Consider the following 54,503-nt stretch of genomic DNA (forward strand, 5'->3'; position numbering starts at 1 on the left):
GCATATCTGGCAAGCATATGTGGAAGAAGCAGATCATCTGCGTAATCATCAAGATGTAAAACCTATATATGCGAAACGTAGAGAAACGATTGAGCGTGTATTCGCAGATGCAAAAGAAAAGCATGGTATGCGTTGGACTACTTTAAGGGGACTTAAAAAATTGTCGATGCAGGCGATGCTTACTTTCGCTGCCATTAATTTAAAGAAGATGGCCAATTGGACATGGCAAGGTCCAAAAATGGCCTAACATAGAGGGCTCGTAGAGCCCTAATCTCTCAACCTTGGGCCAAAATTCAAAGGAAATTTCAAAAGGGGCTCGGAATTTTTTAATTCCGAACCCCTTTTGTCTACAAACTGATGGATAGTCTAAGAGACTATCCAGATCAGCGGGGCATCTATATATTTATAAAACAATATAAACATTATCATCTTCTAATACAACCTTGAATGTCTTAACGCAACCATTATCAGGTTTTTGGACTTCTCCATTCTTGACACTGATTTTCCAGTCATGCATCGGGCAAAAGACGTAATCGCCACTCACAATGCCTTCCACCAGAACCCCACCTTTATGTGGGCAACGATTTTCAATAGCTCGGAATTCACCATTTGCTAAATGAAAAAGAGCAATTTCATGAGAGCCTATGGTTACTGTTTTCCCCAGGTTTTTTGGCATCTCATTTACTGTTGAGACCTTTATCTTTTGAAGCGTTTTCCCCATTTAGGCTTCCTCCATATTCATTTATTTGATAAAGCTGGAATTTTCACTTTTTGAAATAAACCGGTTTGGATCGCATTGCTCTCAATGATTTCTTTCCACGGTTCTTGTAATACCGATAGGGCCTCATTTAAACGTTGATTAAGCTCAATCCTTTTTTGCTTATCACCAATAATCGACTTAATGGTATCGAACCCTACACGCTCAACCCAGACAGACGTTCTTTCTAAATAATTGGCAGTCTCTCGATAATGTTGGAGGTATGCACCTGCAATTTCAATTACCTCATCACTTGTTTTCACTTTGCATAATAATTCAGCAGCTCTTAAATGGGTTCCGCCGTTGCCGCCAATATAAATTTCCCATGCACCGTCCACGCCGACAACACCAAGATCTTTGATACCGGATTCAGCACAATTACGAGGACATGCCGATACAGCCATCTTAACCTTATGCGGTGTGCCTACACGTTCAAATTTCTTCTCCAGGGCAATGCCCAGTCCAATTGAATCTTGGGTGCCAAAGCGGCAAAAGTTTTCACCGACGCATGTTTTCACAGTTCGTAGGGTTTTTCCATAAGCATATCCAGAAGGCATATCCAGGTCGGCCCATACACTTGGAAGGTCATCTTTTTCAACGCCGAACATATCTATTCTTTGCCCGCCTGTAACCTTAAGTAACTTAACATTATACTTATCGGCAACATTTGCTATTTTCCGTAACTGATCGGGATTAGTGACGCCGCCATACATTCTTGGCACAACAGAAAATGTTCCATCCTTTTGAATATTTGCATGTAGCCTTTCATTGACATAGCGGGATTCTTTTTCATCTTCATATTCAACCGGATGGATCATGCCCAAGTAATAGTTCAGTGCCGGTTTACACTTCGAGCATCCATCACTTGTATTCCAGCCGAGAACATTCATGACTTCCCGAGTATGGGTCAGATTTTTTTCGCGTATTTCAGCAACAACCTCATCTCTTGATAAAGTGGTGCACGCGCATATGGATTCCTTCTGGTTTGACTTACTGAAATCATCGCCCAATGTCAGCTCGAGAATATCACCGACTAATGGCTTGCACCCCCCGCATGATCTCGAAGCACTTGTGCAGCCTTTTACTTCCTCAATACTTGTTAATCCTTTAGACTCGATAGCCGTCACAATATCGCCCATGGTTACACCATTACAACCACAGATGATTTCCTCATTTGACATCGCAGTGACAAGACTAACACCGGGTTCACTCTTTCCAGCGTTTAAATATTCGGAAACCTCGGCATTTTTGTTGATCATGCTCAATAGGTTATTGCTTTCCTTTGTATCCCCGAATAATACTGCGCCTGAAATTTTCCCATTTCGAATCATTACTTTTTTGTAAGTACCATTCCATTCATTAAATTCCTTTATTGATTTAGCTTGTTCATCCTCAAAAATTTCTCCAGCCGAAAATACATCAACACCAGATATTTTTAACTTAGTAGACAGCACTGAACCCTCATAAGCTTTGTCTTCTAGCCCGCAAATCCTTTTGGCTAATACTTTGCCCTGTTCATAAAGGGGAGCGACCAAACCATATACCATCTCACGGTGTTCCGCACATTCACCAACTGCAAAAATATTCGGGATTCTTGTTTCCATATAATCGTTCACGATAATTCCTCGATTGACAGGGATGCCGCAATTTTGGGCCATTGCAACATTTGGCTTAATCCCAACTGCCATGACCACTAAATCGGCGCTGATTTCCTCGCCATCACTAAAGCGTAATCCTTTGACATCAATTTCACCTAAAACCTCCTGAGTCTGTTTCCCAAGATAAAAATTCATTCCCTGGCTTTCAAGTTCCCTTTGCAGCATTTTTCCTGCTGCTGGATCTAACTGTCTATCCATCAAATATTCAGAAAGGTGAATAACATCTACCTGCATACCTAGATTCAAAAGACCCCTGGCTGCTTCAAGACCCAGTAATCCTCCACCAATGACTGCAGCCTTTTTGTTATATTTGGAATATTCAATCATTTTTTCACAATCTTCAATATTTCGAAAGGCAGTCACTCCTTTTTTATCAGCCCCCTTTATCGGTAGAATGAAAGGGATTGATCCGGTAGCTAAAATTAATTGATCATATTCGACTGCACGATTAGTGTCTGAGTAAATGATTTGCTTTGTGGTGTCGATGTTCGTGACCGTTTCACCTGAAAAAAGTGTAATATTGTTCTCTTTGTACCAGTTCCAATCATTTATTGTAATATCATCTATCGTCGTAGCCCCTTGCAATACATTCGATAGTTGGATTCGATCATAATTCGGATGTGGCTCACTTCCGAAGACAGTCACCTCAAACCTTTCCGGTTCAATTTTCAAAATTTCTTCTAAACATCTTACTCCTGCCATACCATTCCCAATGAGTGCCAATTTCTGCTTAGCCATGTTTTGTCCTCCAATAAGATTTTTTTGAAAGGATTATGTGTTTGATTATAGGCGAGGTCACTTTTTATAACAACAAGTGTGTTATATAATCTCACATGATTTTTAAAAATTAATAATTAATGTTAGTTTTTATTACAAATATTCAGAAAATTAGGATATAATATCCTTATTGATCTAGCATAAATCAAAAATGAGGTGATTTTCATCGTCCAGCAAAAAGAATCCTATATAGACAGAAAAGTAATTTCCATAGGGGTGGTCAGAGAATTAACCGGACTATCCGATAGACAAATCCGGTATTATGAAGAAAGAAAACTCGTTTTCCCCGAAAGGTCTAAGGGTGGTAACCGTAAATACTCTTTTTCCGACGTCAAGGCATTAGTGGAAATCGCAGATAAAATAGAGGATGGAGTGCAAACCAATGAAATTAGACAGGAAAAATTAAAAGAGAACAGAAAAATTGAACAGGAAAAAATGCGAAAAAAAATGCTGCAGGGCCAATTAAATGCACACTTTGGCTTACGTAATTGATGTTCGCTAAGAATCCGGAATTATTAATTCAATGTCCATATTTCAGTCTTCTATAGCATTTTCATCTTGCCTTTCTAAAATGGCTTTTAACATTGTTACACTGGACATGATGACTTTCATGTCCAGTTTTCTTTTCGTTACAATAAAATTTTTCTAACTTAATCATTCCTCTTCTAAGCGAACTCCTTATCTTTTGCCTTCTCTGAAAACCATGATAATTTCTCAGATAAATTCACCACTTCTCCTATTACAATCATGGCGGGATTGGCAACCTGCTCTCTTGTAACAATCCCCACTATTGTATCGATTGTTCCTGTAAAAGTTCGTTGAAAACCTGTCGTTCCTTGTTCAATGACAGCAATAGCAGTTTCAGGCTTCTTTCCGCAGGAGCGTAATTGTTTACAGATATATGAAAGGTTTTTAATACCCATATAAATAGCAATGGTGTCAACACCATGCGCCAAATGATGCCAGTTGATGTTATCGGGTTTGCCGGTCACGCAGTGTCCTGTGATAATTGCGAAGGAACTCCCCCATTCCCTGTGAGTCACGGGAATTCCAGCATAAGCTGGCGCAGCGATTCCAGATGTGATTCCAGGAACTATTTCAAATTGAATTCCGTGCTTTACTAGCGCTTCTGCTTCCTCACCGCCTCGTCCAAAGATGAAAGGATCTCCCCCTTTTAGACGAACAATCGTTTTTCCCTCTATTGATTTACTAATTAACAATTGGTGAATGTCCTCTTGAGGGACACAATGTTTACCAGGCACTTTACCGCAATAAATGTATTCAGCTTCAGGTTTACCGTATAAAAGCAATTCACGATTTATCAACCGATCATACAAGATGATATCCGCTTCCGCGATGCATTTGGTTGCCTTGACAGTAATTAAGTCCGGATCACCAGGTCCAGCACCAACAATATAGACCTTACCTTTTTCCATCCTTTTTCCCCTTTTGTTGTTTAGTCATGAAAGCTCAGTGTGATTAGGCTCTGCTGTTCATTATGATTGAACCTAAAAAAAATTATGATGAACGGGAAGAAAACCTCCCTTTAATTAGACGTTAACTCAACTATAGGATGTACTTTTACAGCACTGACTTTAAATCCAGGCATTTTGCATGTCGGGTCTAAATCTTGTGAAACGAGGCGATTGACATTTTGTGAGTCTGCCCAATGAAAAGGAACGAATATAGTATCATGGCGAATGGTTGCTGACCATTTGCTTCTTACAACAATACTTCCCCGCCTTGATTCGATTTTCACCAAAGTATTGTCTGGAATATGATATTTCTTGGCTGTTTCCGGATGGATTTCCATATATGATTCAAAATTTCTTGCGGCTAATGATGAGCTTTTTCTCGTTTGCACTCCTGTTAAATAATGTGACATGATTCTTCCTGTTGTTAAATAAAGTGGAAAATCCGCACATGGCTGTTCTTTTGGAACAAGAGGCACATTATTAACCACAACCATGGCCGCCTTTCCATCCGGGTGGGCAAAAGACGTTTCGAATAACCTTTTTGTCCCTTTATGGTCAATGGTTGGGCATGGCCACAATATGCCTCCTTCTTTTCTTAATCGATCATACGTTATACCATAATAATCAGCGGTCCCCCCGCGGCTTGCCACTCTTAATTCTTCGAAAATCTCATTTGCAGATTGAAAGGGAAAATGCTCCCCTTTTCCTAGAACTTTTGCTATATCACAAATGATTTTCCAATCATGCTTCACTTCCCCAGGAGATGAAAAACTTGCTTCCCGCAACGTTACCCGCCCTTCTAAATTTGTCATCGTTCCTTCATCCTCTAAATAAGACGAAGTAGGTAAAATCAAATCAGCCAATCTAGCAGTTTCAGAAACGAACATATCCACTGCGACAAGAAACTTTAATTTTTTCAAAGCCTTTTTGACAAAGTTAGCATTGGGATTTGAAACAATCGGATTGGAACACATTAAAAACATGCCGGTAATTTCACCTTCATTTATCTTCTCTATCATTTCGTATGCCGATACACCTTTACGTGGCAAATCAGCCTCATCTATTCCCCATATTCTTGCAATATGTAATCTATGTTCCTCATTTTCAATCATACGATACCCCGGCAGCTGGTCTGCCTTTTGGCCATGCTCTCTTGCTCCCTGCCCATTTCCCTGTCCAGTAATAGCTCCATAACCCGAATTCACTTTTCCGATTTTTCCTGTAACAATAAGAATATTAAGAAAATTACGAACGGCGGCTGAACCATCTGTTTGCTGCTCAACGCCCCTTGCTGTAAAAATCATTCCTGATTCTTCTTTCCCGAACATTGCAGCCGCTTTTTGAATTTGGTCACGAGGAACCCCTGTCATTTCTGCGATTTCCTCCAACTTTAAAGATGTAACATACTCTTTAACTTCGTTGTAGCCATTTGCACGTTCCCGGATAAATGCTTCATCAGTAAAATCCTCTTCAATGATCACTTTCAATAATCCGTTTGCCAAGGCGGCATCCATCCCTGGTTTTACTTTTAGATGTAAGTCGGCCATTTTCGTTGTCGCTGTTTCTCTTGGATCTACAGCAATGATATATGCCCCATTTTGTTTCGCTTTCTCAAAGTAAGGCATGATTGTCGGCTGGCATTCCGCAATATTCGTGCCCGCCAAGATAATGCACTTTGTGAACGGAACCTCTGATAAGCTGTTGGTAAGGCCCCTGTCCATACCAAACGTTTGGCTTGCTGCCGAAGCAGCTGCGGACATGCACAAACGGCCATTATAATCTATATACTTTGTTTTTAAAGCCACTCTTGCAAATTTCCCAAGCAAATATGCTTCTTCATTTGAAATGGAGGCACTCCCATAAACAGATAAAGCATTTACACCATCTTCCGCTTGAATCTTTGTGAAATTCTCCTTTATGTGATTTAATGCTTCCTTCCAAGATATGCGAATGAATTCACCATTTCTTTTTAGTAATGGGTATTTAATTCGGTCTTTATGCAATGCATGTTGGTGTGCATTCATTCCTTTAATGCATAAGCGACCCTCTGAGGTTGGATTATCTTTTCCAATCGTCATATACTTTTTTCTTGTCACTATTGTTTGTTCCAACAGCTGCATCTTACATTGCATGCTGCAAAATGGACATTGTGAATCATATCGTTTTTCTGATTGGACCTCTTGTTGCTTCGTGCGGAAATACTTTAATAATAATTCGGTCAAGGCTCCTCACCCTCTACATATGGATTTCTTCTAGTACAAACATTTATCCGTTTATCTAAAGGTACTTTTCACTTAGTTCATTTTCTGATTTACACCCTTTCCAATCGTTGAGATAATTGCTGACTAAGTTCATTATCAAACAACACTTCTCTAACATGAATTAAACCCACTCGTTCAATCCATTGCCAAGTCCGTTCTAAGTAATTCGCTGTTTCACGATAATATTGAATAAAGCCGATGATGATTTCAATTGCTTCATCATTTGTCCCGGCTACACATAACAGGTCACCGGCACGTACATTACGTCCGCTGCTTCCGCCCACATATATTTCCCAGCCCCTGTCAACGCCCATAACACCAATATCTTTCGTTGTTGATCCTGCACCATTATGCATACAAGCAGATATGCCCATCTTTATACGGTAAGGTGTTGATACATGCTCCAATCTTTTTTCCAAATCTACAGCAAGTAAATGGGATTGCTGTTTATCACAAGAGCAAACATGCTCACCGATACATGTTTTGACGTTTTGAACGGTGTTACCATATTTTGAACTTAACGGCATGTCTAAATCAGCCCACACACCTGGAAGATCTTCTTTTTTCACACCCATTAAATGAATCCTTTGTTCACTTGTTACCGCCACCTGAGATATATCATATTTCTCTGCAACATTTGCAATTTTTCGCAAGTCCTTCGCATTCGTCATCCCGCCGTACATTTGCGGGATGACAGAGTATCGATTATCACTTTGAACTGTTGCATTCTTTTTTTCGTTTATGAAAAGAGTTTGCTGTCTGATCTCGTACTCTGGATGAATCATCCCTAAATAATAGCTAAGGGCTGGCCGGCAAGTTGAACACCCTCCGCTATTTTCCCATTCAAGAACATCCATCACTTCTTGGACAGTCGTTAAGTCCTGGAGCTGCATTTTATACACGACTTCATCTTCCGTTAATGTCGTACATGAGCAAAAAGCAGTTTGTTTCTCATCCTGAGTAGAAAGATTACTTTGAATATAGGTCAAAAGCTCGGTCACTGCCGGCTTACATCCACCGCAAGAACCGGAAGCCTTTGTGCATTTTTTAACTTGTTCCACTGTTGTTAATCCCTTATTTTGAACCGCTTCAATGATTGCCCCTTTTGAAACAGCATTACAATTGCAAATGATTTCATGATTTGCCATCGAAGCGATTAATCCCTCAGCCGTACTTGGTGTTTGGAACAGTGCACGCTTTTCCTCTGACGATACTTCTTGCCGCTTTAAAATCATATCGAGTAATCGTGAGCTGTTGTTTGTATCACCATACAGCACAGCACCTATTATTTTTCTTCCTTGAAAAACCACCTTTTTATAAACACCATCTAATTCATCAAAAGTTGTGATTGATTTCGTTGTTTCATCACCAATGAAATCTCCAACAGAGAATAACTCAACTCCTGATATTTTCAAAGAGGTCGAAAGGACCGAGCCTTGGTATCCGTTGCATTTCATCTCACAAATATGCCTTGCCAGCACTTCACCTTGTTCATATAGAGGTTTCACCAGTCCATAAACAATGCCTTGATGTTCAGCACATTCACCAACCGCATAAATATGTGGGATGCTGGTTTCTAAATAGTCGTTTACAATAATGGCACGATTTGTATCAATTCCGCTTTCTTTGGCCAACTGAATATTCGGTCTGACTCCCGCAGCCATAATGACTAAATCTGCTTCAAGCTCCGTTCCATCTTTAAAACGGACGCGCTCCACACGTTCGTTGCCGATTAACTCCTGTGTTTCCTTTTTTAAAAGAAAGTTCATTCCCTGGTTTTCCAACTCTTTTTGGAGCAAAAGTGATGCCGTTGAATCAAGCTGCCTTTCCATTAAATGGTCAGCAATATGAACGACATGCACCTCCATACCAAGGTTTAACAGCCCTCTCGCTGCTTCTAAACCTAACAAACCGCCTCCGATGACGACTGCTTTTTTATGCTTGCGTGAAGTTTCAATCATTTTTTGGCAATCTTCAATCGTGCGAAATGCAATGACGCCTTCTTTATCAGCACCGGTAACAGGAAGAATAAATGGGACAGAACCTGTGGCAATTATCAGCTTATCGTAGTGAACTTCCCGTTCTTTGTCTGTTTTTATCTTCCGAGTCTCTTTATCGATTTTTACAACTGTTTCCCCTATAAACAATTGGATATTATTCTTCGTATACCAGTTTCGATCATTTATCGTAATATCTTCAAAAGAAGTGTTGCCTTGAAGCACAGTCGACAATAAGATCCGGTTATAGTTAACATGTGGTTCACTTCCGAAAATAGTAATCTCAAAAGCAGCCGGATCATTCCTGATAATTGACTCAACACAGCGCAATCCCGCCATTCCGTTCCCAACTAGGACCAGTTTTTGTTTATACATTTTATCCCCCCCAAGCAAGTACTGAAACAAGCCGATATAATTAGTAAACAAAGTTCTAAATCTTAACTGAATTCTTACCGAGTACCCACGTTTTCCTCCATGAAAGCTGAGCTAGACCAAGGATAAGCAACGCCACGATTCCTACTGCGGAAAATACTAAAAATCCTGTAGCATATGTGCCAGTAATTTGTTTCAACGTTCCTAGTATGTTTGGAACCAAGAATCCGCCAACACCTCCGGCAGCTCCTACAATTCCTGTGATAAAACCAATTTCTTTAGAAAATCGCTGTGGAACTAACTGAAAGACAGCCCCGTTGCCCATACCGAGAAATAGCATACCGATGAACAGCAGGATCGTAACGGCAGTAAGGGAATAAAGAAAACTAATCCCAAACATACATAATGTGAGTCCAATAAATAAAAACATAAGCAGTTTAACTCCACCTATTTTATCGGCAATAAATCCTCCAACGGGACGAAAGAAGCTTCCGGCGATGACACATAATGTAACAAATTCCCCTGCCCTTATTCGTGTTAACCCATACTCATCAACAAAAAAGATGCTTAAAAAGCTAGTAAACCCTACAAACCCTCCAAAAGTCACACTGTAAAGAATACAGAAATACCAGGTATCCCTTATTTTGAATACGTTGAAATATTCCTTGAGTGGTTTTGCAGGCGGTTGAGATGGTGCGTCTTTGGCGATTAAAATATAAATGACAAACACGATGGTTAAAGGAATCAATGCTAATCCCATAACATTATGCCAGCCAAGAGACTCTGCAATACGCGGTCCAAACAATGTCGCAAAAAGCGTTCCGCTGTTACCGGCTCCCGCAATGCCCATCGCAAGACCCTGCAAATGCGGGGGGTACCAGCGGCTGGCCATAGGAAGTGCTGCAGCAAAACTCGCACCTGCCACTCCGAGCAAAATACCAATTAAATAGAGCTCGGCTAAACTTTCTCCGAATAACCAACCCCAAAAAAGCGGAATCATCGTAACAAGCATCCCGCCGATCGCTGTTTTCCGCGGGCCGATGCGATCAGTCAAAAAGCCAAGGACGATTCGAAAAAACGAGCCTCCCAAAATCGGAATAGCTACAATCAAGCCTTTTTCAGCTGGTGAAAGTCCGAAATCCTTTGTAATATAGACACCAAGTGCACCTAATAATACCCAAATCATAAAACTGATATCAAAATAAAGGAATGAAGCTAATAATGACGGAGCATGACCGCTTTTTTTCAATTCAGATATTTTCACTTTTCATCTCTCCAATACTTTATTAATTGAATATTCGTTTATTTTACTCTTATAAAAGCAAGATTTCTTTATTTATGTCAGAAAACATTACACACTTTTTTTATAAGTTATAAAATGTGAATACTTTGAAGTCATTATTGGCTAAAAATTAATAATTTCATTTCGTTTTTCTTATATAAATTGAATGATAATGTGGTTTACTTAGGTGATATAGTGTCACAAGATTGTTTAACTTTTAAGTTATGGCAGGAGATATACCAAAAGATAACTCCAATAACTTTTTCGAAATATTCTCCATACAAAAAAAGAGAAGCCTAATGCGTAAGCTTCTCTTCCAGACTGTAGATAAACCCGACTATAATTGAGTTTGTTATTATAATATTTGTCCGCTAATTTCCACTTCAGGCATTCGCTTTCCGCAGGCGGACCGCCCTACGGCGCCATTGCGCCTGCGGAATCTCCCTTGGATACTTTTCTAACCAAGAGTCTCGAACACCCGCTCCAAGCAACTTTTTTAACAGTAAGTAAGATAGAACTCCTTTTCTTTTTTGTTTACAATAGAAGAATTAAAACTTGAGGTGATATCGATTAAGCGAGATCAACTTTAAATGATGACAGTATCTTCATTAGAGCGTGGGTTCTTCCCACAGCACGAAACAAGGACCTTTTTCATATGATGTGTTATGAGCGACATGAGATATTTAATAATTTGATTATATCCGGGGAAAGGCTGGGTGCAATAATATGAAGCAATATCCATTTCATAACATTCCATTTCAAAACCTTCAGGAAAAAGACATGTCATTTGAAGAGGTATTCGTTCACATTGTTGAGTTCATGAAATTAAATCCCTCCGGAAACTATCGACTAATGGTCGGTACAGATTCGCAAGTACATAAAAAACATACGGTTTTCATTACAGGCATCGTGATACGGCAGGTCGGAAATGGTGTATGGGGTTGTATAAGAAAAGTAATGATTCCTAGAAGAATGCTGCATTTACATGAACGTATCTCCCAAGAATTGTCGTTAACAGAAGAAATCGTATCACTGTTTACGGAAGAAAGAAAAAATCAATTAATCGATATTGTCCTGCCTGCTGTATATCAAGGGGCAACGTTCACAATGGAAGGGCATATTGATATCGGGATTGGAAAGCGGAACAAAACCAGTGAGTTTGTAAAAGAAATGGTAGCCAGGATGGAATCAATGGGTGTGGAACCGAAAATCAAACCCGATGCTTTCGTCGCTTCAAGTTATGCCAACCGATATACAAAGCAAGAATAAATGACTCCAAAACATATAATAAGCCGAAGCAACCTACACGGGATTTGTATAAGGCTGTGAAAATATATTAAATCGGTATTAAAACGGTACATACAATTCTAATTGTACGGTATTTGAAAACAGCAAAAAACCGGCCTCAGACCGAGACCGGCTTCAACATTTAAAAGATATAAGCCGCCATTGCCGTATTCAGTAAGAAAGTTTTAAACCACCACTCCTCAAAGTGGGTGTTTGCAGAAGCAATCCTGTTGTCCAAGTCAGTGACGAGGCATAACATTCCTGTTTCAATATAAAACTCCCTATTACAGCTTAAAGGTTAAAACTTTATTATCATTACGAACAGTGCAGCTTGTATTATTATAATACCTGAATTCCTCATTTGTTACAATGTCAATAATCACCATATAATTTACCTATGGCTGATTAAGGTTGGACCGTATTAGCCCTTTATAATAGCATTCGTCAGTATCCAACTATTGATCAAAATAACCGATAAAATCCCCTTGGTCTTTATTTTGCAAATATAATACCGTTTCTTTGTCAGAAATAGTAGGCAGTCCGAAATTTTGTTCATACCTTTCAATTCCTTTTCCTGTAATGATAATCCAATCCCCTTCCTTTCCAGCTTGTATCGCCTCCTGTATAGCAAGTGTCCGATCTAGGATAACCTTCCCATTTCCAGCAGAGTAATCGCTTAGCAGTTTATTCAGTGACGATTCCATCACCTCAATTCCCTCCGAATTCAGATCATCCATCGTCAAAATCGAAACATCACTATGCTCCAATGATACTTTAACCATTTCTGCCCTTTTGGTTGTATCTCGTCCACCCCGGAAACCAAAGATATGATAAATCTTTTTGGCCCCGCATTCTTTGGCAGTTTGAAGCATGTGATGAATGGCATCTGCAGTATGTGCATAATCGATGACGATTGTCGGTCCAAATTCTTTCTTATACATTTCAAACCTTCCTGGCACGCCTGAAAACTGTTTCAATGAAGTGAGAATTCCCTCTCTTGAAATTGGAAACATCTTCGCTACGGAATAGGCAGCAGTTGCGTTATATAAATTATGAAGTCCAGGTAAAGGTAACTCGATTTTCACAAAGTCATGATTCTCATTCAATAAAATAAAGGGGTTCGTTGCAGTATTATAGTTGGTTATGGTCAAATCGCAGCGATTGGATTTTCCAAATACAAAGGCACTGACATTCTTTTCCCGTAAGTATCCTTGTAGTTTTTCTCCCCAAAAATCATCCCCATTGATAATCGCAAGACCATTAGGTTTCAATTTTTCAAAAAGAAGTAATTTTGCCAGGAAATAATCCTCCATCGTACCGTGAAAGTCGAGATGGTCATGATACAAATTCGTGAAGACACAGAAATCAAATTCAATTCCCTCTAAACGGAATTGAGCTAATCCATGGGAAGACACTTCCATTATGACAACCATGTCCCTACTTGCAGCCAGTAAGGAATTCAACTCCATGGTGCCTGGAGTCGTATTATGGGAATCGACTTTGTTTCCATTGATAATATGCTGTATCGTACCAATGACGGAACAGGTTATCCCATTCTCTTCCAATATTTGCTGAAGCATATAACTAGTTGTGGTTTTTCCATTTGTACCCGTAATTCCTATCATTATTTTTTGCTTGCTTGGATCTCCATAAAACCTTTTGGCGATTAGCCCTAATGCTTTTCGGCTGTTCTCCACTCGTAAATAAGGAACTTCCAATCCCTTAATATCGCGATCGCCAATCACAGCTGATGCCCCTAAACGAATTGCATCTTTAATGTAATTATGGCCATCGGACTTATATCCGGTTACGGCAACAAAAAGGTATCCCTTTTTTATTTCTTTAGAGTTATCGGTTACACCTGTGATGGATATATGTTCTACGTCCTTCGGCAAATCCCAGTTTATCGCTTCTTTCAATATGTCTTTAAGGATCATTAACTTTTCTCCTTTTTCATTCTTTGAAAATGAAATGCATAAGTTCCAACAAGCCCATTTTTAGTATTTACCAGTACTCTAAAAATAATTGCCAATCCAGAATTTGTTAGTTGTAAAACAGTCAACGGAAAAAAAGAAAAGCAGCCGGAATTGGCTGCTTTTCTTCAGGTCATATGGCTATTGCTGTATTGAAGTGTTGGCACACCATAAGAAAATTACGATTGGATTTCCAGGGGTTTTGTTTCTGCCTTTTGATTGTACAATGGCAAAATGAAAAACATCCCTATAATAAAAAAGAAAGCGGCGGTTTCAAATATGGCGACCAGCGAAAATTGCTCTTTCAGCACGCCTGCCGCACTCATGGTCAAAACCATCGATCCAGTGAATAATGGGCTTAAGATACCATTGACCCTTCCGATGAACTCGCCTTCGGTCCTCTGTAATATCAATGTATTGATCCCGATTTGGATACAAGGCAGCATTAGCCCATTAAAAAACTCGGCAGTAAGTGTAATCCAAAGATTTGTTGAAAGCCCCATTACCGCTAATCCAATGGCATTCACAAGCATTCCGAATGCTAATAATCTCTGAGGTGCCACTTTTTTGGCAAAAATCATCACACCGGCTCCACCTAAAATCATACCAAACCCATTCACCATAAATAACCATTGCAGATTTTCCTTTGGAAGTTCCAATTGTTCGGTAACAAGGAATATCGAGAGCGGCTGAATGAAGCCAAGTCCAAGCCCGGCTGCCAGAAAACATAAACCAAGCAAACTTAGTTCTTTTTTTCGCAACACATAGCTCACTCCGCTTTTCATTTCCTGCCATAATGTTGTTTTTGCTGTCTCTTCATTCAGTTTGCGATCTTTTGGAAGAAAGGCGAGTGCGCCAGCTGAAAGTAAAAACGCCAGGCCAGTAATCGCAATCGAGATGTTGATCCCGAATGATTGGAAGGCAAATGTACCGAGAATCGGACCTAAAACCATAAATACTGCGAAGACGGTCTGATAAACAGACATCCCTGTCTGAATTTGACTTTCAGGCAAATGCATCTTAAATAACTTCATGCCTGATGGCTGAGAAAATTGAGAAAGTATCGCCGAAATCAAAGTTGCAAAGAATACCATTTTCCAACTGCCAAAGATAAGCGAGATTAGCACAGCAAATACGGATATTGCACTTAATATATCACACCAAACCATCGTTTTTTTCGGACTCCAGCGGTCTGCAAATGTCCCTCCAATAAATGAAAAAATAAAGATGGGAGCGAATTCCGCTACTGATATCATGGAAATGGCAAAGGCATCCCCGTTCGTCTTTTCCATGACGAATAACAAAACTGCAAAATTCCGTACCCATATCCCTATTTGTAAAAACAAGCCTGAAAAGATAATGGCCCGGAATACACGATTTTTAAAAATGTTAGGTTCCTTATTACTTAATGTTACGGACGTGTTTTTTTCCATATAAAAACCTCCTGTAAGATATCTGGACAGGAGGCAGTACAATACAAAATTAACAGAGCAAAATATCCCTAATGGACGGAACACAATGATCTTTGTTTGTATTTTAGTACAGACTAATCCTATCCAGAAAAAAAGTTCGTATTTAGCACGCATTTTTTCTTAAAGAATAGGATTAAATGATCATTGTTTTAAGGTCACCCTTCCATTTTATGCTAATTTGATAATAATCTATTTAATCTGATAAATCAAGGTAAAAACCAAAAATAAAAAAACCATTTTTTGGATATTATTGTTCGATTTCTTGTATAAAAAATGAGCTTCCTTTAAAAGAAAGCTCCAGACTGGAGACAAACTCGAAGAATAGCGAGTTTGCCCTGAAGTTTTTTATTTAATAAACGTTCCAGGCGTTTACAGAAATCCGCTCCCTATCCACCGACTGTCTGCCGAGCCTCATCAAAGCAAGCCCCTGCGGGATCTCGGCCAGACAGTTATTCGGCAGGAGTGTTGCAAATTTCTGTAATCCAGTATGAATTACGATCATCTAGTCTTGTTATAAAATCATGTTCGGGATAAGACTATTCAGCCTCCCCTTTTTGTCGAGAAAATGGTTTCTATCTACAATTATAAAACAAAGTTGATTGGAGCGGGTGTTCGAGACCCCCACGGAAAGCGAATGCTGTATGGTCCAATCAACGTTCGAATTCTTTCTTTAAAAGAAGCCCTTTAATATTCTTAAGTTCCCGAGGACTGTCACTGGTTATGCTTCTGCCCTTTGTTACACTCACCCGCATTTGTTCATGACCTTTCCCGGAATACCTCAAGAAATTGTGTCTCTTCTTTTAGTTTTCCAATATACGTTGTTGATTAGGATTGCCCTGTACAAGCAAATGGGATGATGGCATTAGAATTTTATGCTCATGTAAAGCTGTTATCATTTCAAACCTTACACTTCTAGCTGTTTCAAAGTAATGTTCAGGTTTAACAAGGCCCACTAAGCATAGTTCATAACCAACATATTTAAGATTGGGATTTAAATCCGTAATGCCGATGTATCTAAAATCCTCTTCAGGCGTACCATCCTCTAGCCTTAGAAGGGTTTCGCCATATTTCTCATTGCAGATAAGGCATATATCTTCCAACAGCCGTTTTACCTTTTCGGGATTTTCTTGGTAACTTACTGTAATGCGCTCAATGATTCGCATTCTCCCTTTATTAAAATTTTGAATTGTCCTGATTTCACTGTGAGGGATTGTCAGTAATTTTCCTGACCATTCCCTGATCTGCATGAACCGGATACCGATTTCCTCAATCGTCCCAGAACTTGTCCCATTGAAGGTCACGAAATTCCCCACTCGGAATTCATTATCTGAAAGCCTTACAAATCCCAATAAGATATCCTTGAGCATTTGCTGAGCGGCAAATCCGATAACGACCCCTAAAATACCAGCTCCAGCTAAAATTCCTTTTAAGTCTATAAACTGTCCAATCAGATAAATAAGGAAAAGTGCGGAAATGCCATACCTAAGAGAAGAACGAGTAACCCCCTGTATTGTTTTTTCGACTTCTTCCTCAAAAAAATTGGACCTTCTAAAGAACCATTCAACCATTTTATTCAAGATATAATAAACCGCCAATAACAGTAAAGCCAATATAAAAAGCCTCAATAATAAAAATTCTTCCAAATAATCCATAGCAAGCTCAGTAAATTTCAAGATATTCATGCTCCCACCTCCATTTCCACTTTATTCAGAATCGATTAAAATCCAGTCATCATCCTTGCCTATTATCCCTTTATCCAGTATTAGTCTCGTTTTCAGACGATAGGAAACCCCACGCTTATAAGGCTCCTCCAATGTAGGCAGACAAAAGTTAAAAGGAATTTCATTACTTTCCCCTGAATTTATCTCTCTTGAAGACAAAATGGTGCTCGTTTTAAGGATCTCATCCATTCCGGTAGAATGAGTATCCATAATTAAATCACATTCGATCCTCCTTATTCTTTGCGTAAGGGTACCACCCTTAATCAAGAAATACCCATTTATGCATTCACCAGATTTATACTTATTTTTCGGCAGGATTAAATCTATTTGTGCAGAACCTATCCCTAAAAGTAACAAAGATTTTCTCAGTATCAAAGAATACACTCCATTTATATATTTATTTGTTTTTCTACTAAAAACCAATATGTTGATACATTTCCTTAAGGACTGCACTTTCCGGACTACAAAAAACCTTTACCATTTTTGGTAAAGGTTTACTAAAAGAAAATAGACCTTTACCAATAGGTAAGGTCTGGCTAACAACATATGCTGCCAACAACACCGAGAGCAAAGAGCTCCGTAATGACGACATTGTTGTAAAAGCTACTCCCCTTTGGAGAATGTATTCAACTATATAATTTATAATACGGTAGGATAAGAAAGTTTGTCAAACCTTTATATTTTATTATTTTTGGTCTCTGCCCGGGAAATTCGAGTTCTTTGTACATATCTTGATATTAATGAAAATATAATGATTTAACTTGTCCCGTGATTGAAAAAGAATTAACGGCTAGGTTTTAAATAGGTCAGGTAGTGGAATATGAAGTATATAACAGCCATGATCTTCTATTTACAACGCCCCTTTCAAAAAGAATAAAGTGAACAAACTATGTATATTCAATGGAAAACTAAAATTATATTTAAAAATTAACAAGATTTCTCTTTTACTTATGTTCAGCATGTTGTAATATAAATGTAACAATTGTAATATTTATTAAACCTTCGTTACATAAGTATCCTATTAGGGATTGGGGAGATTAAGTATGAAAAAATTTGTAGGTATGCTATTATCCATTATCATTTTATTTTTCACATTAAGTGGTCAGGTTACCGCAAAAACGACATCACAGAATTTGTCTGACGCAAATGCATTAAAGATAGCCGATAATGCCAGCAAACATTTTTGGAATGCTTTACATGGGTACAAAACCCGTTCATGTTCACAAAAAACTTTCAATTATAAAGGGACAGAGTATTCATACCTTTGCCAAGAGTTCAATACAAAAGATAAATTGACTACCTACTTAGCAGAGACATTTACTAATAATGCAGTTGAAAAAGGGCTTACCAAATATAATTACATTACCCATAAAGGGAAATTAGCCCGTCCAATCGGAGACGGCTACAGCATGTTAGAGTGGAGAAAAGCAAAAATTAAATTGGTTTATCAAAAACTAAACGTTAGGTCCTACAACTTAACCGTACCTACAGTCGACGGTGAGTCAGTAAAAAGAACGGTTACTTTTTATAAATCCGGATCCACGTGGAAAGTCAATCAGTTCGATGCAGTTCAATAAAAAATTGGTTTAAATGTAACGCCTCATATGCCGTATAGTTGGTTAAAAACTATATTCCTTATGAGGTGTTTTTCTGTTTTCCCATTCATAAAAATCTTTTCACCTCATGAAACTTTAAAAAATAAAAAAACACAGCTAGGATGCTGTGCCTTAACGGATTTTTGCCTTTCGAAAGCCTTGATAGGAATCGTAGGCAGCAAAAATGATGGTGATGATTATGAGACTCCAGTAAATCGAGGTTTTCCATTCATCAATTGAAAATAGTGTCCTTTGGTATGCAATGAATTCGGGGTTCAATAAATGAGGATTACTGATGATGATGATGAAAGTCAGAGTGGACAACAGCTGGTATATGGCATGGAATATAGCTAGTTTCAGGGTCCATTGTCTTAAAGATAATTTATAAATCGCCAAGAGAAGCCCAATGATAACGACGAAAGATACCAGCAGCCAATAGGAATTCAATACCTCTTGATTGAAAGAAGGTGTCACGAAAATGAGACTGTCATTTCTTTTTTCATAGACGCCTAAGAGGTTTGCTGCATTGAAATAAAGGGCCGCAAACACAGAAAGACCTAACAAACTTGCAAATATCTCGATCATGGAAATCGCCTTTTGCTTTGAAATGTTCGGTATATCTTTTAGGTTTTCCGGTGTCCATGGTTTCAAGTCTTTTGTTAAAGGCGACTGACCTTTTGAAGTATCCATGCGTTCTAAAATGGCAAATGAGAGCGTCAGCCAGAAAAACACTTGGATACCTGTACCGATGATACCTGCTATCGCATTCCCGATTATGGTGAAAACTGCATCGATAACCGTATTATCCCCCATATCCCGAAACGGATTATCCCCTACTAATCCGATCAGTGAAATGACTGCTGCAATTGGTAAAATCATTTTCAACAGACTGATATAAACATCATAATAACGCGGTCCAATCAGATGCATCGGCCGATCGCGATAACCACTTGCCAGTGTAACCGGATCTCCTAATTTTAAAAGAACCGCTTTCACGTCTTGCTCCGTATGATCCTCCGGAAGCATATCTGCGATTGTAGATTGAAGCTCAAGCGCAATATCCTCCCGGTTTTTTTCTGGTAGCCTGCGGGTCACTTCCTGAATATAAAGTTCAATCAGCTCCATCTTCTCCCTCTCCTTTTAATAATATATAAAGCTCTTGAGAAGTTTTTTCCCACTCTTCCTTTAACTGAGTGAAGATTTCTTCCCCATAATCACTTAAAGAATAGTACTTGCGGGGTCTACTTTCAGAAGTATCCCAGCTGCTTGTCACCAATTCTTGTTTTTCCAGGCGGCGAAGCAAAGGATATAAAGTACTTTGATCAATGGTAATTCCCGACTTCTCTAAACGCTGGACAAGCGAGTACCCATACTGAGGGGTTTTGAGCTGACTCAGAACAGCTAATGTCAAAGTGCCTCTGCGCAGCTCAGTGGTTAATGAATTCAGTAAAGTGCTCATCCAATCACCTCTTCCCTATACTATGTGACGTACACCATACCTTATACTATGCATCATACACTATTTTAGTTCTTACAACACCATTAAAATGAAAATATATTCTATTTAAAGCATAAAAAAGAGAAGCGTTTCACGCCTCTCCGTTTTTTCATTATAAATATCACACAAGAATGACCCATAATATCATCGTCATGATAATGGTTACTACCCCTTGTATTAAGGTTGCCATCGTTTGAGCTTTATAGGCATCCGTCACTTTCATCCCGCTAAATTGGGTGACCACCCAGAAGAAGCTATCATTTACATGGCTTACAGTCATCGCACCTGCTCCAACAGCCATGACTACCAATGCAAGTGGAACAGCTCCTTCAATACCCAACGTTGGAAGCATAGGGGCAATCAAAGATGAAGTGATGACCAGGGATGCTGTGGAAGAACCTTGGGCTGTTTTCAACCCAGCAGCAATTAGGAACGGGACCAAAAGGAACAATGATCCACTAAAGATGCTGCCTATATCCCAACTTTGGATGATGTCTGCAATCCCCGTATTTTTAATGACAGTACCAAATGCTCCGCCCGCACCGGTGATCAATAAAATTGGCGCGGCATCCAATAAGGCTGCTCCTATCCAGTTTGTCAATGTTTCTTCATCGTACTTAGGCAGCAATGTCAATGCCGAAATTACTCCGACAAGCAATGCGATGACCGGCTGGCCCAAGAATACGAAAAATGCGGCGATTCCACCCTCTGTACCGAAGAGCGTTAAAACAGAACTCGCTCCAATCAGGACAATCGGTAAAACAATCGGTAAAAATGATTGAAAGGCGGAAGGCATCGTACCGAATGAACGGACAATTTCATCATAATCGTAGTCCAGGTCACTTCGGTCATCTTCAACCTCTATCTTGGACGCTACTTTCATTGACCATATATAACCTGCAAGTGCAGCTGGAATGGCAGTGATGAGACCAATCAAAATGACCGTCCCCAAGTATCCATCCGCTCCGATATTCCCGGCAGCCGCTATTGGCCCTGGTGTTGGGGGCACAAGTGTGTGTGTCGCATACAAGCCAGTCGCAAGCGCAACCGACATGGAAGCAACCGCTACTTTTGCGCGTTTTGCCAATGCCTTTCTTAAGCTTGATAAAATAACGAAACCTGAATCGCAAAAAACGGGTATGGATACGATATAGCCAATCATGCTCATGGCAAGCTGCGGTCTTTTGGGACCGACAATCCTTAACACGACTTCCGCCATTCGTAATGCGGCCCCAGCCTTTTCCAAAATCGTTCCGATTATTGTACCGAAAACGATTACAAGTCCAATGCTCGTCATCAATCCGCCAAAACCGCCATTAATATTCTCCACAATCTGATCAAGAGGCATTCCAGAAGCAAAACCCACAAATAAAGTACCTAAAAGTAGCGATAAGAACGGATGCAGCTTAAATTTGGTGGTCGCAAAAACAATTAAGAATACGCCAATGGCCAAAACAATAAATAACATATGATTACCCCCTATTTTTAATTCCTGCCAAAAAAGTCCGCATTACTTGTTCTGCTGAAACCTCCAACAAATCAGCACCTTTTTCCATTGCTTCCTTTAAAGGCATAGGAGCGTTCACCAAACTATGAACACTAGTTATTCCATGGTCATATAAAACTTCAATACCAGTTCCGATCGATCCAGCCAAAACAAATACGGGAATACCATGCTTTTTGGCTTCTTGTGCAACTCCCATTGGTGTTTTGCCTGAAGCTGTCTGGTAATCGATTTGGCCCTCACCAGTAAAGACACAATCAGCATCGGACAATTTTTCACCCAGTTTCGTAACCTCCATAACAATATCGATGCCCCTTTTTGTATCTGCACGGAAAAAGGCTTGAAAGGCACCTCCAATTCCACCTGCAGCACCAGCACCAGCTTTATCATGCAAGTGTATGCCTGTCTTGATTTCCACCAAATCAGCCCATGATGATAAAGCTTTATCAAGCAATTCAACCATGGCAGGAGTGGCTCCTTTTTGAGGTCCGAATACACTTGATGCCCCATCCGGACCGACTAACGGATTCTGGACATCCGAGGCAATCAAAAACTCGGAATCTGCTATTCTGGAATCAAAATCTTCTGTATTGATTTCTGATATCCGCGATAATTCGGCACCCCCGAATCCCAGCGGTTTACCATCAACATCAAACACCCTCATTCCCAAAGCCTGGAGCATACCAACACCGGCATCATTGGTAGCGCTTCCACCAACCGCTAAAATGAACTTTCGACAGCCATCATTCAATGCTTTTTGAATGAGCTCCCCTGTTCCGTATGTAGTAGTGATCAATGGGTTTAACTTATCTGAATCGACTAGGCACAGACCGGATGCACTGGCCATTTCAATCACGCATGTTTCCTGATCACCCAAGATTCCATATGCTGCCTGAACGTCCTCAAGTAAAGGTCCTTTAACCGTCACTGCTACTTTTCGACCATTCGTAGCTGCAACAAGACTATCCATCGTACCTTCCCCGCCATCCGCTGCAGGAACCAATTCTGTCTTCGCATCCGGCAGGGCCTTCCTGACCCCTCGCTCGATTGCTTTGGAAGCTTCAAATGCTGACAAACTTCCTTTATAGGAATCTGGTGCAATAACAATTTTCATGCTAAGGCCCCCTTTGAATATATTATTTTTAGATTAATTTAATTATAATCTTCTGAAATATTTTAATCATCGTTCATTCTATACAAAAATTAGTATGACATATTTGATTTTTTTAGCTATACTATATAGAAAAAATGATCTTATAGAAAGTTTTCTGTTATTTTCCCAATTTCTTAAAGTATAAGATAGCTAAAGGCTTAAACTATCGACCATCTCCTTTTCGTGATTAACATAGCTTGTTTGCATGAAATATGATTACCTTTCTTTTATCGCAAACTGGATAACCATCTAAAAAATTCTAGAAGGATGACTTGTATGCTAACCCAAGAAATTGCAATGGAAATTGTCAAACAAACCACCGATAGACTCAACAGAAACATTAATATTATGGATGATAAAGGAAATATAATCGCTTCTGGCAATCGAGAACGGATCGACCAATTGCATTTTGGGGCAATGGAAGTACTGAAAACGGGAAAGCCTTTAATCATTCACGAAAATGACCGCCATCAATGGGCTGGGGTCCTTCCAGGAATTAATTTGCCTATTAATTTTCAAAATGTAATTATCGGTGTCATCGGGATCACCGGTGATCCAACAGAACTCTTGGAATTTGGAGAATTGGTGAAGATGATTACAGAAATGATGCTTCATCAATCTTTTATGGCGGAACAACTCGAATGGAAACAACATTTGAAGGAATTGGTATTTGAAGACTTACTAAAGGAAGAGATCAATCAGCATTCGATTGATCAGAGACTTGAACTGATTGGAATGAAATTAGAACCTCCCTATCAGGTGGGGGTGATGGAAATGAAATTAAATCCGTTAAATAAGAGTGAGCTGATTCAAATGACGGAAACTGTTTTCGGTGCACAACACGCCCTTGTCGGGTTCCTTAATGTGAATCGAGTTTTCATTCTTACTACGGCGCTTACTGAAAATAACATCGAACAAAGACTGGATACAGTAATCAAACAACTAAAAGCAAAAGGCTTTGTTATACGAATCGGTTTGGGCTCAATTGTGGAAAAGGAAACATACATTTCCCACTCTTTCCGGGAAGCTGAATCAGCACTTTTACTAGGTGAAGCAAATCAAGCTTTAACGATATATACTGATGTGGAAACAAAAGCGCTGTTGGAAAGGATAGATGAGCGGGCGAAACAGCAATTTCAGGAAAGAATCCTAGGCAGCTTATCTGAAAAGTTGATCGAGACACTGCAACAATTTTTCCTTAGTAACTTAAATATCGGGGAATGTGCAAAAAGAATGTATATCCATCGTAATTCCCTTATATACCGATTAAAAAAAATCAAGGAAATTACCGGATATAATCCGCAGGTGCTGCAGGATGCCATAACTTTGCAGTTAGCCATTTGGGTAAACCAATCGAAAAGGAGAAGTTGAAAGATGTTGTGAGAACATATTTCGTTCGATCTCCTTATAAAACCGATTTTAGTATCGACACTGGAAAAATACGGTGTGCACAATCGGGTTAAAATCATCGCCTCCGGTAAATTGTTCACGCCTGATAGGATAGCCATAGCTTTACCCATGGGAGCCGACCTTGTTAACATAGCTCGCGGTTTCATGATTGCCATAGGATGTATACAGACGATGAAATGTCAACCCAATGCTTGTCCTGTCGGAGTAGCAACCACTGATCCGGAAATGCAGAAGGCACTTGTCATCGATGAAAAGAAATACCATGTGGTCAATTTTCTTGTTACCCTTAGAAAAGGGTTATTTCGAATCTCAGCCGCAGTTGGTTGGTATTCGCCTATCCATTTTCAACCTAAGCACATTAGCTATAAGGCTGATAAAGGAATTGTCACATCCCTTGAAGATATCATGAAAGAAGTTAAGGGACAAATCGGAGCCAGGAATGAAAAAACCACCGCCCAAATTTGATGGTCGGTGGTTTTCTCTTTATCAATGAAGCCATTATGGCTGCTTTAAAAGTTCCAAAATGTTTCAGGCATGTAAACGTATATCCCCTGTAGCCGCTTTTCCCTTACCCATCAGCTTTCCATAGCGATAATAAACATAAGCTGCAGCTATAAAACCAGTTATAGACAGGAATGCATCAAATATGAAGATGATTGAGATATTCCCGCTTTTCGACATCCAACCCGTTACAAGCGGCATAACTATAGAAGCCAATCCAGCGGCTGTTGCCACGATACCTGTCATTGTTCCTTTTTTCCTCCAGAAAAATTCCGTCATTATCGTAATGGCTAATTGAAAGATTCCCGCAGTGGAAAGTCCGATGAAAAAGGCTGTGATCGAAACGATGACCGGTACCTTTACCAAAAGGATCATAAGGATTGAAATAAAAGTTATGATCGGATAAATCAAGATAACCGTTATTGGCCGGACGAACTTTTTTAATAAAACGGATAAAACCAAAACGGAAATAAGTGCCCCTAAACTATAATAACTTAGCAATTTGATGGAACTGGCCATCGGCATGCCCACAGCTTGCTGACCATAGGTCGGAAGCCAAATCTGTGAAACCGTGAATAATCCTGTTGATGTGAAACCGATTACCACGAGTGCAAGTCCCTCTTTACGAAAAATTGGTTCTGATATGAATTTTTCACTCCCGGTACGATCGTCCATTTGTTTTTCCTTGTTCATATTCGTACTAGGAAAAGAAACGGTGAATAAAAACATCAAGTTCAATAGATAAATAGAAGCAGGAATAAAAAAGGCATATCCATAAAACATCTCATGAGTCGAGAAAAATAATATCATGAATGGGAGAAGAAATGCTCCAGCAGACATGAATGCTTTCACCAGTACACTGGCAGAACCAGCAGCTCTTGGGAATAGCTCTATTAAACCAGGGTATGAACCGGCATCCATGGACGAATTAGCGACACCTGCAAGAATGGCGAAAACAAAAGCCAATTGATAATTCGGTGATAACGGAATACCGACCAAGAAGATGCCCATGCCCAATGATGAAGCCATAATTAATGGTTTTCGCCCGATTTTATCTGATAAATAACCGGTAAATGCATATGTAAGTAATTTCCCTACACCAATAGCTGCGATGATATAACTTACTCCGGCATTATCTGTATCCCATTGCTCCGATAGATAGGACATATTCGATGCGAGCATGATATTGACCATACCTAATAGGAAATAATTAATATACACTCCTGATGCTGTTTTCATATACGTATTCTTCATCTCAAAACTCCCCAACCTGTTATTCGCTGATTCAATATTCATAACAATCTAAAAATAATCATAACATTTTTACTCTGAATGTAAACAAGACCGCTTAATCTTATTAATTAACTAGTACATGGAACACAGTCGGACTTGCGTTATAAAAGAAAAAAAGCTCATATGATATGAGCTAGAATCAATGTCCCATATATCAAATGGATTGATAATACCATTTGCCATCACGTTTAAACTTTCTGCATTGGTCATTTAAAAGAAGGTATTCAAGGTGTGCCAATGTTTCACCAACAGCAAACCTGGTTTCATGAATGGGCAGATTTCCAAATAAGATATGGCAAGCACTTTTTACAGTAATCGGCTCTTTCATGTTTTCATGAATTACATGCAGCCGGTCCTGATGGTGATCCAACAATTCAACAATTCTTTTATTGGCATTTTGAAACGGTTTCCCATGTGAAGGGATGACATATTCAACGTCCAGCTTTTGTATTTTTTTCAAAGAAGTAAAAAACTCTTCCAATGGGTTACTGAGACCTTTAAACCAATAAGAAATATTTGGAGATATCCTGGGCAATATATGATCTGTCGAGAAAAGGACACTTTTTTCCTTATTGTATAAGGAAATCAGGCCATCAGAATGTCCCGGCGTGAAAATCACTTCATACTCATATTTGCCAAAATGCAGCTTCATTCCTTCTTCAAGATGATGATTTACGGTAGGATAGGGTTTTACTTGTGGCATGAATCCGCTTTCGTCACTGGATAAGGCCGCGGCTACATCGTCTTCCATACCACATGCATTATAATTTTCCTTAAGCAGATTCAGCGAATTCGCTTCCCAATACGTAGTTCCCGCATGTTCATCCACTTGTGTCATCCAAACTTCCGCACCGGTTAATTGTTGTAATGCCCCTGCATACCCGAAATGATCTGGGTGATAATGGGTGATGATAATATCGGTAATATCGTGTCTTTCGATAATTGGGTTCCATAAATCCCTTGTCGTTTTGTTATTCAATCCCGCATCAATGATTGTCCACCCTTTTTCACCTTCTGCTAGGAAACACTGGACATGGTCCAACCTAAAAGGCATTGGAATGGTAACCTGAGTAACTTTCAATTCATTCAGCAAGTATAACTTCCCCTTCCGATGTAACTTCATTTACATGAATAAAAAAATCGAAATTGCTAAGTACAAAACACTTAAGTTTATTAAATAAAAGTATATCATTAATCAATTCGACGAATTCTTTCAAGTTCCTTTAATCAATATCCAGAGCCAATCGAATAAAATCCAGCCTAGGGGCAATTCAAGAAATAAAAAAACCGCCATTAAAATTAATGACGGCACCTCATTTTACATATCTTCCTCGATTGTTTGAACAAGGTTAAAAAGAAAATGATAGATTAAATTAAAAGCTTCTTCCAATGACATGTTTTCTCGAAACCCTTTTACGTTATCCAAGGCTAAATTCACATCCCATAGCCCGTCGCCCTGGTTAAACATTAAACTGAACGATCCAATTCCTTCTTGAAGTTCCTTAGTTAAATATGTTTTTAAAACTTCTCCCATTTTTTTCTGGAATTTCAATCCGAACATCGCGTTATAAGTACCGAAAACATCATCGACTTCTAAAGAAAGTGCCTCAACACCGATTAATTCGAACCATTGTGATTCAAAGTAAAGAAACTCATCTTTGTTTTTTTTCAAATACTCGATTGGTTGTGATAAAAATGCAGAGTTCTCTTCAGAGATTAATTCTTCGCTCTCTTTATTACTGCGCTCCATATAAGCATCGGTAAAACGGGATGCATTTTCTTTTTCCACTATAATGATATCATCGGCGATTAATTTATGCTTTTCAACATAATCCCTTTCTTCTTTATACAACTCAACCTTGTTTTCGGTTACGGATTTTGATATGTATGATTCCATTTGTTTTTTTAGCATGATATGTCCTCCTAGTATCTTTTCAAGCTAACCCAATTTCAATCATAGCATATTCACATTAGATAAAATAACTTTGTGAAAGAAATTACAATATCGATTGTAGCAATCATTTCGTGTCTTCGATATAGTAGTGGTAAGCTTTTATACATATGAGAGAAATGAGATGTTGAATAATGCAAAAAATCATTATAGTTGGTGCAGGAATTTTGGGTGCTTCCACTGCCTATCAGTTGGCTAAAAATGGGGTTGAAGTGATCATTATTGACCGTCAAGATGTCGGTCAGGCAACATCTGCAGCTGCAGGAATCGTGTGCCCGTGGATATCGCAAAGACGCAACCAAGCTTGGTATCTCCTTGCCAAAAATGGGGCGGCTTTTTATCCGGGTTTAATTGAAGAACTTGAACGTGATGGGGAAACCGAGACTGGGTATGCCCAGGTCGGGGCGATAAGTTTACATACAGATGAAGATAAACTGAATGCCATGAAGAATCGGGCAACAAAACGGAAAGAAGATGCACCGGAGATCGGGGCGATCACAATACTTTCTGCAGAGGAAACACGTGCCTTATTCCCGCCTCTTTCCAGTAAATATTCAGCCGTTCACGTGAGTGGTGCCGCCCGGGTCGATGGACGCGCACTACGTGATTCCTTATTGCGGGCATCACAAAAAAACGGTGCAAAACTTATGTATGGTGAGGCCATACTTACATATAGTGGTGCACAAGTAACTGGTGTAACACTTGGAGATGAATTCATATCTGCCGATAAAGTGATTGTTTGTGCTGGAGCTTGGGCACCGCAATTACTGAAGCCACTCGGTGTGAATTTTCAAGTCACCTTCCAAAAGGCTCAAATCATTCATCTGGAAACGCCAAATGATAATACGAATGACTGGCCTGTAGTCATGCCTCCCAGTGATCAATATCTCTTGGCTTTCGATAATAATAAAATCGTTGCTGGGGCGACTCACGAAAATACGGAAGTTTTCGATAATCGAATAACCGCAGGAGGGCTCCAGGAGGTTTTCAATAAAGCCTTGCAAACCGCTCCCGGTTTGACAGATAGTACGTTCGTTGAAGCAAGGGTCGGCTTTCGTCCCTTCACCCCGGGATTCCTTCCGGTCATGGGTTCTTTACCTGACTGGGAAGGCATAATCGTAGCCAATGGTCTTGGAGCTTCAGGTTTAACAATGGGACCCTATGTAGGCTCCCTTTTGGCAAACCTTGCACTTGATAGAAAAATCGAAATCGATATAGAAAATTATGATGTTAGAGGTGCACTTTTCACATAACTTCCAAATCATTCGTCTGATCTGAAAATTACCGCCAGTTTTTTCAAATGGTCCATATCATAAAAAATCAAGGACCTTTAATGGGTCCTTGGTTTTTTAATTCTTTAATTTTTCGAACAGGACATTTTTGTTGAAATATGACAAATTTAAATATCTATGTACCATTGAACAATATTTACATAATCATCAAATAACGTTGTTACCAGTTTTTCACTAAAGGAAATTGTTGAAGCAACAAATAATCATCATCAACAATACATATCTTTTTTGTCCCATATTTGACTGTTGATGGTTCAGTTACTTAAACTGAATTCAATAAAGTAATGTATCCATTTTGAAATGAAAAAATAAGAATCTTCTATTTCAAATTTTTTTCATTTATTAATATCAGGTCCACTTACTTCTTCATAAATAACTTTTAACTCTTCAATAGTAAGTGATTTTAAAAATTCCTCAAGTTCATCCATGTTAATGCCTCCTATAATAAAGAACATTTGTTCTTATTATAATCTCCAAAATATCACTAGTAAATAGTTAATTTTACTTTTAACACTAATAGATGAACAATAGAATTCTTAATCAATGTTTCCGTACAGCCCTCCTCTTTAACCCACGGTCATTTCCTTTGAAAAATAGTGCTGTAACATTATTTTCATTTGCTCTTTATTTGCTGCAAATTGCTTATGACGATGGCCATTTCCTCCAGATGGATGAGGAAATCCTAGAAGTATGTTGTTAGCATCCAAATAAGCTTGACCCGCTAAATAGTTCAAGACCTTGGAAACATTTACGCCTAAAGGAATAATAAGCGGGCTTTCCATTGTACCTATTTCGGTAGCAAAGCCTTCCATTATATTTTTTTTAAGCAACTCGGTCTTTAAAATGTTCGGAGTTGTTCCACTGTAGTTTTTCCCGTTATAAAAGACCGGATAGGTTAAAACAGAGGTAGTATGAACGAGGTGACTTGCTTCGTTAAAAAGATCCAGTGTGGATGATATGTTTAAGTATGCATGTACTCCAAGCTCGTCTAACATTTGAACCAAATTTTTTCTCATCGTTCCTTCAAAACTGGAATTCTTTTTTACTTCGTGCAGGATCTCTTCATCGCTATGTATGTGCCCCCTTGCATTAATTACTGTAGAATATGATTTTTTCATTTGATGTAAACCAGGAGTGATTCCGACAATCACCACTTTGGCCCGTTCATTTACATATTCAAAAGGAGCGTAATAGATTTCGAGCTTTTTCTTTTCATCTCTTTCAAGTAAAAATTGTTCACTCTGTATCATTTCATCTGTATAGGCAGCAGGTAATGCATTAATTAAGTCCTTAAATTTCGTAAAACTAGAAAAATTAGCGATCCCCATAAAATACTCTCCCCTCTTTCTTACATTTATTTTGGCCATATCAGTATATCAGAAATTCAGATTCGCCACCGAACATAGGGGCATTATGAATCTTTTTGAATCCGTATGTTCCTTAACGGAAATTGAGAAAATTCTAGTTGTTTATATAGTGTTGTATTATCTCTCCATAATGATGAAAACGTAATGCAGGATGCCTTATGGTACCCTGCAAAAAAAGTTTTACTTACTTAATTTCAGACGAGATAAAGTTAAAAGAATTGGTCATTAATGAAATGATTAAATTAGGTTTATATGATGAAGCAGGAAGATTAAAAAGAATATAAAATAGAATAATTGGTTAGATCAAGATAACAAGTGAGGACTTAATGTTTAAGGTTCTCCTTTTTTATACCATTAACAACATTAAACTTTAAACCGAGCCCTTCCCAAAAAAAAGATAAATTGCTTTCCAGCCCTTGGGTTGAAAAGAATTTATCTTAAAAATGGTATTTGGGGATGAAAAAAATTTGGGTTTACAAAATGAAACTATTGATTGAATCTTCCGCGCTGGCGAAGTAATTCACGGTTCAGGTTCGGATCTTTTTCAAATGCAGCCCGTCCGTGAAGCCAAAATATATTGTTGACGACAACTAAATCTCCAACAGGCAGTTCCAGTTCAAGTACACTTTCATCGTTTTCTAACGAATTGGATAAATCGCGTAAGTATTTGGCTTGTTCGATTGATTCAGGATAAACAAATTGATCGATAAAACATATACCACGTTTGTTATTATGATTGAAGAAAGTCAATCTTTCAATCTCCTGATCAATGTTCTTGCTTTTTGGAGCCTTATACGTGAATTTGTGGCTCGATAATGAATGATTTACATACATATCAAGCTCTTTCCAATCGTCTAAGTGCAATAAACGTGATTCTCCACCGCGGGCATTTTGTTCAATCATCTTCATCATTAATAACCAGTCCGTTGGTTCATCAACAAAGGTCCCATCCGTATGAAGTGTAAATAAACGATAGGCCTGACGCAAATATGAATCACTGCTATCCGTGTCTTGAACACTAAAGCGGGCATAATATTTTCCTGACATGGCATCATGGTTTGGAGTTCCCAGCAAGTAGGAAATGGCCGTTGCAAAAATGACATATTCATCCGTGTTTTCCGTGACACCCTCCAAGCCGAGGGTGAAGCCGCCGGATTCCCGATCATGAACGATGTTCCGAAGAACTTCACCAAAGTCTTCCCCCACTTGATCCAGAAGGTATGATGCAACGATGAGTCGTGCATATGGTGTATATTCCAAATGTTGAACAGACTGATTATCCTTCGATACGGTTTCTAAAAAAGCGGCAATTGCCTCTTTTGAAATTTCAATATGATATAAACGGCTGGATTGAGGATGGACTTTCACCTCGTATTTTTCTGTTTTCCTTTCAAACTTAGCTCTCTTTTTTTCTGCAATGCTCATGAATAATTCCTCCTGTTATTTGTAATATAGGTGACAAAGTTAACGGGAAATATAAAAAGCCAGTCGCACATGATCCCCAAATAAAATAGGAATCCAACTGTACAACTGGCTTATATTCACTTCACTGCTCTATGCAAATAGAGTCACAGCGAATATGCAGTTTATGTATGATTTATTTTTCCTGTTTCCAAACATTATGATCTTTACACGATTCTGAAAAGGTATTTTCCAAAAGGTGTTAATGTCATAATATTAGCTTAATTTCATTAAAACGTTTTTTCGTTAAATTGTCAACACTTTTAACATATTATTCTGATAAATTATATTACTATCTTGGTAGTTTCGTTTTTTCTCCTGCTTTAATTTGCTGAAAATGGAGATCAAGGTCCTTCAAGGCAGCAATCAATGCATTAGCCGCTTTCCCCCGATAATAAGATTGAATCGATTCTATCGCGTCATCAACACCATCATTTAAACTGATCCCTTTTAATAAACGCCCAATGAATTCCCGGCCATGCTCTGTTGCCAGTGTACAGGAAGCTTCCAGGACAACCCCGTATTTAGCATCGACTTCTGCAGTGATGGTCAATGTTTCAAAGACACTTTTCGCTGCCATTCCTTGAGGTAACCGTGCATGACCTGCAATGAAAATTGTTTTTCCATTGAACATGTGGCTTCTTCCTCTCTTTAATTAATTTTATTTTGTCAATGCAGCTTCCAATAAGTGTGATTGTTCCGGAATGCGGTTAACAACCTCTTTTCCAATTTCAATTGAGGCTGTTGCAGCAGGCGACGGTGCATTACATACATGAATGGTCCGTTTTCCCATTATAATATGAAAATCATCCACCATATTACCATCATCCTGTAACGCCTGTGCCCGGACTCCCGCAGGTGCAGGGATTAAATCATCTTCTTGAATTTCCGGAATTAACTCCTGCAGGCTTTTCGTAAATTGCTTTTTACTAAAGGAACGGACATATTCATCCATCCCTTCCTTCATGAATTTACTAGCCATCTTCCAAAAACCTTTATAGCTTAAAACTTCAGTTAAATCCTTCGCATTGAAGTCGGTTTTCTTATAACCTTCCCGTTTGAAACTGAGTACAGCATTTGGGCCGGCATCTACTTCCCCGCTAATCATCCGCGTAAAATGAACCCCCAGAAATGGAAATTTCGGGTTAGGTACCGGATAAATTAAGTGATTGACCAGGAAGCGCTTTTCAGGCTTCAATTTAAAATACTCACCGCGGAACGGGACAATTTTCATATCAGTTTTATAACCCGCAGCTGCTGCGATACGGTCACTGTGCAATCCAGCGCAATTAATGACCATCCTTGCCTTTATGGTACCGTGGTTCGTGTCGATGATGACTTCATCAGTATCCTCGTCAATCTTCTCCACCTTTGTATTCAGCTTGATTTCACCGCCGTTGCCCCGGATGATATCCGCCATCTTTTCACTTACCTGACGATAATTGACGATGCCTGCTTGGGGGACGCGAATCGCACCAAGTCCATTAACATGTGGTTCGATTTCCTTTAACTCTTCCACTCCGATTCTTTGTATAGCTAGTTCATTTTGCAAACCGCGTGAATATAAATCATCTAGAAGGGGCAACTCTTCTGGCTTTGTTGCAACAATTACCTTCCCGCAAATATCATGTTCAATTCCATGAATCCTGCAGAATTCCGTCATTGATTTGCTTCCTTGACGGGCAAACCGTGCCTTGAAACTGCCTGGTTTATAATAAATTCCTGAATGGATGACGCCGCTGTTATGCCCCGTTTGATGATTTGCAACAACAGCCTCTTTTTCAATGACTACCACTTTAGCATTAGGAAAACGCTGATAAAGTGCCATTCCCGTCGATAAACCTACAATTCCCCCACCAACAATTGCGAAATCATACACAATTAACACTCCTTTTATTGATGATTTTTAGTATTCAGCAACTCCATATACGTAATTAAATTGTTCTTGGTCCGTAAGATGTGAAATTCTACTGCTGCCCTTAGTTCTGCAGGATCCCCTCTTAGTGCCGCTTCATATATCATCCGGTGTTCCCGTTGTGTTTCTGGGTAATAATCAATCAGCAAATTCGGCGCAATGGGTGAGATACCCAACGTTTCTACCATTTTTTGAACCCTTGGCCATGGGCACCCTTTTCGGAGGGTTTCATGATAAGCCGCATTCAAAAGGATATAATGCTCATTGGTTTCATCAGATAACTGAATCCCTTCCATTTCAATCAAAATTCCCTTTAATTTTTCTTTATCCTCCTTTGTTAAATAAGGAAGCGATTTTTCTACTGCAAGGCCTTCAAGCAGAGACCTGGTATGATATATTTCTTCTATATCATCCCGGGTAATCGGTGTGACGATTGCTCCTTTATGAGGAACCATTTCCACTAACCCTTCCATTTGAAGCTGTGTAAGGGCTTCACGAATCGGCATTCTGCTTACTTCCAGGCGATCGGCCCACTCCTCTTGGATGAGTCGCTCCCCCTTTTTCAACGTCCCATTCAAGATTGCCTTCCTAAGACTTTTGGTTACATTTTTAACGATTGTTGATTTATCTCTTTTAGAATTAGCATTATCCAATTCAGTGTCCACCTTTCGATATTGGATACAATTTAAACTATATCAACTATATAAAGCGATTACAATACTGAAAATTAAATATATTGTATCCAATTAAAAAAACACTGGATACAATACATTAGGTAAACTTCTAATTCTCATATGAAAATAATTTGCGGCATCCATTTATATTTAACTATTAAACAACTTTGTATTCGTTCCAAGGCCATTAATATCCACAAATTCAAACCAGAACTAACGCCAAAACTTACTAAAAAATGCATTTGAAAAAATTCTCCTTTAGCAATAAAACTAATCTTGTTCATTTCATTATGTAGTGGTTTCTCTGAGATGAACTTCTCGTTTATTCATCAAGTTTTTTAAAATCAGAATGCATTAATATCTTATCTGAAAGCTCCAACCGTGATAAAATCAAGTTATGATACATAAAAATTGAAATTGGCAAAAAGTCATTAGAATAAAGGGGAAAATATGAATGGCGGAATTAATCGATTGGAAAAATAGTGCTCGCGGGCATAAATTCATAGCTTCTTTTAGCGGAGGAAAGGATAGTGTCTTAGCTCTATATAAAGCAATGAAGATTGGAGAAGCTGTAGGACTGATCGTCATGCTGGAGGAAGAAGGAAAACGTTCCAGATCCCATGGGATGCCTCCGGAACTTATACATGCCCAAGCTGAATCAATAGGTTTGCCTGTATATACTGCAGCTGCCAGTTGGACTGATTATGAAAAAATATTTATGCGCCTTTTAGAAAATGCTAAAAATCAAGGAGCAGAAGTGCTAGTTACTGGAGACCTGGATATGCCTGCCCATGGCTGTTGGCATGATAAGGTTACGAAGAATGCTGGATTGAAGCTTGGGATGCCTTTATGGGAAATGAACCATCGTGAAGCTGTCGAAGAGTTCATGAATCTAGGATTTGTAACGATCATCGTAACCGTTAATTTATCATTGGGAATGCGAGAGGATGATTTAGGGCGAACGTTAACCCATGAATACGTGAAGGAACTTGAAGCTCGCGGCATTGACCCCTGCGGAGAAGGCGGGGAGTTTCATACAACAGTAATAGATGGGCCCATTTTTAAACAGCCAATTCCCGTTCGTAAATGTGAGATAATCAAGGACGGGGAGTATGCTTTTTTACCTTTGGAGCTAGATCAGATGGCGAATATGAATACCTTATAACCGAACTAATTACCAATATTCCTTGGCAAGCACACTATACTGCACCCCAATTATTAGATTTTCTCTAACGGTTGGGGTGCAGTTCATATGATGAGTCCTTTGACAATATTGAAATAAAGTTAACATAATATTATTATAGTAACAATATTTTAATGCCCTCATATATTCCTAATAACAACTTTTTCATTATTGTAGAACAACAGGAGTTCAGATGTCTAAAAGTTTCTAATATACTATATTGATAAGAAATTGAGTGATTTTTTATATAGATCGGTTCTGAATGATATCAAAAAAAAAGACTATATATTCTAGTCTTTTTTGACAAGTCATTCGGTTGAATTAAACCCTTTCCATTTACCTGTTGTCCAAATACTCTTATAATTCTCAAAATCCTCAGTGAAGTCGATTTCCCTAGTAAAAGTCGCGTATCCCATTCCGACTGCCCTTTCACCTCTGCGCACCAATGATTCCAGTTTTTTCTAAGCATTCAGATATATCGAAATAATTTTTACTCTGAAATAACTCCACTATTGAAGGACTGTGATATCCATATAAAAATACTGAGTAATACAGGAGCTGTACTTCGTCCTGTTCAGTTAATAATAGAAATCCATTAATGTTTCGTCCATTAAATCCTGTGTGAGTCCTATGTAAATCATCGTATCTTTTGGGTTGGAATGATTAAGGATTTGCTGCAGTAAAGCGATATCCTTGAATTTTTGATAATGTAAATAGCCGAAGGTTTTTCGAAGGGTATGTGTCCCGACATCCGGAATGTCTGCCATTTCAGCTGCTTTGTTCAGGACCCGATAGGCCTGTACCCTAGTGATAGGACCATTCCCTTTTCGACTTGGAAATAAATACTGTTCATTTTTCAGGTTCGATTTCCGGACATACTTTCTTACTTCCTTACGAAGTTGAGGATTGACAAGGAACCGCTTAATTTTATCTGTTTTTTGCTCCACAATGACTATATGCGTACCCTCAAGAATATCCTTCACTCGCAATTGTAAAAGATCCCCTATACGCAACCCGATGTTTATCCCGATTGAAAACATCATATAATCCCTGTAGCTGCAATATTTTAATAGTGACTTTTTCATTTTTTCTATGTGATCCAACCGGCGTATCGGCTGGACATTCTTTATTCTTTGAGAGGCTGCTTGCATGAATGGCTCATTCCCCTTTCCCCTTCTTTCATTGTACGTGAATAGGTGAAAAAAAGGCAAGTTTTATAAATTTCGATACCGTTATAAACCTTGATTTAACGCGTTTTTGAATGTATCAATAGAGGTCCTTTGTTACATTCGGAATATTCTTATAAAATAACCCAAGATTCACCTGATTTCTACCAAGTTCCATTAACAGACTGTATAGCCTCATAGAGCGTTTTTAACCCAATCTCGATTCATGACTCTAGTAAATTAATACAATAGCTTTAAAAGTTAAATATGGAGCTCGCTTTTTTGACTTTTTTAATAGTTTTGTAAAACTTTGTATACATATAAATCTATCATCCGATCAAATATTGATAATGAATCCATTTTCCATTTATTTAGCATTCAATTTTATTTATCATAACTTTATTATGTAAACTTTAATTTCAATTGTTTTTCATAATAAATTTAATAAAGAGAATCTTATACATATCCTCTTTATCAAATCATCCTGCTCAATTAATGAATATAAAAACTGGCATCATCAATGATATCTATCTCTTTGTAACTTTTCAGCTCATCCATCAACTGGAAAAGTGCTCCATCCTTTTGCTTAGCTTCAATCATGCAATCAAGCTGTGGTAAGCTTCCCTTTATTTGTTGCAAAAATTCCATGAACATTCCAGTATCCACAAAATCAGCATGTGCTCGAAACTCTTTATCGGACCTTGGACTTGAAATATGCATTTTAGGGGGTAGTTTGGAATTACTCCAGGTATTCAATATTCGGTCCCAATGTTCTTTCCAATCTTCACTAGGTAACTGATGTGCGAGGTAATGGTGATAATCAAAAACCATTGGTATGCCTAATTTTTCACACAAATAAAGGGTTTCCGACAAGGTATAGGTAGTATCATCATTCTCAAGAATGACCATTCTTTGAATCGATTCAGGAATCAAACCCCAATTATGGATAAACTGCTCTAATGCCTGTACATGTTCGCCATAACCGCCGCCTACATGCAGAACACAGCGATGCTCGGGGTCCAACCCCATTTTTTTCAATAAAGCATAATGCATCCTTAATGTTTTTAATGATGTCTTAAGTATATCGATATTTGAACTATTCAAGATGACAAAATGATCTGGGTGAAAATCAATCCTTATTTTAGGGTGATTCGTAATGAATGTCTTTAATTTAGCAAGTTCTTCTGAAATAGGATCGATGTAATCCCATTCTGGTATTTCTGGATGATTGGCTAAAGGGATAAGCTTTGAAGAAAGCCTGAAGAACTGGATATTATTAGCTTCATTATGAATCAGTAAACGCCAGCAATTATGAAGATTGGAAATTGCAATGCGTTCAAGTTTCCTTATTGCTGCATCTCTGTCCTTAATTTTCGAAAACTGAGCAAAAGTCATCGTTTGGGAGGGTGAACAGTTCGGCACATGATTACTCATGGCTACATAACCAAGGCGGATTAGTGTCAAAGTGATAGCTCCTTTATGGTTTAATGTTTATTGGAAGTATTCCCCTCTACGGTCAATATTATATATATGAAAGAATCCATCCCTCCAAGAAATTAAAAAAATGGCCTTTTTCCCCTAATGAATATCGGGCAAAAGCCACTTTTCTATATAATCATATTCACGCTAGAATTTCATACTTTGCCTTTTACACTTCAGGGGTTGGTGTTGGTTTGGCATATCCACTTTTATATTTTTCATCTACTTTATTCCGGATCTCTTTGATGCTCATACCGTCATTCAAGTCCAATATGGATTGTGCAGCTATTTCTAAGCAAACTCCGCATCTCGTCCCGTGGTCATCCCAAACCACTTCACCATTTTTTTTATTCTCATGGATAAAACAATCGTAATTATTTTTATGGTTAGCTGACTCTCCGCAACCGCAGTAACAGGGTATTTTTTCTAGTAAATCTTTATTTTGAGCAACAGCTAAATAGATTGTCTTCATATCCTCTGGTTTTTCGGCTAAGAAATCTGGTGCTATTTCCTTACTGCTGGTTTCCTCCTGAAGATCTCCGGATACCGTATGCTCTGAATGTCCTTCATGACTGCTTTCTTTTTGTACAACACTTTCCTCTTCACTTGAACATCCTGAAAGTATTAATGAAGAACAGATCCCCAAAGTCATGGTCATTAATTTTAGCTTCATTTATACACTCCTTCATCATTTTTATACTCCCATTTTATGGCACGCTAGGGATTTCTACAAGCATAATGGTTCCTAAATATAAGGATTTAAAATGCCCTTCTGGTACAACTCCGTGCATATTTTAAAAGTATTAACCACACTTAAAGAAAAAAGAACGAATTGAAAATGTGGTGAGAGCGCTACCATCATTGTTAATTTTGTTAGGAACGCATTTACTTATTTCCTGTCGAAAAAAGCCGATGTTTTCCCATAAAGGAATCATCGGCTTTAGTGGGTATTCATCACCGTTCATGATTTTATTTGCATTTCAATATAAACGAGAAAGGTACTTTATTTTTTGCTTTTCGATAAAGTTAGCGGAATGGTTACGAGCGAAACTCCTGCTGCAATCCAAAACCAGCTGGTATTTCGTTTTTTTTCGCTTCCGCTTTTACTGGGTATGCTTGATCCGTATGATTTTCTGGAGATCGGCCTTTCTATGTCCGCAGTTTCATTCGCTTTATGCAAATGCTGATTCTCCGGTAATTGGGTTGTTCTTTCTAAATCGCTTGTATCTTCTCCCATTCCCTTAAGGAAGGTCATTAGAAAAGTCATGGCTTGTTTGACTTCTTGGTCATTCAAGGAACGCAGCAATGATAGGTAGCTTGGCTTTTCCGGGGTTCTATCAGACTCCGCTGCACGGGCTATCCCAGAATTGACCTTGAGGATAAGCGGTTCAAGCTGCTGAACATTAAGAGTTCCTAACGTGCCAAGTATGAGAAGGAGATTTTTTAGCGTATTTGCCGTTTCTGGGGTGTCCGCTGTCTTGACAAGAATGTTAAGCACTTTGTCCCCTTCTTTCAACAGACTGTTAACCATTGATAAAATCCCACGATCCTGCATGTTTTTCATAACTTCAAACGTTTCTTTAATCACTTCTTTATTTTCCAACAGGGTACGCTCGATATCCTCGAGTTCAATTCTTCTTTTTTCTTCCTCGCTTAAGGTGATTCGATTGATCACTTTTGTCGCTTTAGCCACGGTTCCTCTCCTCCTTTTTGATTTTCAAGAGGTCACCAGGGAATATATAATCTTCACGGGCCCATTTTTTTTGTACTTGTACACCTATCTGCGGTTGTGGATTACCATTACGATGGTTGATGCTCGGCAATGGATTGTCTCCTTTGACCCTGATCACTTCCATTTTTGCTTGAACTTCCTTATAGGCAGGAGTATCAGTATCTTTATCTGAATGGCTGCTTGTCAATTGGTTGATGGCCCCGTCACCAGAATCGTTCATTGGCAAATAAACTTCTTTACCTTTTACACGATCCGTAATCAGGCATTGCACTTTTGCATTTCCATATGGTGAAGAAAGCCGAACAAGAGTACCATCCTCAAGCCCTCTATCTTTTGCCAATTCCCGGGATACCTCAAGGAATACTTTTGGCGTTTTGGAAGTGATGCCTTTTGACTTATAAGTCATGTTTCCTTCATGGAAATGTTCCAATAAACGGCCATTATTCACATGGATATCAAACTCATCCCCAAAGTCAATCGGTTTGGTCCATTCGACTGGAAATAACCTTGCTTTTCCATCAGGGAATGGAAAAGCTTCCGTGAATAACAGTGGCGTATCTTTACCATCTGGTGTCACTGGCCATTGAAGACTGTTATAACCTTCCAACCGTTCATAACTTACTCCAGCATATAATGGTGATAGTTTAGCTGCTTCATCCATAATTTCACTTGGGTGCTCATAATTCCAGCCTGCTCCTAACGAATTAGCGACATTCATTATGATTTGCCAATCAGGCTTTGAGTCGCCAAGCGGTTCAAAAACTTGATAAAGACGTTGAATACGGCGTTCGGTATTCGTGAAAGTACCTTCTTTTTCAAAGCTTGGGCTTGCGGGAAGGACGACATCCGCGAATTCAGCCGTTCTTGATAAAAAGATATCTTGTACCACAAAGAAATCCAGTTTTTCAAATGCTTCATGGACATGATTGATATTCGAATCGACCAGACCCATATCTTCACCTTTTAAATACATTGCTTTGATGGTACCTGCATGAATCCCTTCGACCATTTCATGATTATTAAGGCCAGGGTTTTCTGGTATTTTTGCACCCCAGATGTTTTCATATTTCAAGCGGACCTTTTCGTCCGTTACTTTTTCATAACCTGGCAAGCGATCCGGCATACTGCCAAAGTCACTGGCTCCTTGTACATTATTATGTCCGCGTAAAGGGTAAGTACCTGTTCCAGGTTTACCGTAGTTGCCTGTAATGAGCAATAAATTGGAAATTGCAGTGCTCGTATCGCTTCCTCCGCCATGCTGGGTAACGCCCATGGCCCAAAGCGATGCAACGCTTCCCGCTTCATGAATGGCTTCTGCCAACGTAATTAAATCTTCTTTAGCTACGCCTGTTACTTTTTCTGCATATTCCATTGTGTAAGGTTCCAAACTCTTGATATATTCTTCCATCCCATTTACACGATTTTTGATGAAGTCTGTATCTGTCCAACCTTTGTCGACGATATATTTTGTCACGGCCGACAGCCATATGATATCCGATCCCGGAGCAGGCTGGATGAAGAGGTCGGAACGTTCAGCCATTTCATGCTTTCTGATGTCCGCCACTATCAGCTTCTGTTTACCTAGTTTATGGGAACGTTTGATTCTGGTAGCCAAAACGGGATGTGATTCGGATGTATTGGAGCCTATGATCAATACAAGTTCAGACTTTTCGATATCCTTTATGCCTCCTGTATCCCCACCATATCCAACCGTTCTGAATAGTCCTAAAGTAGCCGGTGTCTGACAATACCGGGAACAGTTATCCACATTATTGGTGCCGATGATTCCCCTAGCCAGCTTTTGCATTAAATAGGACTCTTCATTGGTGCATTTGGAAGACGTTATGAAAGCCATCGAATCCGGACCGTGAGAATCTTTGATTTCGGTGAATTTACGGGAAATCAATTCAAGGGCTTCTTCCCATTCAGCTTCTCTGAACGCATCCCCTTCTCTAATTAAAGGTTTTGTGAGTCTTTCTTCACTATTCACGAAATCCCATCCGAATTTCCCTTTTACACAAGTCGAAATTCCATTTGCAGGTGCCTCCACTTGCGGTTCGATCTTAAGGATTTTACGATCTTTGGTCCAAACGTCAAAGCTGCATCCTACCCCACAATATGTACAAACCGTTTTTGTCTTCTTGATCCTTGCATCCCTCATGGCGGATTCCATATCTGAAATCGCTAAAATTGAACCATAACCCGTTTCAACATTTTTCGTAATTTCTATCATGGGTCGAAGTGTTTGTTTAGCGATGCCGGTTAAAAATCCGGCTTCCCCTTCCATTCCTTTTTCCATCATTGCATTACACGGACATACAGTGGAACAGTGTCCGCATGATACACATGAAGATTCATTGATTGGAACATTATCATCCCAAATGACACGCGGACGTTTTGCTTCCCAATCAATAGTCAATGTTTCGGTCACCTGTACATCTTGACAAGCTTCAACACAACGGCCGCAAAGGATGCATTGGTCCGGATCATATCGATAGAATGGATTTGACCGATCCACTTCATATGGTTTTTGATCAAAAGGAACACTTTGATGATTTACCTTCATTTCCTTAACGGTATTGTGTATTTCACAACCGCCATTATTATAATCGCAAACAGTACAATAAAGCTCATGGTTATACAATATCCTGTCCATCGCCATGACCTGTGCTTCTTTTACATCAGGTGAAACTGTATCAATTACATCACCATTCTTGATCTTGGTGGAGCAAGACCTTACAAGTTCCCCATTAACGCTCACTAGACACGTATCACATGTTTCGATAGGACCTAGGCTAGGATGGTAACAAACATTCGGGACATCAATTGAGCTATCCGTCAGCATTTGTAATATTGTTTGATTACCTTCCAGACTGGTCTCAGCGCCATTGATTTTTATATGCACTTTCTCTGGCAAAATAATCTCTCCCCTCTTAAACAACGATAAAATTCATCATTTGCTATTTTCTACCCCCGCACATTTTTTCTCAAACTTGCGAAAGTAAATTATGGAAGACTTCATTTGACCAATTTCATATCAGAAAATGAACTAAAGTCGAAGTGAGACATAGTATTCACTCACTTCGACTTTATTATCATTTGTTAGAGTTTGCTTTCAATACAAACGAACTTAAAGGAGCAACGGTTACCTGACTCCCTTTAACCCTTTCTATTTCTTCCAGGCCAGCCCGCTGACCATCCACTAAAACGGACCAATTATCTTCGTGGGGAAGGGAAATCGTTATCGCATCCCAATTTGCATTATGAATCACTGCAATTTTGTAATCCTTATGTTTTAAAGAGAATGAAACCACATTTGGCGGAGCATCAATGAATTGTAAATGCTCCTCAATTTCTTCGGGTGTGCTTAACCTAAAAACAGAATGATTTTTCCTGAGCGAAATTAGCCCTTTCAAATACTCCACTTCCCGATCGAAATCAGCTCTCCTTTTCCAATCCAACCGGTTAATCCAATCGGAAGATTGATAGCTATTTTCATCTCCATCCTTCGTACGCATGAACTCTTGTCCAGCATGTATCATTGGAATTCCCTGTGACAGTAGGACAACGGCCGAAGCTAATTTATGCATCTGTTTCCGTACTTGTTCTGTCGCATCTGGATTAGTGATAAGAAGCTTATCCCATAAAGTATAATTATCATGTGCTTCAACATAATTGATCACTTGATCTGGTCTTTGATATGTTGCGATATCATCATCATATTTCAAACCACCAGCGATGCCTTTTTTTATAATATCTTCCATTCCTGGTTTGCCATTTACGAATCCTTTATCATGTTCATTCATTACAAACCCTTTTAAACCATCACGGATCGCATCATTAAAATGAGCGATTCCAGGCATTTTAAAAGCATTCTTTTGATTTGCTTTCAGCTCTTGGGCCAAGGGGGTATTCATATCCCAGCCTTCGCCCAGAACAATGAGGGTCGGATCAATTTCTGACAGTGCCTTTTTCACTTCATTCATCGTTTCCACATCATGAATCCCCATTAAATCGAAACGGAAACCATCAAGGTTAAATTCCTTCGCCCAATAGGTTACGGATTCAACGATGAATTTTCGCATCATTTTACGTTCAGACGCGGTATCATTTCCTACACCAGTTCCATTAGATAAGGTGCCGTCAGCGTTATAGCGAAAAAAGTAAGTGGGAACGAGTTTATGGAAGTTTGAGTCCTCCACTGAATAAACGTGATTATAGACAACATCCATGATTACCCGTAAACCGTGATCATGTAAACCTTGAATCATTTCCTTTAACTCCCGGATCCTGACCTTTGGTTGATACGGATCAGTCGAATAAGAGCCATCGGGAGCGTTATAATTTTGTGGATCATATCCCCAGTTATATTGTGGTTCATTCAATTTCATTTCATTGACTGTAGCAAAATCGAAAATCGGGATAAACTGAACATGGGTAACACCTAGATCTTTAATATGATCAAGACCCGTTTTTGCTCCTTCTGGACCTTTGGTTCCGGCTTCGATTACTCCTAAGAATTTACCTTTATGAAGTATTCCGCTTTCAGGATGGATCGACAAATCCCGTGTATGCAATTCATAAATGATTATGTCCTCTGCTTTTTCGAGAGGTGGTTTATCCCGTTTCCACCTTTCAGGGTTCGTATCTGTTAAATCTATCACGACACCTTTTATACCATTAACAGTAACTGCACGAACATATGGATCGACGGCTTCACTCCAGATTTCTCCCACTCTCACTTTATATGTATAGATCAATCCATCCTGATCACCGTTCAGTTCAATTGTCCAGGTCCCTTTTTCCGAACGAACCATCGGAATCTCGATTCCATCCGAATCATCCCAATGTTTATAAGTAACTAGCTTAGCTTCAGATGCAAGTGGTGCCCATAACCGGAATGCCGTTTTATCTTTTAGATAGGAATTTCCTAAATCTTTGCCTTCATAGAAATATAGTTCATCCAATTCCGACGGGTTTACTGGATTAATATTCGCAATCGGCAGGGATTCCAACTGACTTTCCGTTTCATTATCCGTAGGTTTCCGATTATTTTTATTTTCCTCTTCAAAATAAGAAAGTGAATCTTTAATAGGTCATTCCTCCATTGAAATTCCCATTTAGAACAGGAATTATTATTTTTTATGATCATGAGCGAATCTTTCCTTATGTTATGATTCCACAGGCATTACCCATCAAAACATTCGATCGGCAAATTATGTCGAAAATTCAGAAATCTATATTTAATAAGCGAAAGCAGCATATCATTAAGCTGGACCTTACCAATCCTTTTATGAAAAATTAAGCCTAAAAAAGAGAAAAAAATGCCTCCATAACAGTTTTACGGTCTTGGAGGCATTTCTAGTACTCTTTATGGTGTTTTAATAATTTTCACAGAGGTATCTTCAACAATTGCAGTGAAGTTCTTAACTTCAGGCTGCTCAAAGATAAAGTCAGTGATGCCGTCTTCGAGCTGTTCTTGAAGAACACGGCGGAGCGGTCTCGCCCCGAAAGTTGGGTGATATCCGAGTTCAATTAACCTTTGTTTCGCTTCATTAGTCACATCTAAAGATAAACCATTTGCAGCAAGTGTTTCGTCAAGCTCGTGAATCATGATATCAACGATTTGCAGAAGATGTTCTTTCTTCAATGCCGAGAATTCAATGATGCTATCGAATCGGTTCAGGAATTCCGGTTTGAAGAAGCTGCCTAAAGATTGTAGGATTGAAGCCTCTTCCACTGCAGAACTTGTACCGAATCCCATTACTTTTTGTTTCTCACCGACTCCAGCATTGCTCGTCATGATGATTACGGTATCTTTAAAAGTAACGGTCCTGCCTTGACTGTCGGTTAAGCGGCCATCTTCCATGATTTGCAGGAACATATGCATTACATCCGGATGTGCCTTTTCGATTTCATCCAATAAGATGATACTGTAAGGCTTGCGGCGAACTTTTTCCGTCAATTGTCCAGCTTCCTCATGTCCTACATATCCAGGAGGAGAACCGATTAATTTAGAAACACTGTGTTTCTCCATGAATTCACTCATGTCAAGACGAATCATCGCTTCTTTGTCCCCGAACAATTCCTCAGCAAGAGTTTTCGCCAATTCGGTTTTACCGACTCCTGTCGGACCAACGAAAAGGAAAGAACCGGTAGGGCGGTTTTTCGATTTTAACCCGGCACGACTTCTTCGAACGGCCTTGGAAACCTTTTTGACAGCCTCTTCCTGTCCGATTACTTTTTTCATCAGCTCCGCTTGGAGATGAACCATTCTTTCTTGCTCATCTTCTTGGAGCTTACCAACAGGTATGCCAGTCTTTTGTTCGATGATATTTTGAATATCTTCAACGGTAACGGTTGGCTTAATTGCATCTTCCCCAGCCTGCAATGACTTTTCCAGTTTTTCTTCTTCATCACGAAGAGCGGCAGCTTTTTCATATGCTTCTTCTTTTAAGGCCATTTCTTTTTCTTTATAGATTTGGGCCAAACGCTCTTTCATGTTTTCTACCTGGCCGTCTTCAATGGTCAAGTTCAATTTGGAACCAGCTTCATCCATTAAGTCTATTGCCTTGTCAGGCAGGAATCGGTCTTGAATGTAGCGGTGCGAGAGTTCAACAGCCGCTTTTAGGGCTTCCTCACTATATGTTACCCCATGATAAGATTCATAACTATCCTTTAATCCACGTAAGATGACCAGTGCTTCCGCCGTTGTCGGCTCATTAACGTGTACAGGCTGGAAGCGTCTTTCAAGGGCACCATCTTTTTCAATTTTCCTATATTCAGATAAAGTGGTTGCTCCGACAAGCTGAAGTTCGCCTCGTGCAAGTGCAGGCTTCAAGATATTTCCTGCATCCATTGATCCTTCGGCTGAACCCGCTCCCACAAGTTGATGAATTTCATCGATGAATAGTATGACATTTTTTCTTTCCTGTAATTCGCTGATCAATTGCTTCATTCGTTCTTCGAATTGCCCTCTAATTCCAGTATTCGAAACAAGGGACGCTACATCAAGCATATATACAAGCTTATTACGTAATTTAACTGGCACTGATCCTTCAACAATCGCTAAAGCAAGACCTTCAGCAATGGCTGTTTTACCGACACCAGGTTCACCGATTAAAACCGGATTATTTTTATTGCGTCTATTTAGAACTTCAATGACGCGTTTGATTTCTTCATTTCGTCCGATAACCGGATCAATAAGTCCTGCTTTAGCAGCATCGGTCAAATTGCGGCCATACTCCTCAAGCAATCCTCCGTCCTCGCCATGTTCAGCTGAATCCGGTTTTGGTACACCATTATAATTAAATGGATTGAATGAATTTGGAGATCCGTTATAGTGGAATTTCCCTATATCCATTCCGCCCATTGCTGCTCCAAGTTTGTTTCGCTCTTCTTTATAACAAGTGGAGCACAGTTTCACATCATGCTCCTGACCATTCATATTTAGGTGAACTTGAATATTAGCTTGGTTTACATGGCATTTTTCACAAAGCATGTAGTACTCCTCCTTTTAAAAATTAAATTCAGAAAAAAATCTTTGACCTTCTTTGACTTTCTGACTTTATTATACATTGACCTTCTTTGACTTTCAATAATTTTGTCTGGGAATTTTTTTGCAATACAAGTAATTACCTTGAATTGGTTTGCTAAGCATATTAAACAATCCATTTCCAGTCAAATAAAAAGATTCTCTTAATATATTGGTTAGTAATGATTACCCACTTCATGACTCATCATAACCTTGAACTATTAAAAATACGCCAATTCTCTTGTCCATATGCCTCATCCACTCTTATTTTTTAGAACAAAAAAAGAGACTTCATTAAGTCTCTCAGTTTTTTATATTAAGGTTGATTTTCTTCTATTATATACGTTTCGCACCAATATATTTTGGCTTCCAATAGCTATTATTGGTTTTTGCGTATGACACTCCTTTAGATGATGAAGAGTGTATGAATTCATTGTTTCCTATGTATATAGCCACATGTGTAGGTTTTTTCGCTTTATTTGGTGCAAAAAACATTAAGTCACCTTTTTGCAGGCTTTTAACTTTCTTTCCTTTTTTATATATGTCAGCAGCGGTTCTTGGTAAATTCTTACCAGCCTTTTGATATGAATACTTCACTAAACCGGAGCAATCAAAACCTGAAGAAGAAATGCCACCCATTTTATATTTTGTACCTAATTCACTTTTAGCCACTTTAATCGCTTTTGTATGATATGAAGCAGCTTCCACTTGGTCTCCGGCAAAGGATGCGGTTACAAGCATAATAGCCAATGACAATCCGACGACAATTTTCTTAAACAAATTATTTTACCCCCTGATGTAATTTGCTAAACCTAATATACTAGAAAAGGTATATCATTCGCATCACAGGATCTTTACAAGTATGTTACATTTAGTAGATTTAGGAAGAATGACCATATAAAACATAAAAATAAGTCGAATCCCCTTTATAAAAACTACTTTTCCTCATAGAAAAACAGCGGAAAAAAACACTGTCAAAATTCTTTTGAGAAAAATGGAAGAAATAATTTCACCCCACGTTTATTAAAAGGTAAACATTTCAAATCTGCAATTAAATGACTTATGTATCCTAATAAACAAGTGGCGAAAATTCCGTCAACCCCCATAAAGGCTTCGAATTGAAAGGCAATGATACCAAAGAAAGCGATCCCGGCAATCGAATGGGTATAACTTCTATGTGGTGTAAAGGATGCTAGGATAATATAAACGCCTAACAGCCACAACCAGCTTTCCTGCAAAGATAAACCGCCGCCTAAAACCGCTAATCCAGTCAAGGTCAGCATATGCCTTTGTCTAATGAATGATGAAATAATGATGATTCCGATTCCTGCCCCTACACCCATCCACTTTTCCGTATCAGAGCCTTCCAAAAGACTATAAATGATCATTAATATCCCAATCGTTTGTGCTATCGTTCGGATAAACTTATGTGAAAAGGTAATCCTATTACTTAACTTCCCATCAATATCCATATCCGGCATAAGCCCTGAAACGCCCCCAATGCCAACCAAGAATAAAGTGGTGGTCGGATCTGTTTGAAGTGTGTTTGCCGTCAAGAATCCAACTGTGGCACCTAATGCCATATGTGCTGTACCGTTCACTGTCTCTCTCCTGTCCCTCTAAGAAGTAATTTGTTCCCAAGAAACGAATGTTTGTTCGAATCCCTATATTCTAACTATACAATATTTTGGGGGAAATTTCTTTAATTCTTGTAAAAAATCCATAATAACCAATAATTAGACCAAAAAAATTCCTTGGTTATACATTAATAACAATTCTTCTAAATGTCTATAATTGCATTGGTTTTAGTAATTTCCATCACTCTAAGTCCGCAAAATTTTTTTCTATAAATTGAGGTTTTTCATGAAATTTTATCCATCATATGAATATACTAATCTATAAGGGGAGTGATTCAGATAGCTTTTTTAAATGCCTTCAATAATTTTAAAAAAGGGAAAAAGTCTAAGAAAATAAAGAACATGGATTTTCGGGAACAGCATGTGAATAAATCGTCTGAGCTCATCGGGAACAATGAAATTGTCCAAAATATAATTAACAATCACCTTTCCAAAAAAAATAACCACTTGTAGGGTGGTTTTTTTAATTATTATGGGAAATGGTTTCATTCTTTTCCAACTTCTCGCTCGCTTCGTAAATATAGTTATATTGTAAATAGTAATCGTATATGACGTTTTGCAGGATTTTAAGCAATGATTTATCGAATGTATCGAATTCAGTTTGATAGCTATTTAAGACAGTGACGAATTTCCCGTCCATGTTTTCGAAATAATGGAGAAGAAAATTCTTGTAATATTCACTATCGCTATTGCTTTTATTCGTAATGCACGGATCGCCGGTTTGAATGGACTTATCAAGCATCGCTTTGATGGATTTAGGCAGCTTTGCTTTTTTGAACTGGTTCAGGGTATAGATATCATAGGTAAAGGAAAGTCCTAATTGATCGGAATAAAAATCCACGGCACAGTCCAATGTATAGATTAAGGGTGTTTTAAAGTCCTTACTGTTGGCAATTTCCTCTGATATCTCCAATTGAAATTCCTCGGATGTTAAATACGCTGCAAATTTCATTTTTGAACTGCTCATGCTGAATACTTCATAAACGGCTGCATCTTGTTTTTCAATTTCAATTTCGATATTAAAAAATTTAAAGTGTTTTAAACGGTAAAAAGCAATCGGTGCTAATAGGAAAAGCAATATCCAAACTAGGTAAAGAAATAACGTGTTAAAGATGATTTGATAAAATTCAGACGTTACGATCGGTTCAATGATTAACGATATCAATGTATGTTCAAATCCCTGAGAAACAGGGGTGGCAGGTACAACGGTTTCCTCTGGCTTTTTCAAAGTTTGGATACCTAAATGAGCCATCGCAACTAGCGTATAAACAAAAATTAAAATTGTTCCAATCACATAAAATTTTGGCATGAATCCAATAATCCTGTCGAAAACAGAAATCCGTTTATCTTTCTGCTCCTCTATAGCCAATGTGGTTGCTCCTTTTAAGATTATTAATATCAGGAAAAGTCTACAGGGACTTAGAACTTCCTGGAGACTACCTATTTAATTTATATGTATTCAATTATGTTAAAATACGTAAAATTCATTTAATTATTGACATATACCAAATTACTTTCGACGTTTTCATTAAAATTAATAATATTTCGTCGTTAAAAATGCCCAACCTCTTCATTGGAAATGAAAGGATGAGCAAATGTTTAGGGTTTTATTTAGGACGGCCCTTTATCGCAAATTCTTCGACCTTCCTTAAAAACAACTCCATGGCTTTTGATGCTTCGAAGTCCAACTTTTTCACGATCGAAAAAGGTCTTATAATGGGCTCATTTTTCAAATGAAAGGTTTTCAACTCATTGGACTTCAATTCTTTTTGTACAGTCAGACGAGATAACAGGGCAATGCCAAGTCCTGCCATCACCGCTTCTTTCACTCCTTGAATACTGGTGAAAATAAAGGTTTTCTTTATGTTTAACTCCAGACTGCTCAGAAGTTTATCGGAATATGTTCGGGTCCCCGATCCTTGCTCCCTAAGTACCCATGTTTGGTTTTGGAGCAAATCGCCCTCGATGAGATCCATTTGTGAAAGTGGATGATCCGGGGGGACGACAACAATCATCTCGTCATTCATAAATGGTCTGACATCTATATCTTTATAATCCGTTTCACCTTCAATTAATCCTATATCAAGCTTATTTGAACGTATTCCTTGAATGACTTCATTTGAATTCGAGATGATGATTTGTATGTCCACCATCGGATATTGAGCCGCAAATTCTGCTAATACTTTTGGAAGGTAATATTCACCTATCGTAAAGCTTGCACCTATTTTCATCGTTCCGCTAACCACGTTATTAAATTCGTTTATTTCTCTTTTTGCTGTCTCATAATGATTAAGCATTTGCTTCGCATGTCTATACAATATTTTTCCCGGCTCTGTTATTTGAACTTGTTTGGGGGAACGATAAATTAATTTCGTTCCTAACTCATTTTCCAGATTCCTTATGTGAAGACTGACTCCTGGCTGTGACAGGTTCAGAATGTCCCCTGCTCTTGAAAAGTTTTTCTGTTCGATTACGGTTACGAATACTTTTAAAGGATCCATGGTTACCTCCTTATTTGCCTATGCATTTCATTTTATCATAAGTAGAAGTAATCATTGAAATAGCAAAAATATATTTCACTTATTTTTAAATAAGCTTTAAAGTTAGAGCATCAACATAGATGGAGTGATCACACTGGAACAAACAAACGTAGAGACAAAAAAACTTGGATTTACAAAAGGAATAGCTCTAACTTTGCTAATTGCCATTGCAGCAAAATACTTAGCAGAGCTTCCATTCCTTCATATAATGGGACAGTTAGTCATTGCGATACTGATTGGTGTTGTTTGGAAATCGTTAATTGGCGTCCCAGCTTACGCCGTTGCAGGGACAAATTATTCAAGTAAAGTCCTTTTGAGAGTGGGCATTATCTTATTGGGCATGCGCTTGAACCTAAAGGATATTTTTAATGCAGGTCCGAAAACATTTGCAGTTGGTGCCATTAGTCTTGTATTTGCTATATTAGTAGTTTATGGATTGACCCGCATATTTAAAGTCGAGAAAAAGCTAGGCATATTGACAGCTTGCGGAACGGGAATTTGTGGAGCTGCTGCCATCCTGGCAATTTCCTCCCAAATAAAAGCAAAAGAAAAAGATACTGCAATAGCTGTTGCTACGGTTGCTGTTTTAGGCACAACCTTCACCTTCGGATATACGATCCTATATCCATTATTGAAGTTATCCGATCAAGGATATGGTATTTTTTCGGGTGCGACACTCCATGAAATTGCTCACGTCATCGCTGCAGCAGCACCAGGCGGAAATGAGGCAGTCGACTTGGCAGTGGTGGTCAAATTGACTAGGGTGGCCCTGCTCATTCCGGTTGCCATTTTAATTGGATTCATCATGAATTGGAAAGAACGATCAACAGATACGGGAAAGAAATTTTCCTGGAAGTCCATTCAAATACCCTGGTTTATTATTGGATTTTTATTAATGAGTTCCCTCTATTCTACAGGTGCAGTTCCTGAACCCATAGCCGATAAACTTGTTATGCTTTCCTATATCCTCATGGCCATGTCCATGGCAGGACTAGGATTGAATATTGACCTTGTAACTTTTAGAAAATATGGCGGTAAACCTTTTATAGCTGGACTGATTGGCTCCATCTTATTGACATGTCTCGGGTATGTATTGGTTCAGGCTTTCCATTTAAATTAACTTTTCATAAAAACAAGCATCCCTTAATCGGCATGCTTGTTTTTTTCTATTGGATGTGGAACATTGGCACCATAAAAAATTTCATCCATTTCCGTTTGCAGCCTTTCTATAATTTCTTGCCTTTCCTCTTCATTCAGCTTTTCCTCTGTATATCCGAATAAGTAATTATTAATATCGAATCTTTTCAGCTTACATTTTGTATGGAATATATTTTCCTGGTATACATTCACATCAATCATGTCATATAAACCCTTTACTTCATCAGGAATATAGTTTTGAATGGAATTAATATCATGGTCAATGAACAATTTCCGCCCGTCTTTATCTCTCGTAAAGCCTCTTACTCGGTAATCGATCGTGATTATGTCGGTATCGAAGGAATGAATGAGATAATTAAGGGCTTTAAGAGGTGATATTTCCCCACAAGTAGAGACATCGATATCGGCCCTGAATGTGCTAATGCCCTCATTTGGATGGTATTCCGGGTATGTATGTACGGTAATATGGCTTTTATCCAGTTGCATGACCACATTATCAGGTAAAGGCCCAGGTGATTCCTCATAAGTTCCCGTAGGTACTTCGACGACAGGACCTTCTGAAACAAGAATGGTTACACTGGCGCCTTGAGGGACATAATCCTGTTTGGCCGTATTTAAAACATGGGCCCCTATCAAATCAGAAACGTTGTGCAATATCTTTGAAAGCCGCTCTGCATTATATTGTTCATCGATATAATCCAGGTAGGCCTCTCTCTCTTCCCTGGTTTTTGTGTAACAAATATCATACATATTAAAGCTTAAAGATTTCGTAAGATTATTAAAGCCATGAAGTTCAATACGCTGCTCTGGTGTAAGTTTCATGATTGATTCCCCTTATATTTTTTTAGGACTACCCTTATAGTTACCCTTTTTCTGAAATAAAAAACTAAGCTTGCCAGCCTAAGCTTCTGACTTCTAATCGGTAAGCAAGAAAAAGCCATTGCATTAACATGCAATGGCTCAGTTTGTAGACAAAAGGGGTTCGGGATTAAAAAAATCCGAGCCCCTTTTGAAATTTCCTTTGAATTTTGGCCCAAGGTTGAGAGATTAGGGCTCTACGAGCCCTCTATGTTAGGCCATTTTTGGACCTTGCCATGTCCAATTGGCCATCTTCTTTAAATTAATGGCAGCGAAAGTAAGCATCGCCTGCATCGACAATTTTTTAAGTCCCCTTAAAGTAGTCCAACGCATACCATGCTTTTCTTTTGCATCTGCGAATACACGCTCAATCGTTTCTCTACGTTTCGCATATATAGGTTTTACATCTTGATGATTACGCAGATGATCTGCTTCTTCCACATATGCTTGCCAGATATGCCGTGTCACCACTTTTTGATGGTCTTTGCTTTCTGTACACCGTGATAAGGATGAGCATGTTGCACAAATTTGTTTTGGCGATTTGTACTCGCGATAGCCCTCTTTATTTGT

42 protein-coding genes, 1 other RNA gene and 2 pseudogenes are annotated in these 54,503 nt (G+C 38.8%); 9 read left to right on the forward strand and 36 right to left on the reverse strand.

Annotated elements, in window-relative coordinates; translation table 11 throughout:
• Window positions 1–247, forward strand: a 247-nt coding sequence (locus J7E52_RS26425; RefSeq protein WP_214751533.1) for a transposase, incomplete at its 5' end; no start/stop codon positions are given.
• 156 nt (window positions 248–403) lie between these two features.
• Here the strand turns inward: J7E52_RS26425 and nirD are convergent.
• On the reverse strand, window positions 404–721 hold the full coding sequence (gene nirD, locus J7E52_RS26430; RefSeq protein ID WP_214751536.1) for a nitrite reductase small subunit NirD: 318 nt from the start codon (window positions 719–721) through the stop codon (window positions 404–406).
• Between the two features lie 17 nt (window positions 722–738).
• On the reverse strand, window positions 739–3,153 hold the full coding sequence (nirB, locus tag J7E52_RS26435; RefSeq protein ID WP_214751539.1) for a nitrite reductase large subunit NirB: 2,415 nt from the start codon (window positions 3,151–3,153) through the stop codon (window positions 739–741).
• Window positions 3,154–3,357: 204 nt separating this feature from the next.
• Between nirB (J7E52_RS26435) and J7E52_RS26440 the strand changes: the two genes are divergently transcribed.
• Window positions 3,358–3,684, forward strand: coding sequence for a MerR family transcriptional regulator (locus J7E52_RS26440; protein ID WP_063233904.1), 327 nt, complete (start codon window positions 3,358–3,360; stop codon window positions 3,682–3,684).
• Window positions 3,685–3,857: 173 nt separating this feature from the next.
• On the opposite strand, the gene cobA is transcribed toward J7E52_RS26440, so the two are convergent.
• The 4 genes from cobA to J7E52_RS26460 form a co-directional block, all read right to left on the reverse strand.
• Window positions 3,858–4,628, reverse strand: coding sequence for a uroporphyrinogen-III C-methyltransferase (gene cobA, locus J7E52_RS26445; RefSeq protein WP_214751541.1), 771 nt, complete (start codon window positions 4,626–4,628; stop codon window positions 3,858–3,860).
• Window positions 4,629–4,738: 110 nt separating this feature from the next.
• Window positions 4,739–6,889: an assimilatory nitrate reductase catalytic subunit NasC gene (gene nasC, locus J7E52_RS26450; RefSeq protein ID WP_214751544.1), complete on the reverse strand. Its 2,151-nt coding sequence runs from the start codon at window positions 6,887–6,889 to the stop codon at window positions 4,739–4,741.
• Window positions 6,890–6,978: 89 nt separating this feature from the next.
• Window positions 6,979–9,300: a nitrite reductase large subunit NirB gene (gene nirB / locus J7E52_RS26455; protein WP_214751546.1), complete on the reverse strand. Its 2,322-nt coding sequence runs from the start codon at window positions 9,298–9,300 to the stop codon at window positions 6,979–6,981.
• A gap of 55 nt (window positions 9,301–9,355) precedes the next feature.
• Window positions 9,356–10,561: a nitrate/nitrite transporter gene (locus J7E52_RS26460; RefSeq protein ID WP_214751549.1), complete on the reverse strand. Its 1,206-nt coding sequence runs from the start codon at window positions 10,559–10,561 to the stop codon at window positions 9,356–9,358.
• 744 nt (window positions 10,562–11,305) lie between these two features.
• Between J7E52_RS26460 and J7E52_RS26465 the strand changes: the two genes are divergently transcribed.
• Entirely contained in the window at window positions 11,306–11,848 is a 543-nt protein-coding gene (locus J7E52_RS26465) for a ribonuclease H-like YkuK family protein (protein ID WP_214751552.1), read from the forward strand.
• A 167-nt stretch (window positions 11,849–12,015) separates the two neighbouring features.
• On the opposite strand, the gene ssrS is transcribed toward J7E52_RS26465, so the two are convergent.
• From ssrS to J7E52_RS26490, 5 genes are all read right to left on the reverse strand, one after another.
• Window positions 12,016–12,202: non-coding RNA, 6S RNA (gene ssrS / locus J7E52_RS26470), on the reverse strand.
• A 119-nt stretch (window positions 12,203–12,321) separates the two neighbouring features.
• Window positions 12,322–13,803, reverse strand: coding sequence for a UDP-N-acetylmuramoyl-L-alanyl-D-glutamate--2,6-diaminopimelate ligase (locus tag J7E52_RS26475; protein WP_214751554.1), 1,482 nt, complete (start codon window positions 13,801–13,803; stop codon window positions 12,322–12,324).
• 215 nt (window positions 13,804–14,018) lie between these two features.
• Window positions 14,019–15,272, reverse strand: a complete 1,254-nt coding sequence (locus J7E52_RS26480; RefSeq protein WP_396020325.1) for an MFS transporter — start codon at window positions 15,270–15,272, stop codon at window positions 14,019–14,021.
• A gap of 839 nt (window positions 15,273–16,111) precedes the next feature.
• Entirely contained in the window at window positions 16,112–16,993 is an 882-nt protein-coding gene (locus J7E52_RS26485; RefSeq protein ID WP_214751559.1) for a mechanosensitive ion channel family protein, read from the reverse strand.
• Window positions 16,994–17,014: 21 nt separating this feature from the next.
• Window positions 17,015–17,407 (reverse strand): sporulation protein, encoded by a 393-nt coding sequence (locus tag J7E52_RS26490; RefSeq protein WP_286198101.1) that lies wholly within the window; start codon window positions 17,405–17,407, stop codon window positions 17,015–17,017.
• Between the two features lie 668 nt (window positions 17,408–18,075).
• On the opposite strand from J7E52_RS26490, the gene J7E52_RS26495 reads away from it, so the two are divergent.
• The gene (locus J7E52_RS26495; RefSeq protein ID WP_214751562.1) at window positions 18,076–18,609 is read left to right on the forward strand and encodes an IseA DL-endopeptidase inhibitor family protein; all 534 of its coding nucleotides are present in this window, start codon (window positions 18,076–18,078) and stop codon (window positions 18,607–18,609) included.
• Between the two features lie 150 nt (window positions 18,610–18,759).
• Here the strand turns inward: J7E52_RS26495 and J7E52_RS26500 are convergent, their stop codons facing one another.
• The 4 genes from J7E52_RS26500 to J7E52_RS26515 all read right to left on the reverse strand — a co-directional run bounded on the left by J7E52_RS26500 (window position 18,760) and on the right by J7E52_RS26515 (window position 22,743).
• Window positions 18,760–19,752, reverse strand: coding sequence for an HAAS signaling domain-containing protein (locus J7E52_RS26500; protein WP_214751565.1), 993 nt, complete (start codon window positions 19,750–19,752; stop codon window positions 18,760–18,762).
• On the reverse strand, window positions 19,739–20,086 hold the full coding sequence (locus J7E52_RS26505) for a PadR family transcriptional regulator (RefSeq protein ID WP_214751568.1): 348 nt from the start codon (window positions 20,084–20,086) through the stop codon (window positions 19,739–19,741). Before J7E52_RS26505 ends, J7E52_RS26500 begins: the two co-directional genes overlap by 14 nt.
• Before the next feature lie 160 nt (window positions 20,087–20,246).
• Window positions 20,247–21,593 carry a GntP family permease gene (locus tag J7E52_RS26510; protein ID WP_214751571.1) on the reverse strand — a complete coding sequence of 449 codons (1,347 nt, stop codon included), beginning with the start codon at window positions 21,591–21,593 and terminating at the stop codon, window positions 20,247–20,249.
• 4 nt (window positions 21,594–21,597) lie between these two features.
• Window positions 21,598–22,743: a glycerate kinase gene (locus J7E52_RS26515; protein ID WP_214751572.1), complete on the reverse strand. Its 1,146-nt coding sequence runs from the start codon at window positions 22,741–22,743 to the stop codon at window positions 21,598–21,600.
• A gap of 315 nt (window positions 22,744–23,058) precedes the next feature.
• On the opposite strand from J7E52_RS26515, the gene J7E52_RS26520 reads away from it, so the two are divergent.
• Together J7E52_RS26520 and J7E52_RS26525 are read left to right on the forward strand one after the other, a co-directional pair.
• Entirely contained in the window at window positions 23,059–24,153 is a 1,095-nt protein-coding gene (locus tag J7E52_RS26520) for a CdaR family transcriptional regulator (RefSeq protein WP_214751575.1), read from the forward strand.
• Between the two features lie 60 nt (window positions 24,154–24,213).
• Window positions 24,214–24,657: a glutamate synthase-related protein gene (locus J7E52_RS26525; RefSeq protein ID WP_309476951.1), complete on the forward strand. Its 444-nt coding sequence runs from the start codon at window positions 24,214–24,216 to the stop codon at window positions 24,655–24,657.
• A gap of 63 nt (window positions 24,658–24,720) precedes the next feature.
• On the opposite strand, the gene J7E52_RS26530 is transcribed toward J7E52_RS26525, so the two are convergent.
• The 3 genes from J7E52_RS26530 to J7E52_RS26540 all read right to left on the reverse strand — a co-directional run bounded on the left by J7E52_RS26530 (window position 24,721) and on the right by J7E52_RS26540 (window position 27,898).
• Entirely contained in the window at window positions 24,721–25,947 is a 1,227-nt protein-coding gene (locus tag J7E52_RS26530; protein ID WP_214751577.1) for an MFS transporter, read from the reverse strand.
• A 193-nt stretch (window positions 25,948–26,140) separates the two neighbouring features.
• Window positions 26,141–27,079 (reverse strand): MBL fold metallo-hydrolase, encoded by a 939-nt coding sequence (locus tag J7E52_RS26535; protein WP_214751579.1) that lies wholly within the window; start codon window positions 27,077–27,079, stop codon window positions 26,141–26,143.
• Between the two features lie 225 nt (window positions 27,080–27,304).
• Window positions 27,305–27,898 (reverse strand): branched-chain amino acid aminotransferase, encoded by a 594-nt coding sequence (locus J7E52_RS26540; protein ID WP_214751581.1) that lies wholly within the window; start codon window positions 27,896–27,898, stop codon window positions 27,305–27,307.
• Window positions 27,899–28,071: 173 nt separating this feature from the next.
• Here J7E52_RS26540 and J7E52_RS26545 point away from each other — a divergent pair, with 173 nt between their 5' ends.
• The gene (locus J7E52_RS26545; RefSeq protein WP_214751584.1) at window positions 28,072–29,190 is read left to right on the forward strand and encodes an NAD(P)/FAD-dependent oxidoreductase; all 1,119 of its coding nucleotides are present in this window, start codon (window positions 28,072–28,074) and stop codon (window positions 29,188–29,190) included.
• 605 nt (window positions 29,191–29,795) lie between these two features.
• Here the strand turns inward: J7E52_RS26545 and J7E52_RS26550 are convergent.
• The 5 genes from J7E52_RS26550 to J7E52_RS26570 form a co-directional block, all read right to left on the reverse strand.
• The gene (locus tag J7E52_RS26550) at window positions 29,796–30,596 is read right to left on the reverse strand and encodes a uracil-DNA glycosylase family protein (RefSeq protein WP_286198102.1); all 801 of its coding nucleotides are present in this window, start codon (window positions 30,594–30,596) and stop codon (window positions 29,796–29,798) included.
• A gap of 486 nt (window positions 30,597–31,082) precedes the next feature.
• Entirely contained in the window at window positions 31,083–32,021 is a 939-nt protein-coding gene (gene glaH / locus J7E52_RS26555; protein ID WP_214751587.1) for a glutarate dioxygenase GlaH, read from the reverse strand.
• Between the two features lie 328 nt (window positions 32,022–32,349).
• On the reverse strand, window positions 32,350–32,691 hold the full coding sequence (locus J7E52_RS26560; RefSeq protein ID WP_214751589.1) for a DUF3870 domain-containing protein: 342 nt from the start codon (window positions 32,689–32,691) through the stop codon (window positions 32,350–32,352).
• A 27-nt stretch (window positions 32,692–32,718) separates the two neighbouring features.
• Window positions 32,719–33,936, reverse strand: a complete 1,218-nt coding sequence (gene lhgO / locus J7E52_RS26565; protein ID WP_214751591.1) for an L-2-hydroxyglutarate oxidase — start codon at window positions 33,934–33,936, stop codon at window positions 32,719–32,721.
• Between the two features lie 14 nt (window positions 33,937–33,950).
• A complete protein-coding gene (locus tag J7E52_RS26570) occupies window positions 33,951–34,625 on the reverse strand; it encodes a GntR family transcriptional regulator (protein ID WP_214751593.1) in 675 nt (224 codons plus the stop codon).
• A gap of 475 nt (window positions 34,626–35,100) precedes the next feature.
• Here J7E52_RS26570 and J7E52_RS26575 point away from each other — a divergent pair, with 475 nt between their 5' ends.
• Window positions 35,101–35,811, forward strand: coding sequence for a Dph6-related ATP pyrophosphatase (locus J7E52_RS26575; protein ID WP_214751595.1), 711 nt, complete (start codon window positions 35,101–35,103; stop codon window positions 35,809–35,811).
• A 596-nt stretch (window positions 35,812–36,407) separates the two neighbouring features.
• Here the strand turns inward: J7E52_RS26575 and J7E52_RS26580 are convergent.
• From J7E52_RS26580 to J7E52_RS26630, 11 genes and pseudogenes are all read right to left on the reverse strand, one after another.
• A complete protein-coding gene (locus J7E52_RS26580; protein ID WP_286198103.1) occupies window positions 36,408–36,980 on the reverse strand; it encodes a site-specific integrase in 573 nt (190 codons plus the stop codon).
• Window positions 36,981–37,487: 507 nt separating this feature from the next.
• A complete protein-coding gene (uvsE, locus tag J7E52_RS26585) occupies window positions 37,488–38,459 on the reverse strand; it encodes a UV DNA damage repair endonuclease UvsE (protein WP_214751597.1) in 972 nt (323 codons plus the stop codon).
• 184 nt (window positions 38,460–38,643) lie between these two features.
• Window positions 38,644–39,147, reverse strand: a complete 504-nt coding sequence (locus J7E52_RS26590; protein WP_214751598.1) for a PCYCGC domain-containing protein — start codon at window positions 39,145–39,147, stop codon at window positions 38,644–38,646.
• Window positions 39,148–39,645: 498 nt separating this feature from the next.
• Window positions 39,646–40,167 (reverse strand): annotated as a pseudogene (locus J7E52_RS26595) (helical membrane plugin domain-containing protein); the annotation flags it as partial.
• On the reverse strand, window positions 40,160–43,123 hold the full coding sequence (gene fdhF, locus J7E52_RS26600) for a formate dehydrogenase subunit alpha (RefSeq protein ID WP_214751602.1): 2,964 nt from the start codon (window positions 43,121–43,123) through the stop codon (window positions 40,160–40,162). The pseudogene J7E52_RS26595 and the gene fdhF, both read right to left, overlap by 8 nt.
• A 178-nt stretch (window positions 43,124–43,301) precedes the next feature.
• Window positions 43,302–45,188 (reverse strand): annotated as a pseudogene (gene pulA / locus J7E52_RS26605) (type I pullulanase); the annotation flags it as partial.
• 389 nt (window positions 45,189–45,577) lie between these two features.
• Window positions 45,578–47,707: an ATP-dependent Clp protease ATP-binding subunit gene (locus J7E52_RS26610; RefSeq protein ID WP_214751604.1), complete on the reverse strand. Its 2,130-nt coding sequence runs from the start codon at window positions 47,705–47,707 to the stop codon at window positions 45,578–45,580.
• A gap of 369 nt (window positions 47,708–48,076) precedes the next feature.
• Window positions 48,077–48,520, reverse strand: coding sequence for a C40 family peptidase (locus tag J7E52_RS26615; RefSeq protein ID WP_286198104.1), 444 nt, complete (start codon window positions 48,518–48,520; stop codon window positions 48,077–48,079).
• A gap of 194 nt (window positions 48,521–48,714) precedes the next feature.
• The gene (locus tag J7E52_RS26620) at window positions 48,715–49,341 is read right to left on the reverse strand and encodes a metal-dependent hydrolase (protein ID WP_214751606.1); all 627 of its coding nucleotides are present in this window, start codon (window positions 49,339–49,341) and stop codon (window positions 48,715–48,717) included.
• A gap of 499 nt (window positions 49,342–49,840) precedes the next feature.
• Window positions 49,841–50,746, reverse strand: a complete 906-nt coding sequence (locus J7E52_RS26625) for a hypothetical protein (RefSeq protein WP_214751608.1) — start codon at window positions 50,744–50,746, stop codon at window positions 49,841–49,843.
• Window positions 50,747–50,984: 238 nt separating this feature from the next.
• Window positions 50,985–51,878, reverse strand: a complete 894-nt coding sequence (locus J7E52_RS26630) for a selenium metabolism-associated LysR family transcriptional regulator (RefSeq protein WP_214751610.1) — start codon at window positions 51,876–51,878, stop codon at window positions 50,985–50,987.
• A gap of 133 nt (window positions 51,879–52,011) precedes the next feature.
• On the opposite strand from J7E52_RS26630, the gene J7E52_RS26635 reads away from it, so the two are divergent.
• Window positions 52,012–53,037, forward strand: a complete 1,026-nt coding sequence (locus J7E52_RS26635; RefSeq protein ID WP_214751626.1) for a YeiH family protein — start codon at window positions 52,012–52,014, stop codon at window positions 53,035–53,037.
• A gap of 23 nt (window positions 53,038–53,060) precedes the next feature.
• Here the strand turns inward: J7E52_RS26635 and speD are convergent, their stop codons facing one another.
• Together speD and J7E52_RS26645 are read right to left on the reverse strand one after the other, a co-directional pair.
• Complete coding sequence (gene speD / locus J7E52_RS26640; protein WP_214751612.1) at window positions 53,061–53,897, reverse strand: adenosylmethionine decarboxylase; 837 nt, start codon at window positions 53,895–53,897, stop codon at window positions 53,061–53,063.
• Between the two features lie 249 nt (window positions 53,898–54,146).
• On the reverse strand, window positions 54,147–54,503 hold a 357-nt coding region (locus J7E52_RS26645), incomplete at its 5' end, for a transposase (RefSeq protein ID WP_214751614.1).

This window comes from Bacillus sp. ISL-34, from assembly GCF_018613325.1.
Classification (GTDB): domain Bacteria; phylum Bacillota; class Bacilli; order Bacillales; family DSM-1321; genus Peribacillus.

Excerpts from the sequence above, each read along its gene's own strand:
- nirD (WP_214751536.1), bottom strand. The coding sequence starts at position 721 with ATGGGGAAAACGCTTCAAAAGATAAAGGTCTCAACAGTAAATGAGATG.
- nirB (WP_214751539.1), bottom strand. The coding sequence starts at position 3,153 with ATGGCTAAGCAGAAATTGGCACTCATTGGGAATGGTATGGCAGGAGTA.
- cobA (WP_214751541.1), bottom strand. The coding sequence starts at position 4,628 with ATGGAAAAAGGTAAGGTCTATATTGTTGGTGCTGGACCTGGTGATCCG.
- nirB (WP_214751546.1), bottom strand. The coding sequence starts at position 9,300 with ATGTATAAACAAAAACTGGTCCTAGTTGGGAACGGAATGGCGGGATTG.
- J7E52_RS26465 (WP_214751552.1), top strand. The coding sequence starts at position 11,306 with ATGAAGCAATATCCATTTCATAACATTCCATTTCAAAACCTTCAGGAA.
- J7E52_RS26475 (WP_214751554.1), bottom strand. The coding sequence starts at position 13,803 with ATGATCCTTAAAGACATATTGAAAGAAGCGATAAACTGGGATTTGCCG.
- J7E52_RS26480 (WP_396020325.1), bottom strand. The coding sequence starts at position 15,272 with ATGGAAAAAAACACGTCCGTAACATTAAGTAATAAGGAACCTAACATT.
- J7E52_RS26485 (WP_214751559.1), bottom strand. The coding sequence starts at position 16,993 with ATGAATATCTTGAAATTTACTGAGCTTGCTATGGATTATTTGGAAGAA.
- J7E52_RS26495 (WP_214751562.1), top strand. The coding sequence starts at position 18,076 with ATGAAAAAATTTGTAGGTATGCTATTATCCATTATCATTTTATTTTTC.
- J7E52_RS26500 (WP_214751565.1), bottom strand. The coding sequence starts at position 19,752 with ATGGAGCTGATTGAACTTTATATTCAGGAAGTGACCCGCAGGCTACCA.
- J7E52_RS26505 (WP_214751568.1), bottom strand. The coding sequence starts at position 20,086 with ATGAGCACTTTACTGAATTCATTAACCACTGAGCTGCGCAGAGGCACT.
- J7E52_RS26510 (WP_214751571.1), bottom strand. The coding sequence starts at position 21,593 with ATGTTATTTATTGTTTTGGCCATTGGCGTATTCTTAATTGTTTTTGCG.
- J7E52_RS26515 (WP_214751572.1), bottom strand. The coding sequence starts at position 22,743 with ATGAAAATTGTTATTGCACCAGATTCCTATAAAGGAAGTTTGTCAGCA.
- J7E52_RS26520 (WP_214751575.1), top strand. The coding sequence starts at position 23,059 with ATGCTAACCCAAGAAATTGCAATGGAAATTGTCAAACAAACCACCGAT.
- J7E52_RS26530 (WP_214751577.1), bottom strand. The coding sequence starts at position 25,947 with ATGAAGAATACGTATATGAAAACAGCATCAGGAGTGTATATTAATTAT.
- J7E52_RS26540 (WP_214751581.1), bottom strand. The coding sequence starts at position 27,898 with ATGCTAAAAAAACAAATGGAATCATACATATCAAAATCCGTAACCGAA.
- J7E52_RS26545 (WP_214751584.1), top strand. The coding sequence starts at position 28,072 with ATGCAAAAAATCATTATAGTTGGTGCAGGAATTTTGGGTGCTTCCACT.
- J7E52_RS26550 (WP_286198102.1), bottom strand. The coding sequence starts at position 30,596 with ATGGCCAAAATAAATGTAAGAAAGAGGGGAGAGTATTTTATGGGGATC.
- glaH (WP_214751587.1), bottom strand. The coding sequence starts at position 32,021 with ATGAGCATTGCAGAAAAAAAGAGAGCTAAGTTTGAAAGGAAAACAGAA.
- J7E52_RS26560 (WP_214751589.1), bottom strand. The coding sequence starts at position 32,691 with ATGTTCAATGGAAAAACAATTTTCATTGCAGGTCATGCACGGTTACCT.
- J7E52_RS26575 (WP_214751595.1), top strand. The coding sequence starts at position 35,101 with ATGGCGGAATTAATCGATTGGAAAAATAGTGCTCGCGGGCATAAATTC.
- J7E52_RS26580 (WP_286198103.1), bottom strand. The coding sequence starts at position 36,980 with ATGCAAGCAGCCTCTCAAAGAATAAAGAATGTCCAGCCGATACGCCGG.
- J7E52_RS26590 (WP_214751598.1), bottom strand. The coding sequence starts at position 39,147 with ATGAAGCTAAAATTAATGACCATGACTTTGGGGATCTGTTCTTCATTA.
- J7E52_RS26610 (WP_214751604.1), bottom strand. The coding sequence starts at position 47,707 with ATGCTTTGTGAAAAATGCCATGTAAACCAAGCTAATATTCAAGTTCAC.
- J7E52_RS26630 (WP_214751610.1), bottom strand. The coding sequence starts at position 51,878 with ATGGATCCTTTAAAAGTATTCGTAACCGTAATCGAACAGAAAAACTTT.
- speD (WP_214751612.1), bottom strand. The coding sequence starts at position 53,897 with ATGAAACTTACACCAGAGCAGCGTATTGAACTTCATGGCTTTAATAAT.